This is a genomic window from Stakelama flava (assembly GCF_019351405.1).
Lineage (GTDB): Bacteria > Pseudomonadota > Alphaproteobacteria > Sphingomonadales > Sphingomonadaceae > Sphingomonas > Sphingomonas flava_A.
In genome coordinates, this window is the sequence record NZ_JAHWZX010000006.1 from 1 (window position 1) to 57,671 (window position 57,671).

Below are 57,671 nucleotides of genomic sequence, written 5' to 3' on the forward strand. Positions count from 1 at the left end.
TCGCCCACAAGCTCGCTCAGCGCCAGATCGAACCCGCCTACATCATCGCCTGGTCGTGTTGGCGACGATCGCATCAAGCCGCAGCCAGACGGGCCCATCTAAAATCTAAAGTGCAACTGTAATGCTAAGAAAGAGATGCTATGCACCTCCTCCCCCTGCCGCTTTGAACCTATCCCGCATGGCAAGTAATTCCTCCACGATCTGCGTGGTTGAGTAGTTCGAGGTAGGAAGGGCGAGGCGACCTGCCAGAGCAGGAGCATGACGTTCGACGTCGTCACGGGAAAGCCTATGCCAGATCGGCAACAAGCGTCCATGTCCCGAAAGATCCCGCTGAACGATCGCGTCCAGCTCGTATTCCGTCCATGGCCTGTCAAAGAAACTGGGTGAGAGAACGACGACCCCGAAGTAAGAGCGCCTAAGACCTTCGTCGATCTTTTGGCGTATCGAGTCTCCCCACGCCAAGGCATTGTTGTCGTACCACACATCGAGGCCTGCCGCCTCAGCCTGCTCGACTAGCCCATCAACGAAATCTTTCTTGTCGGCCGAAGCGTGCGATATGAAGAAATCGTAGGGTCTGTCCCGCCCTTCGCCGCTCTCGACGGTGAATGGCTGTGTCTGCGCCGCCTGTGCCTCGATGGCAGCGGTTAGCTGCTTCTTCAGGCCGCCGAGATCGTTTGCCAGTTTCCGATTATCGTCCTGCAATTGCTTGCGCGCTTTGTCATCGGCCTTTCGCTGCTTCTCAAGAGCTTTTGCCTGATCGTTCCGTTCCTTTGCTTCCCCATCGCGTATCCGCTTCTGGACCCGTGCCAGTTCGTCTCTCTTGCGTCCCATTTCCTCGCCGTAGCGCGCCGCCTGATCCTGCGCCCGCTCGATGGTTTTGCCATCCCTCTCGGCCTGCGCCAATTTAGAGGATGCCGTGCTTGAGGAAGACGCTCGGGACGCGGCGGTCATCGCAGCGTTCTGACTCTTAGTTGCCTGTGCCACCTTCTTCAGTTCGGTGGTCTGCTTGTTCTGCAGGACGTTCAGGTCTTTCTGGAGGCGCGCTTCGGTCGAGCGGTCCATGCTCAGCGACATAACGGATCAATCCTTTTCCCGATGGCAACTTTACGTCAAACCTGTTGCGCTTGGAACACCGACTTTGCGAGATCCAGAACGATCCTAACGACTTATTGCATCTCGACACTCCATTCCAGTTCAAGCCTGTGATCATGCGCAGGTGGGTGGAGAGGCCTTTACAGCACAGAAGCGAAAAGGCAGCGTTTTGCTAAACCTCGCCAAGAACGGATAGTCCGGAACCGGCCCGTTGCCGTCGTCGGGAAGCTGCTGAACGAATGGCAGCTACCAATGAACGAATCCGAGGCTCGGAATGGCGGCTACGTTGGCGGCGGCGCCATTCGGTCCATGCTGCAGCACGTCCGCTTTTTGCGTATCGCCGGTGTGGGGTGAATGATCGGATTTTGTGGCGCGAATCAGACGTTCGCCAATCCCTCCGCCGCAGAAGGGCGGGAGGCGATCGTCCGGAACAATCCGTGAAAATCTGCCGATTTCCGACTACGGTTTTGCAGTAAATTTGCAGTAAGTTGCAAATTCGTGCAGATTATCCGGCGCTAAGTCGTTGAAATTGCTGGTGACCCCTACGGGACTCGAACCCGTGTTTTCGCCGTGAGAGGGCGACGTCCTGGACCGCTAGACGAAGGGGCCATGCCGAAGCGTGGATGCGGGGACTTAGGACCCGTTTTGGGGCGCGTCAAGCTGAGCGGGGTGGATCGCTTGGATGTTCTGCAACGTCGCGTCATCCCAACCGCCGCCCAGCGCCTTGTACAGCGACGCCAGCGCATCCTGCAGGTCGCCGGTGCTTTGCGTCAGCGTTTCGCGCTGTTGGAGGAGCGAGCGGCGCGCATCTAGCACGGCGGAAATGTCGGCAAGGCCGACATCATAGCGCGCCTGCGCGGCGCTCAGCGCGCGCCGGGCGGATTCGACGCTGGCTTCAAGATTCTTGCGGCGTTTTTGTTGCCCGTCAACGCGGGCCAGCGCGTCTTCCACGTCGCGCAACGCGGTAAGCACGGTTTTCTGGTAACTTATATACGCCTGCTGGCGGGTTTCCTGGCTTTCGTCGACGCGCGCCCGACGCCGCCCGAAGTCCAGGATGGGAAAGGTCGCCTGCGCCGCGCCCTGCAACTGAATGCTGTCGGTCGATATCAGGTCGCTGAGCGCAGTGGAAATAAGCTGCGCCGCACCTGTCAGGCTGAATTTCGGATAGAGATCGGCAACCGACACGCCGACATCGGCGGTCGCGGCGGCGAGGCGGCGTTCGGCCGAGCGCACATCAGGCCGCCGGCGCAGCAGATCGGAAGGAAGGCCGGCGGGAACGGCAGGCGGGATGGCGGCGGCCGATGTCGGCTGCGACAATTCGGCGATCATTGAGCCGGGTGCTTTGCCAGCGAGTACGGCGAGCGCATGCATATGGATGCGTTCCTCGATCCGGATGGGCAGCAATTGCGCCTGCGTCGCCTGCAAATCGGCGTTTTCGCGAACCGTATCTGTTTCGGGATTGAGGCCGACCCGCGCCCGGTTCGCCTGCAGCGAAACCATGCGCTTTTGACGTTCTATCTCTTCCTTCATCACGGTTTCGCGCCGCTGCAGCGTGCGCAGTTCAAGATAGCTTCGCGCGACCTCCGCCGCGAGCGACACCGCCGCGTCTCGCGCGTCCCATTGCGCGAGTTCGAGACGCGCCGCCGCACCTTCGACCGAACGCTGGTTACCGCCGAACAGGTCAAGCTCCCAGCTTGCATCGAAACCGGCCGAATAGGTCGTTATGCCGCTTCCCGGAAGCGCAATGCCGCTGGGCGCACCGTCGGAATCGTCCGATCCGCCCGAGCCGAACGCTTTTGCGAGTTCGGACAGACCGGAATTTTTCGACAGTTCGATATGGTTCACGCCCGCACTCGCGTTCACCTGAGGCAGATAGTTCGCACGGGCCAGCGTTTCGGCGACACGCGCATTGCGCAGGCGCGACGCGGCCGTCTTCACGTCCGGGCTGTCGGCGAGCGCGGTACGGATCAGCGCATCGAGCTGCGGATCACCGAACGCGGTCCACCAATGCGCAAGGTCGACCGTATCGGCGGAGCGGGTGGGCGCCGGTTCGGCGAACTGGGCGGGCGTTTCGACTTCGGGCGGAGTATAGTCGGGACCCACGGTGCACCCTGCAAGGGCGGTTGCGGCCATCAGGCCGGGAACAAACTTGCGAAGCATCAATGCGCTCCCGCCGGTGCCTTCGCACCTTTTTGCGTTTTGAGGAACAGGGCGACGGGGCTGACCAGCAGCACCACGATCATCATTGTATGAAAGGTGTCGATAAAAGCGTTCATCGCCGCCTGCCGTTGCACGATCTGGTACAGCGTGCCCAGCCGACCTTCCATGCTTTGACCCACGCCGCCAAGCGCGCTCGTCGCCTTATCCATCCAGTCCATATAGTTCTGGTTTAGCGGATTGAGGTGATAGACCAGCCCCGACTGTTCTATCTGCCCATAGGTGGCGTAGAGTGTCTGCGAATAGGCGATGCCCACGGTGCCGCCCAGATTGCGCGAAACGTTGAGGACGCTGGAAGCCTGCGCGGTCTGGGAGGGCGGGAGGCCGATATAGGCGGCGGCGTTGATCGGCACGAAGAGGAAGGGCAGACCGACCGACTGGAACATCCGCGCCATCGACGCATCGATAAAGGAAATGTCCGCATTCAGTCCGGTCATGTACCAAAGCGCGCCTGCCTCCACCACCATGGCGGGGAACATCAGCATGCGAAGGTCCACCTTGTCGGTAAGCCGGCCTGCGATCGGCACCATGAGCAAGGTTGCAAATCCGCCAAGTGTCAGCGCCATGCCTGCGTCGGTGGCGCTGTAGCCCAGAACCTGTTGCAGCATTTGCGGGATTAGCTGCGTCGTGCTGAACACCAGCGCGCCGACGGTGAACATCAATATGTTGGAAATCGCGAAATTGCGCACGCCCAGAAGGCGCACATTCACCACCGGATCATGGTGCCGCAATTCCCATATCACGAACGCGACCAGCGCGATGGCGGAGATCGTTGCAGTGGTGGCGATGGTGCTGCTGGAAAGCCAGTCGAGCCGTTCGCCTCGGTCCAGCGTGTATTCGAGCAGGCCGAGGCCGATTGCGACCAGTGCGAAGCCGACATAATCGATGCGTATGCCCTTCGACAGGCGGCGCTGGCGCTCTTCCTTAATCGCATCGGGTTCGTCGACGAACAACTGAACCAGGATCAGCGACAGGATGCCGACCGGCACGTTGATCAGGAAGATCCAGTGCCAGCTTGCCTTGTCGGTAATCACGCCGCCCAGCGTTGGGCCGAAAACCGGGCCGACGACCACGACGATCGCAAAGGTCGCGAACGCCATGCCGCGTTTTTCGGGCGGGAAGGTATCCGCGAGCATCGACTGTTCGACAGGCGCAAGGCCGCCGCCGCCAACGCCCTGTAATATTCGCGCGATGATCAGCACCTGAAGGTTCGGCGCGATGCCGCACAGGAACGATGCGAAGGTGAACAACGCGATCGAAATCATGAAATAGCGTTTGCGACCGATCACTTCCGTCAGCCATCCCGAAATCGGGATGATGATTGCGTTGGCCACCAGGTAGCTGGTCAGAACCCAGGTCGCCTGATCGTAGGAGATCGAAAGGCCGCCCGCGATGTGGTTCAACGAAACATTGGCGATGGACGTGTCGAGGACTTCCATGAAGGTCGGCAGGCTGATCATGCCGACGATCAGCCAGGGATTGGCCTTTCCGGCGACCGAACGTGCCGGTGTCCATTCATGGCCGCCAGCGGCTGCCGAAGCCATGGCTCAGCGAACCTTGACGGTGGGGACAACCGACATGCCGGGGCCGATCGGATATTTCGTCCAGTCGGCACCATTTTCCTGCCGGTCGAATTCGATGCGCACGGGAACGCGCTGAACCACCTTCACATAATTGCCCGTCGCGTTTTGCGGGGGGAGCAGGGCAAAGGCCTGACCGGCACCGCGCTGGAAACTGTCGACATGGCCGTGGAAATGGATGCCGGGAAAGGCGTCGACTTCTATGTCCACCGGATCGCCGCGCTTCATGTTCGTGATCTGGGTTTCCTTGAAATTGGCGGTGACCCAGATGTGGTCGGGAACGATCGCCATCATCTGGCTGGCGGGCGAGACGGTGGAGCCGACATTGACCGAGCGGTTGACGACCTGACCCGCGATGGGGGCATAGACGTCGAGATCGCCGACCGTGACCTTTGCCTGATCGACCTGCGCCTGGGCAGAGCTGCGCTGCGCCTTTGCGGCATCCACGGCGCGGCGGGAGACATCGACCTGCGCCTGCGCATTGTTGACGGCGCGCCGCGCGGCAGCGAGCTGCGCAGCGGTATTTTGCGCCTGCGCGCGGGCGGCGTCGAGCTGCTGCCCGGAAACCGCGGCGTCGTCGATGCTGTTGAGTCGTTGGTAGCGGGCGAGATCGGCGGCCGCCTTTGCCGCGTCGGCGCGGCGGGCGGCGACTTCCGCCTGTTGCTGCGAAACCTGCGCGCGCGCGGCTTCTACCCGGCCGATCGCCTGAGACACTTCCGCATCGGCCTGAGTCACGCCGGCCCGCGCCTGATCGAGCTGCGCCTGCGGACCGGTCGGTTCGATCCGCGCGAGAAGCTGCCCCGCCTTCACATGCTTGTTGTCGGCATCGGCGATGAAGGTGAGCTGACCCGAAATCTGTGGCTGAATTCGCACGATATGGGCATCGACAAAGGCATCGTCGGTGGACGTGAACTGCCGCGCGTGCAGATAGTAAAGCGTGCCGAAAACGCCGATCAAGCCGATCACCAACAGGGCGACGACGATAACCACCGGCCGCTTGTAGATCGGACGCTTGGCAGGGCCTTCGTCCCGCGGCGTGGCTCCATTGTCGCCGTTGTCGCCTTCCCGCCCTTCGTTCGGCTGCCCGCCATTTTCCTGTTCACTCATCGACGACCCTCTGGACACGGCCCGCCAGTCCCGGAAAAATTAGTGGACGCGAGCGTTCTGGAACGAGCGGGCAGGTAGAGTGCTTCGTCGATTTGTGCAAGTGCAGCATCGCAATTCTTTTTGCGTATCGGATCGGGACGCGGGCAGCAAAGGGGGCGGGGCATCGCCGCCTTAGCTTCCCACTTTTCGCGCTGCGAAGTCGCTCACCGCCGGGCGCTCACGCACAGTACAGGCGACCGCACCGGCTTTCCCGCGCAACGGCAGGGCTGAATTGGAGGGCAGGGGGCGCTTGATCTGAGCCAACATGCCGAAAATATCGGCATCGCGTGGCGAGGTAGGACTTCCAACATCCTTCTATAAAGTCTTGTAATACCCTTAGGGGGTATCTACCGGGTAGATTTCGAGCACTGTCAAACGAGCAGGATATGGATTTTAACAGGCGTAACATGCTGGGTGCGATCGCAGGGGCCGTACCAGCGCTCGCACTTCCCGGCTGGGCGCGCGGCGCCGATCTTCGAACCGCGTCGGTTCGCGCAGGATTTGATGAGGTTGGCGGGGATACGATCAACCTTACGGTCGGGCGCGGACGGCGCGTGGTTCAGGGACGAGCGGGCGATGCCGTTGCGGTCAATGGCAGCGTGCCGGGACCGCTTATCCGCCTGAAAGAGGGGCGCACGGTCCGGCTTAACATCCATAACACGCTCGATACCGATACCTCGATACATTGGCATGGTCTTTTGGTGCCCTTTCAAATGGATGGCGTACCGGGCATCAGCTTTCCGGGCATTCCGGCAGGTGGAACCTTCACTGCCACCTTCCCGGTGCGCCAGTCGGGCACCTATTGGTGGCACAGTCACGCCGGTTTGCAGGAACAAGCGGGCCATTACGGCCCGATCGTGGTCGATCCCGCCGGAGCCGACACGGTGCTGGCCGATCGCGACTATGTGCTGCTGCTGAGCGAATTTTCGCCGCTTTCGCCGCACACGATTTTTGAAAAACTCAAAAAGGGCGAAGGCTATTTCAACTATCAGCAAACCAGCTGGGCCGACGACTACCCGCTAACCGGCCAGCAGCGTCGCGAATGGGCGAACATGCGGATGATGCCAACCGACATCTCTGACGTGACAGGGGCGACCTACACCTATCTGGCCAATGGCCATGGGCCGAAGGAGGGCATGGAGTTCGCCTTCAAACCAGGCGAGCGGGTGCGGCTGAGGATTATCAACGGGTCTGCAATGACTTTTTTCAACATTCGCATTCCCGGCCTGCCGATGACGGTAGTCGCGGCCGACGGGCAGAACGTTCGTCCCGTCGAAACCGACGAGTTCCAGATCGGCGTCGCTGAGACCTATGACGTTCTGATCGAACCGGGCGCCGCCGATGCCTATTCGATAGTTGCTGAGGCGATTGACCGTTCTGGCATGGCCCTGGCGACGCTCGCCGCGCATCCGGGCGCTCGCGCTGCCGTACCGCCGCTGCGCGATCCACCGCTGCTGACCATGGCAGATATGGGCATGGTGATGGGCGACGGATCCGTCAGAAACCGGAAGATCGCCGTGCCAATGGATCGTGAAGGCATGGATATGAGTGCAAGCGGCCATCGCGATATGGCAAGGAGCGGCGATACCGGCGGGATGAAGATGGATGGCGGTATGGACATGGGTAACATGTCGATGCGTGATACCTCCAGGCTACCGCAAACAGTAAAGGCTGGTCCCGGCGTCGGCATGGTTGCCATGCATCCGGCCGACCGCATGGGTGATCCGGGAATCGGGCTTTCCGATGTCGGCAACCGTGTGCTCAATTACAGACAGCTTGCGGCACTTGAGCCGAACAAGGACCAGCGCGTGCCGTCGCGCCTGCTCGAAATCCATCTCACTGGTAGTATGGAGCGATATATGTGGTCGTTCGACGGGCAGAAATTCTCTGCCGTAAGCGACGATCCGATCCGCTTCGCCAACAATGAGCGCGTGCGGGTCAAGCTGGTCAACGACACTATGATGGCGCACCCCATCCACCTGCACGGTCATTTCTTCGAACTGGTCAACGGCGCTGAACCGGACCACCAGCCACGCAAGCACACTGTGATTGTTCAGCCGGCCGGAATCGCCGAATTCGACCTCACCGCCAACGAGTTCGGCGACTGGGCCTTTCACTGCCATCTTCTTTATCACATGCATGCCGGCATGTTCCAAATCGTCACGGTTGCCGCACCGGAGGATGTGGCATGATGGCGCGGATCCTTCTCTTCACGATGCTTTTGGCGGCTCCGGCTGAGGCCCAAAGTGACCATGCGATGTCGATGGACATGCCGATGTCGATGCCGACGAAATCGGAGGCGAAACCGGCGCCATCCGGCAAGACCAGACCTGCCCGGAAAAGCGCCGAAAAAGATTTACCCGCCGCGCCTACCATGGCCAAGATGCAAGTACATGGTGATGTACAGCATGACGCCGTTGCCCAACCAGATGAGAATTCGGATGAGGAAGGCATGGCGGGCAGGACCATGACTTCGCGACCGGCGGACATTGTGACACCGACCAAATCAAGGCCGCCGCCGCCCGAGGCCGGGACGGGACCGGCCCGCGCCGCCGACGCGGTTTGGGGTGCAGACGCGATGCGCACCTCACGCGAAGCGCTGACACATGGGCTTGGTGGTCAGACCTTTGCCAAATTGATGATCGATCGGATTGAATACCGCGCACGGAGCGGTCGTGACGGTTATGCCTGGGAAGGTCAGGCGTGGTACGGCGATGATATCGACAAGCTCTGGATCAGAAGCGAAGGCGAAGGCAGCTTCGGCGGCCAAGCCGAACAGGCCGAAGTCGACGCGCTGTGGAGCCATGCGATCAGCCCCTGGTTCGATCTGCAAACCGGTCTTCGCCACGATTTCGTGGGTCCTGGTCGTACCCATGCGGTAGTTGGCGTGCATGGATTGGCACCATATCAGTTCGAAATAGATGCCGCCGCCTATCTTTCCGACAAGGGGGATTTAACTGCGCGTGCAGAGGCTGAACTGGATCAGCGCATCACGCAGCGATTGATCGTCCAGCCCCGTGCGGAAGTGAACCTTTCCGCGCAGCGCATACCGGCCCTTGGCATAGGGTCAGGGTTGGACCGCGCCGAAGTCGGCATTCGGTTGCGCTATGAATTCGCGCGAGAATTCGCGCCCTATGTCGGCGTGTCGCACGAATGGCTTGCGGGCGGAAGCGCCGATTATGCGCGTTCTCGCGGCGCTGACACCGTCGGAACGGATTTCGTATTTGGGCTGCGCGCCTGGTTTTGATCGGCGGATCGCCTCTTAAGCCGCTGCCTTCCTTCTTTCCGCCATTTCCGCGTTGAGCATTTCGGCCAGCAGGAACGCCAGTTCGATGCTCTGGCTGGCGTTCAGGCGGGGGTCGCAATGGGTGTGGTAGCGGTCGGCCAGCCCGGCTTCGGTGACGGCCACGGCGCCGCCGGTGCACTCCGTCACATTCTGGCCGGTCATTTCGGCGTGGATGCCGCCGGCATAGGTGCCTTCGGCGCGGTGGACGGCGAAGAAGCTGCGCACTTCGGACAGGATGCGGTCGAAGGGGCGTGTTTTGAAGCCGTTGGCGGCCTTTATGACGTTGCCGTGCATCGGATCGCAGCTCCATACGACGGGATGGCCCTCGCGCTTTACCGCCCGGACCAAAGCGGGCAGGCCGTCCTCGATCTTCTCATGACCGTAGCGGGTGATGAGCGTCATCCGACCGGGCACGCGCGCCGGGTTCAGCGTATCGAGCAGGCGGATGAGCGCGTCGGGTTCAAGCGAAGGCCCGCATTTCATGCCGATCGGGTTTTCGATGCCGCGCAGGAATTCGACATGCGCCGACCCTTCGAACCGCGTGCGGTCGCCGATCCACAACATGTGCGCCGATGTGTCGTACCAGTCGCCGGTCAGGCTGTCCTGCCGGGTGAGCGCCTGTTCATAGGGGAGCAGCAGCGCTTCATGGCTGGTGTAGAATTGCGTCGCCTTTAGCTGTGGCACGCTGTCGGCGTCGATGCCGCAAGCGGCCATGAAGTCGAGCGCTTCGCCGATGCGATCGGCCATTTCACCATATTTCTTGGCCCAGGGGCTGCGGCCCATGAATTCGTGCGTCCATTGGTGGACCTGATGCAGATTGGCATAGCCGCCCTGCGCAAAGGCGCGCAGCAGGTTCAGCGTCGCTGCCGACTGGCTATAGGCGCGAAGCATCCGCTGCGGATCGGGGATGCGGCCTTCGGGGGTGAAGGCGCTGTCGTTGATGATGTCGCCGCGATAGCTGGGCAGTTCGACGCCGTCCTGGGTTTCGGTGTTGGCGGAACGCGGCTTTGCGAACTGGCCCGCCATGCGCCCGACCTTCACCGTGGGCAGTTTGGAGGCATAGGTGAGGACGACCGCCATTTGCAGGATCACGCGGAAGGTGTCGCGGATATTGTTCGGGTGGAACTCGGCAAAACTTTCGGCGCAATCGCCACCCTGAAGCAGAAACGCTTTTCCGGCCGCGACCTGCGCGAGGTCGTCGGTGAGGTTTCGCGCTTCGCCGGCAAAGACGAGCGGCGGGTGGCGGGTGAGCTGATCGGTGGCGTCGGTCAGCGCCTCGACGTCGGGATAGTCGGGAAGCTGGCGCGCCTCGGCCGATTGCCAGCTTGTCGGCGACCATTGCGCGCGCTCCGGCGCGGCGTCGGCGAGCTGGACATACCAGTCGGCATGATGCGCGATGCCGTTCGCCGCGATCTGGTTCACGACCTTCGCACTGGCGCGCTTGCCATGTTCTTCCCAGCCCTGAACCGTGCTGCCGGGCGTATCGAACCACGCGCCGAACGCCGCGCGAGTGATGGCGCGCTCTTCACGGAACCGGCGGATTTTTGAGCCTGCTAATGTCGTCATACGGTTCCGTTACCCGATCAGGGTAAAGTTGTGCAAGACCATATTTCGACAATGCGGGTATTTACCCCGACGGGCGGGTTGGTGCTTGGCGCGTCTTCGCGATAGCGTCGGGCATGATCCAGCCAACTGCCTTTCCCGCGCTGCTGATGATAGCGCCGCTATCCGCCGCCGCGCACCCGGCACCGACTCCGTCCGAGGCCGGCTTCGACGTCGATGCGTATCGCGTGGCGATGACGCCCGATCTGTCGAATGGCGCGGTCATGGGGGAAGAGGCAATCCGCCTGACGCCGCTGCGCGACGGGCTGGGCGCGCTCCGCTTTTCTCCCAACGCGCTGACGATTTCGGAGGCGACCATCGACGGGCGAGCGGTGCGCGTAACATCGGATGACGATGGAATCGTGTTCACGCCAGCCCGCGCGCCGGCGAAGGGGAAGGCGCTGGTGCTTCGCTTGCGCTTTTCGGGAACGCCAAAGCGCGGGGTGGAGGTGGTGCCGGGGGGCCTGTATTCGAGTTATTTCGCGTGCGACTGGATGGTGTGCCAGCAGGATATGCCGGGAGACAAGGCGAAGCTGAAGCTGGCGCTGACCGTGCCTGACGACGCCAATGTCAGCGCGCCGGGGCAGCGTATCGCGACGCGAAAGGCGGGGGCAGGGCGCAAGGTGGAGACGTGGCGGACGACGCGTGCCTGGTCGCCCTACACCTATGCCTTCGCGATCGGCGATTTCCCGCACGTTGCGGATGGCGCACTGGCATATGTCAACGCCAGTGGAGCAGCCGCGGACCTTTCCGCGATGTTCGTCGAAACCCCCGCCATGGTTGCCTTTCTTTCGGACAAGGCGGGGGTGGCGTTGCCGGTTGATCGATTCACCCAAATTCTGGTGCCTGGATATGAAGCGCAGGAAGCGGCGGGAATGTCGCTTATCGGGCGCAAGGCGCTGGAGCGCGATCTGGCGAAACCCGACGAGGAGTGGATCGTCATCCACGAATTGTCGCACCAATGGTGGGGCAATCTGGTGACGTGTGACAGCTGGCGCGATTTCTGGCTGAACGAGGGGTTCGCGATATTCATGACCGCGGCGTGGAAGGAGCATCGCTATGGCCGCGCCGCCTATAACGCCGAACTGGACGTGGCGCGGGCCCGACTGGCCAAGGCGCGCGAGGCGGGATTCGACAAACCGCTGGCATGGGACGGGAAATATCCCTCGATCGGGCTGCGTCGTGCCGTCCAATACGGCAAGGGGGCGCTGTTCCTCGATCATTTGCGCCGCCTGTTGGGTGAACAGGCGTTTTGGGCCGGAGTGCGCCGCTATACCCGCGCGCATGCCGGGGGCACGGTGGTGAGCGCCGACCTGCAACGCGCGATGGAGGCGGCGAGCGGGCGCGATCTTTCTGACGAATTCACCCGCTGGGTAGGGCCGGCCGATCAACCGCGTGAGGCAGGCTGACCGGCCGGAAAAAGGTTAGTGCTGGTGGGCGTCGTCGCTTCGGTTCGAAACCGGCGAACGATCGTCGCGATCGCCCTGTTCGGTACGACGCTGATCAGTGCGATCGGTATCGGCCGGCTGCGTGGTGGGGCGAGAATCGCTATTCGCGCGCTGCGTGCTTGTCGTTTTCGACGGGGTTTCGGTACGGGTGTGCTGCTGCTGTTGGCTATTCTGTCCGCTCCGGCCGTCATGCTGGTCGGTCTGGTCGGAAGATTGCGTCTGGCGCTGATCGCTGTCGGTGCGTGCTGTATTCTGCCCGTCGCGCTGTTGCTGCACATGTTCGACCGCCTGTTTGACGGTCTTGTGGTCGCGTTGCGCCGTGTCCGACAGGCTCTTCGCCTCACGCTGACCATCGGAATCGGGCGTGTGCGAACGACCCTTGGAATCGAATTCGCGGGTTACCTTGCCGTTCGACATGGCGAAAGCGCGATCATCCTTCTGCACGAAATAAGGGTTGTCATCGCCCGGATGGAAATACGCAACCTGCTTGCCATCGCGCGAGGCGGTGCGCACGATTTCGCCGTCGCGCATCCATGCATAGCCGTCGCCATGGCTCACGCGTGTAATGCCAGTGCCCGCGGCGATCAGCGACGCGGTCTCCGCGGCTTCGGTGGCGGCGGCGGTATCGCTGCTGGACGTCGACGCGGTGCTGTCTTCGCTCACCGGCACTTCGACCACCGTAACGTCGTCAGTGTCGGCCTCGTTAGTGATTTCGACATCGCTGTCGGTATTGGTCAGCGCGGCGGTGTCATTCGCGGTGTCGCTGCCCGAAGGCGCGTTGCACGCGGCAAGCGCGAGCGCGGGGGCAAGCGCACACATGGTCCCCATGCGCAGGCGACGAAGGGCAAGCAAACGGTCGGGCATTGCGGTATTCCTTATGGTTCGGATCCTCGCGGGCATTAGGTGCACCGCGGGCAGTGGACAGGCCGTCCACCGCACGAAGATTTCCAGCATATTTCCCGCGAGCGTGAACGCACTTGCCGGCGATCAGTATCCGCGTTCCGGATCGACGATATTCTTCATCGTGCCGCCGGAGGAAAAGGCAGCGAGATTTTCGAGGAACAGTCCGGCGGCGCGCGCGAACATTCCGGCATCGCTGCGTCCCGCCAGATGGAGCGAGAGGATGGCATTGTGTTCGGACCAGAGCGGATCGCCCGCCGGAAGCGGTTCGGGCGTGACGGTGTCCAGAAACGCGCCGCCGATCCGGCGTTTGCGAAGCGCGGTAAGCAGTGCGGGCTGATCGACCATCTCCCCGCGCGCGATGTTGATGAGCCATGCGTTCTTCTTCATCGCGGTCAGTTCTTCATCGCCGATCAATGCGCTCGTTTCTTCGGTGGCCGGGGCAGCCAGAATGACCCAGTCGAATTCGCCCAGCCGTTCGCGCCATTGATCGGGCGACAGCGTACCGTCTCGCCCCGAACGGGTGACGCCCGTAACCGCCACCCCGAACGGCGCGAGCCGATCGGCGATCGCGCGGCCGATATCGCCATAGCCGATGATGAGCGCGTTTGACCCGTCGAGCAGCATATTGCCTGGCGGCTGTGTCGACCATTGATGATCGTCGGCGAGGTGCAGCACCTCGTCAAACCGCTTGGCCGCCAGAAGCATGCCCATGACTGTATATTCGGCGACCGCGACCCGATGCAGGCCGACGCCGTTGGTCAGCACCGTGCCGCGCTGGTGAAGCAGGTCAAGATCGAAATCATCGACGCCGGCGCGCATCGTGAACAGCCATTGCAGCTTTTCGCCCGACGCCGCGATTTCCGCACTGGCGGCAGCGCCCTGAACATCGATCCAGGCGATATCGGCGTCGGGAACCGCCGCTTCCGCCTGATCCCTGTTTTCAAACCAGGTGACGGCAAGATCGGCGGGAAGCTTCGGTTCGAGGAGCGGGCGGGCGAGCGCGGGCAGAACGGCTTTCATACCGCTTCTGCTATGCCTCCGCCGCGCCCCCGGCAAGGTTTATGCGCGGTGAGGGGTGGCTGACGATCGGCGAACCGCGCAAGATTCGACGGTGCTTCACCCAAGCCGGATCAGCCAGTCCCAGCCCATCGGATCGCCATCCATTACTTCCACGCCGGCATCGGCGAGCTCGTCGCGAAGCCGGTCGGATGTCGCGAAATCCTTTGCCTTGCGCGCCTCGGCCCGTTCGGCGACGCGCCCGCTTACCTCTATTTCGGTCAACGCAGCACCGCGCGGGCGGATGCGGAGTTCTTCCCTGCGAAGCTCGGTAAGCGTCAGGCCGAGCAGCGCGTCGAACGGCTGAAGCGTTCCGAGCCGCTGCGCCGGCGAACGTTTCTTGTCCGCCAGCATCGTTTCGAGAAGCGTGAGCACCCTGGGCGTGTTGAGATCGTCCGAGATAGCCGCATCGAGTTCGGCAACCACAGACTCTTCGGCCGCGGGCAGTTCGTCGCCGAGTTCGGCGCGCGAGCGAAGCCCCTCGACCGCCATCACCAGCCGTTTGAGCCGGGTGAGCGCGGCAACGATATGATCGGGGCCGAATTCCAGTTCGCTGCGATAATGCGCCTGAAGGCACATCAGGCGATAGGCGAGGGGATGAATTCCGGCGTCGATCAACGAGAACAGCGTCGAAAAGCCGCCCTTCGACTTCGACATCTTGCCCGTCCGGTCGACCAGGAAATTATTGTGCATCCAGAAATGCGCGCCGGTGAAGCCGGGTTGCGTGTTCATGCAATCGCAAAATGCCTGATTTTGCGCGATTTCATTGGGATGATGAATCTCGCGATGATCGATGCCACCAGTATGGATGTCGAAGGGAAAGCCGAGATATTTCTCGCTCATCACCGAGCATTCCAGGTGCCATCCCGGCGCGCCCTTTCCCCAGGGGCTGTCCCATTCCATCTGACGATTCTCGGCCGGCGCGGATTTGCGCCAGATCGCGAAATCCTGCGGATTGCGTTTGCCCGCCACCGGATCGATCCGGCCTTCCCCCGCATCATCGCGCGCACCGGCCAGCTTGCCGTAATCGGGAACAGTGGTCGCGTCGAAATACAGGCCGCTGTCGATTTCATAGCAATGACCGGGTGCGATCCGTTCGGCAAAGTCGATCATCTCCGCAATGTGATCGGTAGCGACCGACCAGCGGGTGGGATGACGGATGTTCAGCGCATCGATATTGCCCTTGAACGCGCGAGTGTAATGCGCCGCAATGTCCCAGATGCTTTGCGACTGCGCCTTGGCGGCTGCTTCCATCTTGTCATCGCCGGCATCGGCGTCCGATGTCAGGTGGCCGACATCGGTGATGTTGATGACATGGGTGAGGGGGTAGCCTTTCCAGGTAAGCGCGCGACCCAGCGTGTCGGTGAAGACATAGGCGCGCAGGTTTCCCAGATGGGCGTAGTTATAGACGGTCGGCCCGCACGAATAGACGCGTGCGCCCCGGTTCGGATCAAGCGGTTCGAACCGTTCAAGACGGCGGGTGAGGCTGTTGTACAGGGTTAGCGGCTGAGGTTCCATGGAACCGGGCTTTAACGACAAGCGCGGGCGGGGCGCAAAGAAAAAGCGGGCCGGCACGGAAGTGCCGACCCGCGAGTTTCAAGGAGTTGGAAAAATCCGGATCAGAACTTGACGCGGATTCCGGCGCGGCCACCCGCACCCTCCGAATTGCCGCCATTGGCGTAATTGCCTTCGATGAAGCCGCTCACCGAATCGGCCGATCCGATGTTCAGGCCGATAAAGCCTTCGCCGTAATCGTGGATGCCGTTCTGGGTATAGGCGACCGTTTCCCCGCCGCTGGTGAAGGCGACGCCGTCCTCACCCTGGAACTGGTGGACGTAGTTGCCGCCGATATACGCGGTAGTTTCCATGCCGAACAGCGGCAGGCTGCCGCCGGCGCGCGCACCCAGCTTACCCGTCAGGCCTTCATCCTCATCGAAATCGACATCGACGCCGTTCGAGGTGAAATCGTCCAGGTCCGAATGGACATAGGAGATCGTGCCCAGCGGTTCGATGAAGTAGGAATCCGAACCGAAGCGAAGACCCGCCTCGACACGGCCGCCATAGCTGTTGCCGTCCATATCCAGATCGTACAGGCCAAGGCGGCTGTCGGCATCGGCCCAGTAGCGATCATATTTGGCCAGCGCGTTCACGAACGCATTGCCGGTCGAATAGCTGCCGTACAGGCCGATATTGGCGTCATCGATGTTCATGCTGTCCGCAGAATGCGAGAATTCGATCTGCGAATTGGTGTAACCGGCGGTCACACCGGCACTGAAGCCGCCGCGCTCGCTGTTGCTTCCGGCGAAATCGAACCCGAACTGGCCGCCGAAATAATCCTGGTTGTAGCCAAGATCGACGGTGCGGCTTACGCCGAACGCGCTCATCGTGCGGTCATTGTCGCGGTTGCTCCACTGGCCGCGAATCTGACCCCAGAACCGGCCGTTATTGCCCTGACCGCCATAGGACCACAGCGCATCGCGGCGAGCGCGCATCTGCGCCGACCATGCATCCGCCGAGTTGTTCCACACATTGCGAAGCCCTTCGGCATAATCAAGCGTGCGATAGGCCGCGTCGCTGGGACCGGCAACTAGCGCATAGCTGTTGGAATCGCCGTCATAGGTCACGTCGTAGCGTACCAGGCCCTGATTCTGCGTCGCCGCATCGGCCACGAACGCATCCGAAGCCGAACCTTCGCCCGCCTGAACGAACGTGGTGCCGGCGTTGAACGCGGGGCTGGCATCGCCGACCTGATTCACGACCACGGCAGTCGAGCCGGTGGCCGCGCCGCCGACGACCAGCATGTCCGCCGTCGCATCGCCGGGGTTATAGTCAACCGAAAGCGTCGCGTCGCCGCTGCCGGTATAATCGCCCGGAACGGTGATCGTGTCGCCCGCCGCGCCGTTCGCCATGGTGACGAGGCCGCTGTTGTTGAACTGTTCCAGACCGGTCAGCGTAGCATTGCCCGAACGGCCGACGATCGTGCCGGTGTTGTTCAGCGTATCGGTGCCCGCACCGAAATCGGGATCGTCGGTGAGGTCGAGTTCGCCCGAGTTGTTCAGCGTGTCGTCGCCGTCGGTCATCGCGAAATCGCTGGCCAGCGTGCCGCTGTTGTTGATCGTCGCGGGGCCGCCGTTGAACACCAGGTTCGACCCGTTGTCCGACGCCATCAGCGTTCCGGCGTTGTCGAACGTGCTGCCCGTCGTTGAATTGAAGGTGATGTAATCGCCCGTGCCGCTGACCGATCCGCCATCGGCGATCGAAACGGTCGCGTTGTCGCCGGTGACGGTGACGGCGTTCGTCGCATCGCCGGTGGTGGTCACGGTGCCGTTGATCGTCGCCGTTGCGTCGCCGGTCGCGTCGACGACAACCGCCCGCTGCCCGTCGCCGCTGGTCGAGACATTGGTGACGGTGGCGCTGGCATCGCCGTCGGTGCCGATCGCGGTTACCGCATCGGCCGATCCGGTTCCTGCGGTTGTAACCGTACCCGTCGAAGTGACGTCGGCGCTGGTGCCGCTGGCATAGATCGCCTGACGCGTCGTGTCGGTGTCGTCGTCATCGGCCGCGACGACCGATACGTTGTTGGCGTCAACGCTGACAGCGCCGTTGGTCGAAGTGGCATAGATGCCGCGCGCCTGCGCGCCGCTGGCCGTGACGTCGCCGCTGCTGACCGAAACGTCGCCATCGGTGCTGGTGGCGTAAACGGCAGTGGCGCCGGTGCCGGTGGTGGTGACATTGCCGCTGGCTACGGTGACGTCCCCGCCGATATTGGTTGCGCGGATGCCGTCCGAAAGCGCGCCGGAGGTGGAAATGTCGCCGAGGTCGAGGTCGACCGCGCCGTCAGTGGTGGCGACGTCAACCGCGTTCGATCCAGCGCCGGTGGTGGTGACATCGGGCTGACCGGTGACGGAGATCGCATCGTCGTTGCGGATGTAGATGCCGGGCGAAACCGGATCGGTGGTGCTGATATTGCCGTCAACATCCTCGGTCACCGCGCTTCCGGCGTTGACGGTATAGACCGGGTCGGCACTCTGCGCCGCGGCCGTTCCCGCCCCCGATACCATTGCTGCTGCCAGCAACGCGCCAAAGGCTGCGCCGCCCATCAGGCGCGAGCGGTCCTGCTGCATGTCCGCTCGACCCTCCGGATTGAATCCGAAGAGGCTGGTTTTTGCCGATGTCATGAAATTCTCCCACGTATGTACAGGAAACGCTACGATGCGCTTCGACCGCCCTAACGCGCGGACCACCGGGGAGAGTTCCGGGAATTATTACAAGCAAACGGTAGAAAGTTGCCGAGTGTTGTAATAATACAATACCCGGCAAATCGGGATCAGTCTGCTTCGCCCAGCGCGGCGTTCACCATGGCGCTCCATGTTTCGGCTGCGCCCCCCGTGGCAGCTTCGCCCGCCTTCACCATCGCCTCGGTGGGTTCGCGCAGGGTGCGGAGCACTTCCGCGGCCCGGCTCATTTCCTCGCGCCAGCTGTGATCGCAATGCGAACTGACGGCGGCGGACATGGCCGCTCCGCGTCCCGAACCGACGCGCTCTCCCTTCTCGCTATATTCCTGCGCGCAAAGCACGCGAGCAATCCGTTCAATGCTGTTGGTGATGGCGATGTCGGTCATGTGCTGGCTCCTGTGAGGGGCGTGGATATGGTCGGCTCGTCAATCCTCTGTCGCGAATCGAACGCCCTGATAGCGAACGCGTTCCCGATCGCCATCCCGCGACGAAGCCGGTCCAGTCGCGAGCGAACACTGCCGGGGATTCGAAGAACGCCGCCCGGCAGCGCTCGCCAGTCGGGGACTGGCATTTTGCGGTTCGCCGGGGTATCGATCTGATAACCCTTTGATAGCCGGAGAAACCCCTGTTGACCAACAGTGCTGAAATGCCTGTGGTTGCCATCGGCGCATCGGCCGGTGGCATCGAAGCGCTTAAAACGTTTGTCGAGCATCTGCCGCCCGAACCGGGCTGCGCTTTCATCATCCTTCAGCATCTTGCGCCCGATCATGAAAGCCAGCTTTCGGCGATATTGGCGCGGGCGGCGCGGCTGCCGGTGGTCGATGCCGATCACGACCTGCCGATCAAGCCGGACACCATCTTCGTGCTTCCCCCGGACCGGTATCTGCGGATCGCGGGGGAGGGATTGTTCGTCGAACCGCCCGAAGCCCCGCGGGGGCAGCGCATGGCGATCGATTATTTCATGCGTTCGCTCGCCCGATCCTCCGGCCCGCGCGCGGTGGGCGTGGTGCTGTCGGGAACCGGCAGCGACGGATCGGCGGGGCTGCGCGAAATCAGGGCGGCTGGCGGGCTGGCCCTGGCGCAATCGCCCGAAACAGCCCTGTATGAAGGCATGCCCAGCGCGGCGATCGATCAGGGGGTGGTCGATTTTATCGGTCCGATCGACGAGCTGGTGAAGCAGATATTGTCGATCGTGGAAAATGCCGCCCCGGCAGATGACGACGATCAGGCGAGTGGCGAAGAAGAGGGAATTACCGATGACCAGCTGAAATCGGTCATTGCAGTGCTGAAGGCGCGTATCGGCCATGATTTCGGCGCGTATAAATCGGGCACCACGCGCCGCCGCGTCGCCCGGCGGATGAACCTGCTGCGCTTTTCGAGCGCGGAAGAGTATCTGACTCATCTTCGCGCGACGTCCAGCGAGTGCGACAAGCTGTTCCACGATCTGCTGATCAACGTCACGTCGTTCTTTCGCGATCCCGCGATCTGGAAACCGCTGGCCGACACGGTCGAGACGCTGCTGGCAGGCGACGCCGCTGATCCGCTGCGCGTATGGGTGCCCGCCTGCGCGAGTGGAGAGGAAGCCTATTCGCTCGCCATATTGTTCGAGGAAATCTGCGAACGGATCGAAAGCGAATGCCGCTGGCAGATTTTCGCCACCGACTTGGATGCGGAGGCGATCGCCCGCGCGCGGCAGGGACAATATCCGCTGACGATCGAAAACGATGTGTCGCCCGAACGGCTGAAGCGATGGTTCGAAAAGGCGGGCGATGGCTATCGCATCGAAAAGGCGCTGTGCGAACGCGTGGTTTTCGCCCAGCATAACCTGTTGACTGATCCGCCCTTTTCGCGGCTGGACATGATCAGTTGCCGCAATTTCCTGATCTATCTGACCGTGGCGACGCAAAACCGGCTGCTCGACATGTTCCACTTCGCGCTGCGCGACAACGGCTATATTCTGTTGAGCACATCTGAAACAGCCGGGCAGCGTCAGCGATACTTCAAGACGGTATCGGCGCAGGCGCATATCTATCAGCGTTTGCCGGGAAACACCGGACGCGCCATCACGCCGCCGGTGAAGGACGATCAGGGGGGCAGGGGGATCGCGACACGGATGACCGCGCGTGCATCACGACGTGCCGATCGCGAAACGCTTGCCGAAAATGTCCGGCGGTCGTTGCTTTCGCGCTTCGGCCCGGCATCGGCGGTAATCGACCCCGATGGCGAGGTCGCCTTTTACCACGGGTCGATACGCAGGTTCCTGCAAATTCCCGAAGGCGAGCCTTCGCACAACCTCTACGATCTGCTGAGCCCGTCGCTGCGCGTTCGCGTTCGCGAGGCGGTTCGCGAGACCGGCGAGGTTTCGGAGACCCGGCTGAACGTTCGGCGCGCGCGGCTGAGCGAGGGCGATGTCCGCGTGCGGATCGAGTGCGAGCGGCTGCCCGATGAAGATCGCGAACTGTACCTGGTAAGCTTTATCGAAGAGCGGGATGCCGCCGATGCGCTTCCCATGCGCGATGCGAACGAGAAGGAGGCGGATTATGTCCGCCAGCTTGAACATGAACTGTTGATCGTTCGCGAAGACCTGCAAACCACGATCGAGGAACTGGAGACTTCGAACGAGGAGCTGAAAGCTTCGAACGAGGAAGCGATGGCGGCGAACGAGGAGCTGCAATCGACCAACGAGGAACTGGAGACATCGCGCGAGGAGCTTCAGTCGCTCAACGAGGAACTGGTCACCGTTAACAGCCAGCTTGAGGAAAAGCTGACCGAACTGGAACGCGCGACCGGCGATCTGGGCAATCTGTTCGCCAGCACGCGCGTACCGGTACTATTTCTGGGCAACGATCTCACGATCCGTAGCTTCACCCCGAACATCAACGAGGTGGCCGAGATACGCGCGAGCGATGAGGGCAGACCCGTCACCGATTTCGCGTTCAAGGTGAATGATGCGAATCTAGTCGCCGAAGCGAAGCGCGTGCTTGCCGAACTGGGCAAGGCGGAGGATCAGGTGGCGACGGGGGACGGTCGAATCTATCTGCGCCGTATACAGCCCTATCGCACGACTGATGAACGGATCGGCGGAGTGGTCATCAGCTATGCCGAGGTCACCCAGCTGGTGCGGACCACCGAAAAGCTGGCGCAGCGCGAACGGCAGCAGCGCGCGATCGCCGAACTGGGCCAGTCGGCGCTTTCCGTGCGCGATGGCCAGCGATTGCTGGAAGATGCCTGTTCGGTGCTGCGACTGGCGCTGGAGTGCGATTATGTGAAGGTGCTGGAGCTTTCCGAGGATCGCAGCGAATTTACCCTGCGCGCGGGAACCGGCTGGAAACCGGGGCTGGTGGGTTCGGCCACCGTGCCCAACAGCACGCAGTCGCAGGCAGGGTACACCATGGCTGCGGGCGATATGGTGGTGGTGGACGATTTCGAAAAGGAAAGCCGCTTCGCCGCGCCCGAGCTGCTGACCGCACACAATGTCCGGTCGGGGATGAGCACCGTCCTTAGCCTGGGCGGCGTTCCGTGGGGCGTGCTTGGCGCGCACAGCCGCACCGTCAACCGGTTCGGCAAGGATGATCTTGCCGCGCTGCGCAACGTGGCGACGATCATCAGCCAGACGCTGACCGAACTTGCGCGCGAGGAATATCTGGTGAGCGAGCGGTTGACGCTGGACCTGGCGGTTAACGCGGCGGAACTGAGTGTATGGAACTGGGAACCCGAAAGCGATCGTTCATCCTGGGACGAAAAGCTTTTCCGCATGCTCGGCTATAGCGGGGACACTGCGGTCGCGAGCGGGGAAGCCTTTTTTGCCGCCGTCGACCCGGCCGACCGCGATCGCGTGCGAAAGGAAATCGCGCGCACCTATGAAAAGGGTATTCCGTTCGCAAGCGAATTCCGGATTCAGCTACCCGATGGATCGACGCGCTGGCTTGCAGGGCGGGGTGCGCGGATTCCGGGATCATCCCCGCCACGGCTGACCGGCGTGAATTTTGACATCACCGACCGCAAGCAGAGCGAGGACCGTCAGCAGCTGATTATGCGCGAGCTGGACCATCGCGTGAAGAACATGCTGGCGATCATCCTGTCGATCACCCGGCTGACGGCGCGATCCGACGTCGCGCTTCCCGTCTTTCTGGAAAGCTTCACCAACCGGCTTCAGGCGATGGCGCGCACCCATGCACTTCTGGCCGAGGGGCGTTGGCGCGGGTTGACGCTGCGCGCGGTGATCGAGGAGGAACTGGCGCAATATCGGGCGGCGGGCGCGCAAAATCTGATGCTGGACGGTCCCGATCTGCTGATCTCCCCCGAAGCGGGGCAGTCGCTTTCGATGGCGATACACGAACTTGCCACCAACGCCGCCAAATATGGCGCGCTGTCAACGCCGGCCGGACGGCTGACCGTCCGCTGGTCGCGCAGGCGGGAAGGGAAGGAAGGCATGTTGGCGATCGAGTGGATCGAGCGCGATGGCCCGAAGGTGAGCGAGCCCGATCATACCGGTTTTGGAACCACCGTGCTGAACCGCATCCTGACGAGCCAGTTGCGCGCGAAGGTGCAGCAGCGCTTTCCCGAAGCGGGGATGGAGTTGCGGATCGAAGTTCCGCAGGGGGAGATCGCGCAGGCGCCCGAAGCCCCGCCGGAAGCCCCGGCCGAGCCTGCACGTCATGTCGATCTTTCCATCATCGAGGGCAAGCGGGTGCTGGTGCTGGACGATGAATGGCTGATCGGCGAGGAGCATCGCGCCGCGCTGGAGAAGGTAGGGGCGAAGATCATCGGCCCGTTCACGCGGATGGCTTCGGCGCGCGAAACGGTTGAAGGCGACGATCCGGATTTGGCGATCCTCGATTTCAATATCGCGGGCGACCCCGTGACGCCACTTGCTGCGGACTTGCTGGATCGGCGCATACCGGTCATCATCGTGACCGGCTATGGGTCGAGCCTCACCGTGCCTGGAGAGTTGAGCGGCGCGGTGATGATGCACAAACCGGTATCGATCGGCGCACTGATCCGGCAGGCGGCGATCCGGCTGACGGAAAAGGCGGTAGCGGCGGATGAGCAGACATGACCTGATCGGCATCGGCGGTAGCGCGGGCGCTCTGCCCGCCTTGCTTTCCCTGTTGCAGGCATTCGACGGCGGAAACGATGTGACGCTCTTTGTTGTGATCCATCGCACTGACCGTTCGAACCGGCTTTGCGAGATTATTCAGCGTGCGACCGCGCTGGAAACCTGCCAGCCGGACGATGGCGATCCGATCCGGCCGGGGCATTTGTATCTGGCCCCCACCGACCGGCATTTGCTGGTTTCGGACGGGCATGTGCACCTGCGCCGCGGCCCGCGCGAGAATAATTTCAGGCCATCGATCGACCCCCTGTTTCGTTCGATCGCCGTTGCGGGATCGGGCCGTGCGATCGGAATCGTCCTGTCAGGCTATCTGGACGACGGCGCGGCGGGGCTTCGCGCCGTAATGCAGTGCGGTGGGCTGGGCGTCGTGCAGGACCCGCTCGACGCCATATCGCCGGACATGCCGCGCGCAGCGATCAGCGCCGTTGGAGAGCCGCGCCTGATCGCCAGTGCGCCGGAGATCGGCAAGGCGCTGCCATCGCTGATCGCCGAACCGGCCGGGCCGCGCGTGGAAGCGCCGTCGTCGATGCGGCTGGAGCTGATGATCGCGGGACTGGAGGAGGCCAATATGGAAAGCGAGGAAAGTCTGGGTGAGCTGTCGCCCTATAACTGTCCCGATTGCAACGGCGTCCTGTGGCAGATTGAGGATGGGCCAATGCTGCGTTTTCGCTGCCATACCGGCCATGCCTATTCGGGCAACGCCTTGCTGGAGGCGCAGGCCGGGACGATCGAGCAAAGCCTGTACGAAACGCTGCGCGGCCAGCGTGAGCGCGCCCGGCTGTTGCGTCAGATGGCCGAGCGCGATCCGATGGGGGGCGAGCGATGGACCGACCGCGCTGCCGACTATGATCGTGCTGCGAGCCTGATCGAAGGGCTGATCCTGCAGGGCGGACAGGCGCGCCCGCAAGGCTGAACAGACCGGTCAGGCGGTCGCGTCGCCGGCGGCATGCTATTTCATCTCGCGATGCAGCCTGTCGGCATCCGCCTTTCGAAACAGGCGGGTGGCGGGCGACATCAGCGCAGCGGCCCCGGCGGCAACGCCATAGCGCGCTGCGTCGATCAACGGCCAGTCATGCGCAAGTGCCCAGGTGACGGCGGCGACCATCGAATCGCCCGCGCCGATCCCGCTGACCACGGTTACGGTGGGCGAAGCGAAGCAATGATTTTCTTGTGAATCGATCAACAGCGCGCCCTGTTCGCCCAGCGACAGCAGGACATTTTCGGCATGGCCGTCGGCAATCATCTTCCGCGCAGCAGCAATGCGCGAATCGTCGTCCGGCAGCGCGCAGCCCGCCATCGCCTCCAGTTCGCTGAGGCTGGGTTTGACGAGCAGGGCTTTCAGGCCGCGCGACATAGCCAGTCCCTGGCCCGAACTGTCGAGAAGGACATGGATGTTGAGCGCGGTGCATACATCGTGCAGCCGGGCAAAGAAATGCTGCGTAATTCCCGGCGGGATGCTGCCGCTGATTACCAGATAGCGCAATTGCGGCCCGATCGCGAAGATGCGTTCGAAAATGTCGCGCTGCGCCTCTTCCGTCAGCACCGGGCCGGGAAGGACGAAGCGATATTGCGCGTCGCTTTCGCCTTCGGTGACGGCAAAGCTCTGTCGCGTCAGGCCCGCGATCGGAACCGGCGCGAAGGAAATATGCGCCGCGCCCAACAGACGGCAGATCATGTCGCCCGGTGGCCCGCCAGAGGGGAAAATCGCGATCGCCTCCTCGCCCAGCGCGTACAGGCCTCGGGCCACGTTGATCCCGCCGCCGCCGGCGTCATACAGCGGATCTGCGCATCGCAGCTTGTGCGTCGGGCGGATTTTGGGTGTGATCGTCGCGACGTCGAGCGCCGGGTTGAGCGTGAGCGTGGCTATCTTCACCATTGCGATTATTGTTTGCCCCGTTGAACATCCATCCTCCGGGCCGCGATGCGACGCCGGACGCCAATCCTACCCTATCGCGAGCATCGTTGCAGCCCATCCGCAATGCTACGCATCCGGCAAGCGCGAAGCGGCGGGCGACCGGCGCGGTGAATCTCCGGGATATTGCGGATGGAGCGCGGCCCGTCATCGCGCCATAGCCCCTTGCGCCTGATGTGATGGAGATGAAGCATGACGACGCAGAACAGCCTTACCACCAGCGGCGGCGTTCAATTGAACGTGCGTCCCGCCCGCGAAGGCGACGAAGCGCTGCTCGATGCGTTTTTCAGCCATGTCACGCCGGAAGATCTGCGCTTTCGCTTCCTGTCCAGCGTGCGCAAGGTGGGCGCCGATCAGATTGCGGCGATGACTCATGTCGACCATCGCCAGACCGAGAATCTGCTGGCGTTCGATGCCCGGGGCGACCGGCTGGTCGCAACCGCGATGCTTGCGTGCGACGACGCGCTGGAACGCGGCGAGGTCGCCGTGGTGCTAGACCGCGATTACAAGGGGCGCGGCATCGGGTGGGAGATGCTGCGGCTGATTACCGAGACGGCGAGGGAGCAGGGCGTGAAGGAGGTCGAATCGATCGAATCACGCGAAAATCATGCCGCGATCGACCTGGAACGCGAAATGGGCTTCACCGCGCAAAGCTGCCCCGGTGATTCGACGCTGGTGCTCGTGCGGCGCAGCCTTCGCCCCGATTAAGGGGGTCTGCGCCAATCGCGCGTCAGCAAGGTGGAGGCCCGAGCCGGAATCGAACCGGCGTGCAAGGATTTGCAGTCCTCTGCGTAACCACTCCGCCATCGGGCCGTGGGCGACGCAAATGCGCGGCGCGAGCGCTGCTGTCAATGGGCAAGGCGCGGATTCGGTTCGTATAGCCGAGCGATATACTTTCAAATCATCGCCACGCTCGCTTGGCGAAGTCGCCCTGTCGCGATAAAAGCCGGATGACCGGCAATGTGTATTGCAACTATAACACAGTTGTGCGACAGGGACATCATGATGAACAAAAGCGCCGACCCGTCCAGTTTCGAAACCATGCGTCGGGCGATGGTTTCCAGCCAGCTGCGCACCAGCGCGGTGGACGACACCCGTGTGATCGAGGCGATGGCCGTGGTGCCGCGCGAACGCTATGTCCCCGCCGGGGTGCGGGATGTGTGCTATCGCGACACGCAGCTGGCGCTGTGCGGCGGGCGGTTCCAGAATACCCCGCTTGCGACCGGGCGGCTGATCAACGAGGCATGGCTGAAAAAAAGCGACAAGGTGCTGCTGATCGGCGCGGCGAGCGGATATACTGCGGCGGTGCTCGCGCTGATCGTCGATAAGGTCGTCGCGCTGGAAGAGGACGAGGCGCTGGCCGGTGCGGCTGGTGCTGCGCTGACCGGCATCGGGAATGTCGAACTGGTGACCGGGCCGTTGAACGCGGGATGGAACGGCGGCGCGCCCTATAACGCGATTATCGTCGATGGCGCGGTGGAGAAGCTGCCGCCCGAAATCATCGCCCAGGCAGCGCCCGGTGCGCGTATTTCCACCGGGCTGGTCGATCGCGGCGTTACCCGGCTGGCGGCGGGCAGCAAAACGGAGGGCGGGTTCGGCCTGTTCGATTTTGCCGACAGCGATTGCTGCATCCTGCCCGGATTTGCAGCACCGCACGGGTTCAGGTTCTGACGATGCCGGGGGGGCATTTTCATCGCTGGGCTGCGGGGGTCAGCCTTGCCATGCTTGTGGCGTCGCCGGTGCGCGCCGACACCCTGCGCGAAGCGTTGATGCAGGCATATCAGACCAATCCGACGATCACGGGCGCGCGCGCGCAATTGCGCGCGACGGATGAAAACGTGCCCATCGCGCGGGCGAACGGCATCCCCTCGCTAGATGCGACGGGCGGTTACAGCGAGAGCCTGAAAAGCGCGACCAACAGTTATCTGACGGCGCCGCGCCAGGCGACCGCCGGGCTTCAACTTACCGTGCCGGTGTTTCAGGGCGGCGCCGTCAAAAACAATGTCCGCGCCGCCGAAACGCGCGTCGAGGCGGGCAGGGCCGGGCTGCGCAGCACCGAATCCGATCTGTTCACGCGGGTCGTCGCGGCCTATATGGACGTGATCCTGAATACGGCCGTGGTCCGGCTGAACGAACAGAATGTCCATGTTCTGCAGGTCAATCTGGATGCGACGAACGACCGGTTCCAGGTCGGCGACCTGACCCGCACCGATGTCGCCCAGTCGCAGGCGCGGCTTGCGCAGGCGCGCGGGCAGCTTCGCGATGCGCAGGCGCAGCTTATTTCGTCGCGCGAAACCTATATCAGCGTGGTGGGCACACCGCCGGACAATCTGCAATCGCCGCCCGATCTTCCCAACCTGCCGGGCAGCACCGAAAACGCGGTGGACATCGCGCTTCGCGAAAATCCGCAGCTTGAACAGGCGCGCCAGGCGCTGAAAGCGGCGGGATATGACGTCAATGTGGCCGAAGCAGGGAAATTGCCGAAGCTGAGCGTGATCCTTGGCGGGCAATATTACAATTATCTGGGGTCGTTGCCGCCGCTGGCGGTGGCTGAGGGCGTCGACAATGGCGGCAATTCGGCGACTGCGGGCGTGCAACTGACGCTGCCGATCTTTCAGGGCGGCCGCCCGGCGGCGCAGGTGCGCCAGGCAAAGGCACTGCGCGGACAGGCGATCGAGCAGGCCACGGCGGCCGAACGTCAGGTAGTGCAGGATGTGCGATCCGCCTATGCTTCGTGGCAATCGGCGCAATATCTGATCCGGTCCTCGCGATCGGCGGTGGATGCCAACCGGCTGTCGCTGGAAGGCGTACGCGCCGAAAATTCGGTCGGGACGCGGACGATACTTGACATATTGAACGCCGAACAGGAACTGCTCAATGCGCAGGTCCAGCTCGTCACTGCGCAGCGCAACGCCTATGTCGCCGGTTTCGCGCTGTTGTCGGCGATGGGCCGTGCCGAAGCGAACGATCTGGGACTGGATGGCGGCGGACTGTACGATCCGACGCTGCATTACAAGGATGTCCGCGGCAGCGTGTGGGACTGGCGCGAAGGCGACGACGCCGAGCCGGTGGCGACGAGCACGACCGATACGCCGGCGCAGACTTCCAATGTCGCGCCGCTGGGCGAAGACGAGACGCTGGACCTGGGCGTCGGCGACGCCGGCGAATAATTAACGCCGCGTTATTGACACCATGCCGCCTTTTCCCGCACTTGTCGGGAAACCGGCCGAAATCTCCGAGGACGTCGCCATGGGGGATATCAGTAACGAAACTTCGATGGAGGACATATTGTCGTCCATCAAGCGCATCATCGCCGAGGAAGGCGAGAGCGCGCTGACCCGTGCGTCGCGCAAGCCGCGCCGTACCTCCGTCGAGCAGGAGGATAAGGCGGAGGGTCGACAGGCACGCGATCCGGCTGAAGCTGTGCTCGAACTGCGCGAAGCGGTGGCCGGGGCGGAAAGCGACGCCCCCTATTCGCATTCGGCGGGCGGACGCGAATCAGGTGGGCGCGAATCGCCGGGTACGGATGGCGAAGCGTCGATGATGCGGCCCGATCGCGAACAGGATCGTACGCCGCCCGACCCGCATCCGGCAGCCGAGCCGCAACCGGTGAAGCAGACATCGAGCATCGACGTGACCACCAAGGACGATGACATTCTGTCCCACCAAACCGCGGCCGCGAGCCGGGGGCAGCTGGAAACCCTGTCCCGGTTGATCGTTAAGCCCGATATTGCAGGGTCCGATACACTGGAAGGGCTGGTGCGAGAAATGCTGCGTCCCATGCTTCGCGAATGGCTGGACGCGAACCTGCCTACCATGGTGGAGCGCATGGTGCAGCGCGAAATCGCGCGCATCACCGAACGGGGCGGCTGACCGCCCGCAACCTTCGCGCGCGTAGCAGGTTAATGCAGCATGAACGACGAGCGCGAAGAACCCCTGAAAGCGCAGCCGGATATGCCACCGGCGCCGCCGATCGATGATCGCACCCCGCCGGCAGAAGCGCGCGCAGACATTTTCTTCGCCGCGGTGAAGACGACGCGAATGCCCATGATCGTCACCGATCCGGCGCGCAAGGACAATCCGATCATTTTTTGCAACGCCGCGTTCGAGCGGATGACGGGATATTGCCAGTCCGAAATCGTCGGCCATAATTGCCGGTTCCTGCAAGGTCCCGAAACCGATAGCGCGGCAATCGATCAGGTGCGCGACGCGATCGCCCGGCGTGAGGAAATAGCCGTCGAGGTACTAAATTACCGCAAGAACGGATCGACTTTCTGGAACGCGCTGTTTGTGTCGCCGGTGTTCGGCGATGATGGCGACCTGCTATATTATTTCGGCAGTCAACTTGACATTTCGCGGCGCAAGGAGGCCGAAGAAGCGCTGCATCAGGCGCAGAAGATGGAGGCGGTGGGCAAGCTGACCGGCGGGATCGCGCATGATTTCAACAATCTGCTTCAGGTCATTCTCGGCTATGTCGATATGCTTGAAAACCGGACGGAAAAGGACAACCGATCCGCCCGGCGGGCAATCGAAGCGATCGGGACCGCGGCCGATCGCGGGGCGAAACTGACCCAGCAATTGCTTGCCTTTGCCCGCAAGCAGGAGCTTCGCGACCGTCTGCTCAACCTCAACACGCTGATCAGCGATTTCGCGCCTGTCGTCGAGCGTAATCTGGACGATGGCATAAAGGTAAAACACGACCTGACAGAGGATCTGTGGAATTGCCGCGTCGACCCCGTCCAGTGCGAAATGGCGCTGCTGAACATCCTTACCAACGCAGGTGAGGCGATGCACGAGGGCGGGACCGTGACCATCGCCACCGGAAATACGGTGTCGCGCGACGATGCCCCGCTAGCCAACGGTTTGGCGGCAGGGGAATATGTTTGCCTGACGATCACTGATGAGGGTGATGGGATCGACGCATCGGCGGTCGACCGGATTTTCGATCCGTTCTTTTCCACCAAGGAGATGGGAAAGGGGACGGGGCTGGGCCTGTCCATGGTCTATGGTTTCTTGCGGCAATCCGGCGGCTGCGTGCAGGCCGAGAATGTCGATGGCGGCGGCGCGCGTTTCTCGCTCTATTTCCCGCGTGCTCAGGGCATCGTGGAATCGGGGCATGTCGCGGTGCGGCGAAGCGGCGGCGATGGCGAGCATATCCTGATGGTAGAGGATCAGGCCGAAGTCGCCGAACTGGGCAGGGCCATATTGGAGGATATCGGCTTCAGCGTAACGCATGTTTCCAGCGCATCGGCCGCTTTCGACATGCTGAAGAAGTCGGATGACTTTGCGCTGCTGTTCACCGATATCGTTATGCCCGGCGGGATGAACGGGGTGGAACTGGCGCGCGAGGTGCGCAGGATGAGACCCGCACTGCCGATCCTGCTGACGACGGGCTATTCCGACCGTGCACTGGATGAGGAAAGCCGGGCGTTCGATCTGGTGCGAAAACCCTATCGCCGTGCCGATCTGCTCGCCAAGCTGAACATCCTGTTGGAAGGGCCGAACGGCATCACCTGAAGCGCGCGCAGGCAATAGGGGCGGTCGGCTCTTGCTTGCGCGCGCGTGCGCGTTAAGTGCTTGTGCCATGAGCGACCTGCCCAAGACATTTGATCCGTCCGCAATCGAAACCCGCTGGTATGCGCACTGGGAGGAGCAGGGTCTGTTCCGTCCCGATCGTCCGAACGCGCAGCCCTGGACGATCGTAAATCCGCCGCCGAATGTTACCGGCAGCCTGCATATCGGCCATGCGCTCGACAATACGTTGCAGGATATTCTGGTTCGCCATGCCCGGCTTCAGGGCAAGGATGCGCGCTGGGTCGTCGGCACCGACCATGCGGGCATCGCGACGCAGATGGTGGTTGAGCGGCAGTTGAACGCCAGCGGCGAGAAGCGCACCGATTACGACCGCGACGCCTTTGTCGACAAGGTCTGGGAATGGAAGGCCGAAAGCGGCGGACAGATCACCCGCCAGCTTCGCCGGCTCGGCTGTTCGATGGACTGGGCGAACGAACGCTTCACCATGGACGAGGGCTTTTCGAAGGCCGTGGTCAAGGTGTTCGTTGACCTGCACGAACAAGGGCTGATCTATCGCGACAAGCGGCTGGTGAACTGGGACCCCGGCCTTGGCACCGCGATCAGCGATCTTGAGGTCGAGACGCGCGAAGTGCAGGGCAAGTTCTGGCACTTCAAATATCCGCTGTCGGACGGATCGGATCATATTCATGTCGCGACGACGCGGCCCGAAACCATGCTGGCCGACATGGCGGTGGCGGTGCATCCGGACGATGAACGCTATGCCGCACTGGTGGATAAGACGGTGACGCTGCCGATTACAGGCCGCGAAATCCCGATTATTCCGGATGCGCATGCTGATCCCGAACTTGGCTCGGGCGCGGTGAAGATCACGCCGGGGCATGACTTCAACGATTTCGAGGTCGGGCGTCGCTACGGAATTAAACCTGCCGACATGTACAACATGCTCGATTCAAGAGCACACGTGGTGCAGACAAAGGACGAGCTTGTTCCAGACGCGTTTATCGGTTTGTCGCGCGAAGACGCACGCACCGCCGTTGTCGAGGCGCTTAAAGCAGCGGGTGCGCTGATCCCGCATGTCGACAAGGACGGCAACGAACATGATGCCGAACCGCGCACGATCCAAACGCCCTATGGCGACCGGTCGGGCGTCGTGATCGAACCGTGGCTGACCGACCAATGGTATGTTGATGCGCAAACGCTTGCCGGTCCCGCGATCGACGCGGTGCGGCAGGGCAAGGTCGAGATCGTGCCCAAATCGTGGGAAAAGACGTATTTCAACTGGATGGAGAATATCCAGCCCTGGTGTGTGTCGCGCCAGCTTTGGTGGGGGCATCGAATTCCGGCTTGGTATGGTTTTGGCGTACAGCATGACGGACGCTTGGCAATCCACATCCCAGAGGATGGGGAATTACGTGACGCTGGAACTGCGCTTGATGAAGTACGGGTCGCGGAGGATGAGGAAACCGCGCGTTCGCTATTTCAGGAGGCGTATAACGATCGGGAAATAGTAGTCTGTTCAGATAGGGCAGCAGCGGTCGCCTATTTCTTCGACAATCCCAACAGCATCTATACTCACGCCCCGATCTGGCGTGACCCGGACGTTCTCGACACCTGGTTCTCCTCGGCGCTGTGGCCATTCGCTACGCTCGGCTGGCCGGACGAGGACGTAAAGGCGGCGGGGCGCTACCCCAACGACATCCTGATTTCGGGATTCGACATCCTGTTCTTCTGGGATGCGCGAATGATGATGCAGGGGCTGCACTTCATGGGCGAGGTGCCGTTCCGGAAGCTGTATCTGCACGGGCTGGTGCGCGCGGCCGACGGGTCGAAAATGTCGAAATCGAAGGGCAACACGGTCGATCCGCTCGGCCTGATCGATCAATATGGCGCCGATGCACTGCGCTTCTTTATGGCGGCGATGGAAAGCCAAGGCCGCGACATCAAGATGGATCAGGGCCGGGTCGAAGGGTATCGCAACTTCGCGACGAAGCTGTGGAATGCCGCGCGCTTCTGCCAGTCGAACGGCATTGGCGCGAGCAAGACGGTCGAGGCCCCCGAAGCGAAACTCTCGGTCAACCGCTGGATCATCGCGGAGACGATCCGCACGGTGCAGCAGATCGATCTTGCCTTTGCCGATCTGCGCTTCGACGGGGCGGCGAACGCGATCTATCATTTCGTGTGGGATCGGTTCTGCGACTGGTATCTGGAACTGATCAAACCGGTGCTGCAGGGCGAGCGCGGGCTCGATTCGGACGAAACGCGCGAAACCGCGGGCTGGGTGCTCGATCAGATACTGGTGATGCTGCACCCGTTCATGCCGTTCATCACCGAGGAATTGTGGCACGCGCTGGGAACGCGCGAGAACGACCTGATTGTCGCGCAATGGCCGATCGCCGATGCGCGCGCGATGTACCCCGAAGCGCTGAAGGAAATGGACTGGCTGATCCGTTTCATTTCCGAACTGCGCCGCACGCGCAGCGAGTTGAACGTGCCGCCGGGCGCGCGCACGAACCTGTGGATCGACGCGCATGTCGAACGCGATGCGACAGGCGGCGAAGTGCCGGTGATGAGCGAACTGGAAGGCCGGGTTTTGGCCAATGCGGTCTATATCAACCGATTGGCGCGGGTGAATTGGGTCGAATTCCTGCATTCGGGGCTGGTGTTCGACACAGCGACCGGCGAGCGGCTGGAGCGTAGCGGCATGACGCACGAAGCGCAGGGATGCGCGACGTTCGTGGTCGATGACCAGACGTATATGCTGCCGCTAGCCGATGTCATCGATTTCGACGCCGAGCGGGCGCGGCTGAAGAAGTCGGTCGAAGCGATTGAAAAGGAACGCGATTCGCTCGCCAAGCGACTCGATAATCCGGCGTTCGTTGAGAAGGCAAAGCCAGAGGCGGTGGAAAAGGCGCGTGTCGACCATGCCGACAAGGCGGCGGAGGCCAGCCGCCTGCGCAGCGCGATGGAACGGCTGGGCTGATCCGCGGGGGAGCGCCGCCCGATCGGCGCTCCACGCATACGTCTCAGTCGCGAATGGCGTAGACCACGTTCAGCGTCACGTGGGTTTCGATGGGTGCCGGGCTGGTATCGATGCGAACCGGCGGCGGCGGTGGCGGTGGCGGTGGCGGGGGAGCCGATACGGCCCGTGCACCGGTTACGACAATGTCTTCGACCGGAGAGGCCATCGGCGAGCTGACCGTGATGATATCGCCCAGCGTGACACCCGACCCTTGTGCAATGGCCTCCGCCTGATTGCGCGCATCGGCAAGCGCTGCGCGTGTCGCCTGTTTTCGCGCACCGTCGTCATTTTGCAGGTCATAGCCGCGCACGGAAGCGTTGATCGCACCCAGCCGTCCGGCAAGGCCTGTGGCGGTCGCCGCATCGTCGGTTTTCGCCGTGCGGACGGTGGTATCGAGCGAGGCGACATAGCCGGTGATCAAACACTCGCCGGCCGCAAGTTTCGCGGGCGAATACCGGTTGATGTCGCAATTTCCCGCCCGCGTCGCCTGCACCTGGACGTTGCCGGTTTCGACCGCCATCGTGCCGCCAAAAAGTTGTTCGATGCCGCCAAGAACCGCTTTCTGCTTCGCGGCAAGATCGCCGGCCGCGGCGTCGGCGGTCTTGCCTTCACCATTGATCGAAAAGGCGATGGTTGCGACATCGGGCTTCGTCTTCACGCTGCCATGTCCCTGCACCACGATGGTGCGATGCTGTGGTGCCTCTTGCGCGAGCGCCGGCGGCGCGGCTGCAACCATGATGATGGCTGCGGTGGTGACGGTTCGCATTGCAATCTCCCCTGTTGTCACAGGCGAGCCTGACATGCTTTTCAGCGCGGCACCATCACGCAGATTGCGCCCGCCGCGATGCTGGCGGTGACCGGCGTTCTCGCCAGCACTTCGCCGTCGATCGAGATGGGGAGCGGGGGATCGGTTTCGATCTCGAAACGCTGCCCGCGAAAATCGGCGACGTCGTCGTGCCGTGCTTCCAGCCGCAGGACGATTTCTAGCCAGTTGGCCACTAGACGCCGACGGACATTGCCCTTCACCGCCTCCACTACCAGTTCGCCGCTGTCGACCGACGCGCATTCGACGATCTCCTCACCGCCATGATAGGGGCCGTTCGATATACGCACCTCGACCGCCTTGGCGCGTTCCTCGGTCCCATCCTCGCGCCGGACGATCAGCGTGAAGGGCTGGAACTTGGTATATTGGAACGCCGCCCAGCCGAGATAGCCGAGCCGGCCGAACCAGCGTTTCAGCTTGTGCGGCACGGTCAGCGCGATTTTGGGCGAAATGCCGATCGCGGCGCAACTGGCGTAATAATCGTCGTCGATCATGCCGAGGTCGATGCGGCGCGGCGCGCCATTGGCGATGACATCGACCGCGCCTTCGACATCGAGCGGCAGCCCGAGCGATCGCGCGAAGCTGTTCGCGGTGCCGAATGGAAGGACGCCGAGGATCACGTCGGTGCCGACCAGATGATCGACCAGACCGCTGATCGTGCCGTCGCCGCCGCCGAGAATCACCAGATCGGGCTGCTTCGCCAGAATGTCGCGCATGGTCGAATCGAGCTTTTCGGGATCGCGCACGGCATGCGCATCGACCGGGAAGGGCAGTCCTTTCATCGCTGCGCAAGCCTGCCGGAACAGGTCGCGCCCTTTCCGTGACTGGGCGTTGACGATCATCGCAGCGGAACGGATTTCATTCATCGCATCTGTAACGCACGAAAAGGGCAAGAGAGCCAGAGCATCGCGACGGTTGCGCACGGCGACCGGCTGGCGCACAATTCGCCACCATGAGCCGATATCCCGCGCTTCGCATGCGCCGCACGCGCGCCGCCCCCTGGAGCCGTTCGCTCCATGCCGAAACCGTGCTGACCCCCGCCGACCTGATCTGGCCGATGTTCGTCACCGAGGGCGATGATGAAGAACCGATTGCGAGCCTGCCCGGTGTATCGCGCTGGCCGATTGCGGGGATCGTCGATCGGGCAAGGGAGGCGCGCAATCTTGGTATTCCGTGTATCGCGCTGTTTCCCAACACGCCGAATGCGTTGCGCAGCGCGGACGGGGCGGAAGCGGCTAACCCCGACAATCTGATGTGCCGCACGATCCGTGCACTGAAAGACGCGGTGCCCGAAGTCGGCGTGCTGACCGATGTGGCGCTCGATCCCTATACCAGTCACGGCCATGACGGGCTGATCGATGAAGCTGGCTATGTGTTGAACGACGCCACTAGCGAGATACTGGTACGCCAGGCCATGGTGCAGGCGAATGCGGGCGCCGACATCATCGCGCCAAGCGACATGATGGACGGGCGGGTCGGCGCGATCCGCGACGCGCTGGAGCAGGGCGGCCATGCCAATGTCCAGATCATGGCCTATGCCGCCAAATATGCCAGCGCCTTTTACGGCCCGTTTCGCGACGCGGTGGGCAGCCGCGGGCTGCTGGCCGGCGACAAAAAGACCTATCAGATGGACCCGGCGAACCGGGAGGAAGCGCTGCGCGAGGTCGAACTCGATCTGGCCGAGGGCGCGGACAGCGTGATGGTGAAGCCGGGGCTGCCCTATCTTGATATCATACGCAGTGTGAAAGACGCGTTCCAAGTGCCTGTATTTGCCTATCAGGTCTCGGGCGAATATGCGATGATCGAGGCGGCGGCAGCGGCGGGCGCGGGGGATCGCGACGCGCTTGTTCTGGAGACGCTGATGGCGTTCCGGCGCGCGGGATGTTCAGGCGTGCTGACCTATCACGCAGCGCATGCGGCAAGGCTGCTTTCCCGCTGATGGCTCAGGGGGCGGGCACCAACGCGTCAATATTATCGAGCGTATCGGCCCGGTTGGCATCGGCTGCTTCCGTCGTTTCGAGCGCTTCTTCCAGCGCGGGATAGGGTTGTTTTCCCGCCTGTGCGCGATCGATGGCGAGTCCTTCGAGGTCAGCTAGCGGGATGAGAAGCGCCGAGCGGGCGGTGTCGAGATCGGCAAGCGCCGTCTGCGCCGCGATCCACGCATCGCTGCCGATGGCGGCATTGTGCGCTCGCGTGGCGAGCGGTCGCGCCCTTTTTGCCGCTGCGTCGAACACCGCGACCGCTTGGTCGAATGCCTCCTGCTTCGCCGCGATCTGCGCATCGAGCGCCGCGTCGGGGGCGACGGGGGTTAGGCTGGGCGTCGGAACGGGCGTATCGGGCCGTTCGATATCGCGCGGCAATAGCGAGGGAAAATCGTCCTGACGGGTCGCGCAGGCGCTGGTGAGGGCAAGGGCGGCCAGCACGAGAAGGGGCTTTTTCATGTTTTTTCTCTATGCGGCGAAGAAAGGTGGCGCAACGGGGTTGCAAGGTGCCAAATCCCCTTCTATCAGGCCCCTCTCTTGAGCGCCCGTAGCTCAGCTGGATAGAGCACCAGACTACGAATCTGGGGGTCAGAGGTTCGAATCCTTTCGGGCGCGCCATAGTTTAAGCGATTAGGTTCGCGGGATACGCCGGGTCATAGCGACCCGGCGTTTTTCATATGGGGCACTTGCTTGGGCGCTGTCCAAGACCGCACCAATGCCAATCGTGGTTGACCTCAACCCATGGCGATATCGTCCTTGCGAGCCCCGGGGGGGCGCGGCAATCCAGCTACGCACGCACAAAACCTATGGTTGCTGGATCGCCGCGTCGCTGCGCTCCTCGCGATGACGACGTGGTCAGGTGATTCACTGCATCTTGGTAAGCTCAGTCGATGCGATCGTTTACCGAATCGATCAGCCTGCCGCCCGCCATGAACACCGCGATCGGGCAAACGGCGAACATCATCCATCCCGGATAGCCCGGCATCTGCTGATGATAATGAAGCCCACGCTCAACCGCGCCGGTGGCGAGGCCGTAGATCACCAGGAACGCTTCGAACTTGGTCTTTATGATGAACAGTCTTTTTACGCGATTCCACATGACCGGAGTGTAAGCAAATATCGGGCCAGGCGCGGAAATGCGTGCCTTTGGCTTAACGCAAATGGTTAGCTGTCAATTAACTCGACAAGGTCAAGCGCCTCGACCAGTGCGCGATGTGCTGTTTCTATACGCGCGATCAGTTCCGGATCGGCGATTGCATCATGCGCGATCGCTTCGGGCCAATGCGCCTCTACAACCTCGCCAATCCGGTCAAGCTTTGCCGCATCGACCAGAAAGCGAGGATCGATCGTGACCGGATCGGCGACGACGCGCAGGCGAAGACAGGCGGGGCCGCCGCCATTCGCCATTGACTGGCGGACATCCACCACTTCCAGCCTGCGGATCGGGCCGTTGCCCACGACCATTTCCTGAAGCCATTGCCAGACATCGGGTATCTCGCGCGCCTCCGCCGGTAGCACCAGCGCCATGCCGCCTTCGGGGAGCGTGACGAGTTGCGCGTTGAAAAGGTAGGAGGCGACTGCCGCTTCGAGGCTGACCCGGCTTGCCGGCACTTCGACCACCTGAACATCGGGCATGATGACGCGAAGGTCGCGATAGAAGCGATCGCGATCCTCGAACGCATTTTCATGCGCGAACAGCACATTTTCGTTGGCGACCGCGACCACATCGTTGTGAAACGCACCGGCCGCGATCGCCGCTTCCGATTGCTGAACGAACAGCGTGTTTGCGGGGTCGAGCCGGTGCGCGCGCGCGATCGCTTCGCTCGCTTCGCGGTGCTGGCGCGCGGGGTAGGGGCCGCCCGAAATGCCGTAGACGAAAATCTCCAACCCCGGCCGACCGTGCTGTGGACAAAGCCGCAAGTGGTTAGCCGCGCCCTCGTCGCCGAACGGGGCGGGGACTGGCTCATGCACTGAAAAGGCGGGGTTGGCGAATGCGAGGCGGAGTTGTGCCAGCGTGAAGGGCCATTCATGGCTGCGATGCGGCATGGTGACCAGATTGGCGGGGGTCAGATGGCAGCGCCCGTCGAACGTATCAGGTGCGGGCGACACGGTTGCAGCATTCGCCGCCCACATCGCGGAGGCCGAAAGCGACTGCGCCTGAAGATGCGCGGGTGCTTCGGCATAGCGGGTCGCGAGCGAGGCAAGCCAGCGATGATCGGGGCGCGGCTGCGGCAGGAAAATACCCTGGGTAAGGCCAAGCGCAAGGTTCGCGCGCATCTTATCCAGCCCTTCAAGCGCGGCAGCACGCGGCGATGAAGGATTGCCGCGATTGGTCGTCGCTGCGATATTGCCCGGGCTAAGCCCCGCATAGTTATGGCTGGGGCCGATAATGCCGTCGAAATTGATTTCCATCAGCGCCATTGCGGTCACCGCGCGACGTAGGAAAGCGTGTCGCCGACCGTCACGCCCAGCGACTCGGCCCCTGCCGCATCAAGGCTGATCCCGCCGTCATCGTTGCGGGTGACCTTGCCATAGGCGGCGCGAAAATTCTTTAGCTGGCCGGTGGCGATCAACATATCCTCACCGCCTTCGCCACGCCGCGTAAATTCGGCATCGGCGGCGGATTCGATGGTGCGCACGCGGTCGGTCGGGGCGATCATCGTCGGACCTCCGTCGAAAATATCGACATATTTTTCATATTGAAAACCTTCGCGTTCCAACATGCGCATCGCGGCACGGCCCGAAGGGTGGGGCAGGCCGATCACCTGACGCGCGGTATCGGGCAGCATCGCTATATATACCGGGTGTTTGGGCATCAGGTCAGCGATGAACTGGTTGCCGTGGATGGCATTGAACTGATCCGCCTCCTGAAAACTCATGCCGAAGAAGCGACCCGCCACACCGTCCCAGAAAGGGGATCCGCCGCCTTCGTCGATAATCCCGCGAAGTTCGGCGAGCACACGCTCGGCAAAGCGGGCGCGATGCGCACGGATGAACAGATAGCGGCTTCGCGCCAGCAACAGGCCAAGCCCGCCTGCGCGTTCGTTGGGATGGAGAAACAGCCCGCCGACCTCGGAACACCCTTCCAGATCGTTGGTGAGATTGAGCAATTCGGCGCGGAAGGTGCGGCCAAGCTCTTCGCTATGTTTGGTCAGCGTGCCGATGCGATAGCTGTAAAAGGGCCAGCGCTGGCCGACCTGGGTGAAAATCTGGCAGGTGCCGCGCACTTCCCCGGTACGGATATTTTCAAGGACGAGCACGAACAGGTCATCCTCCACCCCTTGCGTGGTCCGCGAGAACGCTTCCTCGCTGCGCGCGAGCTTTACGCGCAGCGCATCGCGATCGGGCGGAAGGTTGGTGAACCCGCCGCCGGTGAGTTTCGCCATTTCATAAAGATGCTGAAGATCGTCCGCCCTTGCGGCGCGAATACGGAAACTCATACCCGCCCCCGTTCCGCGATGCGTAGCACGGTGATGGCAGAAAGCGCCGCGCGCTCCGGCAAGGCTTCAGGGATCATGAATTCCTCGTCAGAATGAATCGCGCCGCCGCGCACCCCCATGGTATCGACCACCGGCACGCCGCACGCCGCGATATTGTTGCCGTCGCACACTCCGCCCGTCGCCTTCCACGCGACGGGGATCGAGAGATCGGCGCCGACTTCTTTCACCAGCGCGAACAGGCGTTCGGCACCCGGATCGAGCGGTTTTGGCGGTCGGTTGAAGCCGCCATGGATGTGGATGCGCACATCGTGACGTTCCTCCGCCTCTGCAACGATGCGGTCCATCACGCTTTTGGCGCGCTCAATCTCTTCCTGCGCGCGCGGACGGAAATTGACGCGCAGCACGGCGAGATCGGGAACAACGTTGTTCGGCCCGCCACCGTCGATCCGCGCGGGGTTCACGGAGAGTTGCGGCCCCTTCGCCTGCATCAGGCGAACCGCGATATCGGCCGCCGCGACGATGGCGTTGCGACCGTCATCGGGATTGCGCCCGGCATGCGCGCTTTTGCCGTGAACCACGATCGAGAAATTTCCGGTGCCGCTGCGCGCACCGGCAAGCGTGCCGTCGGGCAGCGCGGGTTCATAGGTAAGCGCCGCGACCTTTCCCTTCGCCGCCCGCGCCAGCAGGCCGGCCGAGGAGAAAGAGCCGGTTTCCTCATCCGAATTGATCACCACTTCATAGCCGATACGATCTGCAAGCGAGGTTGCTTCCACGGATTTCAGCGCGGCGAGCAGCAGCGCAAGCCCGCCCTTCATATCGGCCGCGCCGGGGGCGTTCAGACTGCCGTCGTCAAGCCAGCGGCTTTGCTGAAACGGATGATCGACCTGAAACACCGTGTCCATATGGCCGGTAAACAGCATCTGAACCGGCCCGTCGGGGCGAACGGTCAGGTGGAAATGGCGGCCATGGTCGAGGGGAACCGTTTCGCCTGCCTTGTCCACCTGCTCATGCGGGTCGGGGTCGACGAGCTCTATCCGGCCCGGCAGCGCGGAAAAGGCGTCGCACAGCAGATCGGCCATGGTCGTCAGCCCGTCGAGATTGCGGGTGCCGCTGTTCACCGCGACCCATTTTTCGACATTCGCCAGCATGGGCTCGTCCGCGATTTCACCGATCGCGATATTTTCATCCTTCGATAGCGTCATGCCAGCGGTGTAGACGCAAGCCGGTGCGGGGTGAAGGGGCGCGGCGGTTCAGAATTCGTAGACGAGCGAGGCGCGGCTGATCGTGTCCATCGATTCGACCTTGTCGCGCGGCTGGCTTTCATACTGGATCTGATAGGAAAGCTGACCCGACACCGGCCCGAACAGCTTTGCGTTGAAGCCGGTATTGGTCGCAACCGTGCTGTTGCCGTGCTGAAGATAGCCCGACGCGTCCTGGGAGAAGGAGACCGCGGGCGACAGCTTCCATTTGAAGCTGGCCGAACCGCGAATGGCGGCGCTGGCGTCGGTGCCGTCATCGACATAATCGGTGCTGCGATAGGCGGGGCCGAGTTCGAGGTCCAGGCTCATCCCCGGTCGCTTGATCGCCGAATAGCCGGCCCCGGTTGAGGCCGAATAGCGATTGTCATAGCCGAGGAAATGGTCGCTTTCATATTGAAATGCACCATAGACATACAGATCGTCGTGCAGCTTGTAGTTCGGTTCATACGCGGCGAGATAGTGGCGGCGCGTGGTTACACCCGCACTGCGCTGATAATCGGCGACAAGTTTCAGTTTGTGCCGCCAGTCCAGCCCTTCGCGGGTCAGGTTGGCCTGTCCGCTCAGCCCGGTATTGTTGGTGTTGCCGGTGGTGTAATATCCGCCGATCTGGACTGATCCTTTAACAAGCTCCATGAAGTCGGCTTCGCGCAAATGCCGTTGTTGCTGCTTTGTGCGCGCGCTTTTCCAGTCGGCCACCTGTTTCGCGATCGCATCGGCGCCGTCGGGATCGGCCGATCGCGCATATTTGGCGATCGTATCGACCTCCTTGTCATTGCCCGACTTCATCGCTGCGTCGAGCATCGCCTGCACCGCAGGTTGAATCGCCGGGTCTTGGGCGGGCGCTTCCCCGCTATTGTCCGTATCCGGCGGAGCGGGGGGAAGCGCCGACTGGGCGTTGGCGATTGAAGGCAGCCACAAAAGGGCTGAGCAACAGGCAAGAAGGCTACGCACGGAAATCCTGTTAAAAGCCGATTTGGGCAATTTGAAGGTAATTTGGCTTATTTGGAAAGCGTCAGCGGTCGCCCGCGCGGAGCGGTTCGTCGAATATTTCGAACAGGCGGCGGTACAGGTCGCGCTTGAACGTCACGATCGCTTCGGGAACCTCTTGCGGTGGGGCCCAGCGCCATGCGCGAAATTCCGGGTGGGCGGTGCGGATATTGACGTCGTCGTCCGTCCCCGTGAAGCGGAACAGGAACCAGCGCTGGCGCTGACCGCGATATTTACCGCCCCAGATTTTGCCGACCAGATCGTCGGGCAGGTCGTAATAAAGCTCCTCGTCCGCCTCGGCGAGAAATTCGACCTTATCTGGCGCGATCCCGGTCTCCTCCTGAAGTTCGCGAAGGGCGGTGGCGCGCGGTTCTTCGCCCGAATCGATTCCGCCCTGCGGCATCTGCCACGCTTCAAGAGTCGAATCGAGCCGCTGGCCGACAAAGATATTGCCCTCGGCATTGACGAGCATGACGCCCGCACAGGGGCGATAGGGCAGATTTTCGCGATCGGTCATGATGCTGCTTGTGCCATTACGCGTTCCGCCTCCGCTTCGGCCACGATATCCTTCAACACGGCAAGCGCGCTATTATAGTCGCCCTGGCTTGATGGAATGGCTTTTCGAATGGTGATGAAGCCGTGGATGTTACCCTTTGCTTCGCGATAGGATACGGCAATGCCTGCCTGTATCAACGCGGCGGCATAGGCGCGTCCCTGATCGCGAAGCGGATCAAGCCCGGCGGTCAGCACCAGCGCGGGGGGCAGGCCGGCAACGTTGCCCTGCATCGGTGAGGCACGCCAGTTGGAGGAATCCGCGCGATAGGCGGCGTCGAACCATTTCATCGCCGCACGGTCGAGCAGATAGCCCTCTGCGAACTGCTTGAACGAAGGATATTCGTTTTTGGTATCGGCTGCGGGATAGATCGGGAATTGCGCGATCACCGGGACGTTGGCAGGCGTGTCACGCAGCGCCATCGCGGTAACAATGGTGAGCGCGCCGCCGGCGCTGTCGCCGCTAAGCACCAGCGAGGTTACCGCGCGACCCAGTTCCGCCGGACTGCCCGCGACCCAGCGCGCTGCCGCTTCGCAATCGTCGGGCGCGGCAGGCCAGGGATGTTCGGGGGCGAGCCGGTAATCGACCGCGATCACCGGAAAGTCGAGTATCCGAGCCATCTCGGCGCAGGCTGGCGCATGCGTATCGAGATCGCCGATCACGAACCCGCCGCCATGGAAGAATACGACCGCAGGGCCGGGCAGACGGTCGGCGCGCGCATCGAACAACCGCGCGGCGATATTTCCGGCCGGACCTGAAATGGAGAGGTCTTTGATCACCGCCAGGTCGCCGACGGGAAGATCGGCAATATCGCGCATCGCGCGATATTGTTCGCGTGCAGCAGGCGGTTCCAGTTCGTGCATCCTTGGCGCGGGTACGTTCGCGACGAAACCCAGAAAAGAACGCACATCGGGGCGGACGAACGGTTCGTTCATGGCATCTCCTTGTGACCGCGGCATGGCGAAGCGCCGGGCAGGTCCCTAGGTAGGGGGCGTGATCGCCGTCGTCCATCACCCTGATTACGTCGCGCCCGCGCCGGCGCGCAGCACCTATCAATGGAACAAGAACGGGTTGATCCGTGATCTGCTGCGCGATGGCGGGGACGATATCGACTGGGTCGAGCCTGCGCCGTGTCCGACGCGATGGATCGAGGCGGTGCACGATCCCGACTATGTCGCCGAGGTACTTGAATGCCGGTTGCCACCGGAAAAGACGCGGCGCATCGGCTTTCCAGTGACGGCGGCGGTTGCGAAGCGTTCGCAAGCCGTGGCGGGCGGCACGCATCGCGCGGCGCTGATCGCACTGAAGCAAGGCTTTGCTGCGAACAGCGCCGGGGGCAGCCATCATGCGCTGCATGCGACCGGGGCGGGCTATTGTATTTTCAACGACCTCGCCATCGCGGCGGACCGCCTGATCGAAGAGAGTGCGGCGAAACGCATACTGATCGTGGACTGCGACGTGCATCAGGGGGACGGGACTGCATCGCTGCTCGCCGGACGGACGGAAATCGCCACCTATTCGATCCATGCCGAAAAGAATTTTCCCGCGCGAAAGGCGCGATCGACGCTGGACGTGGCGTTGCCAGACGCGACAGGGAATGATGCGTATCTGGCCGCGCTGAAGGCGAGCCTGCCGCCGCTGATCGACGGGTTCGGCCCAGAGTTAATCCTGTATCAGGCGGGTGTCGATCCGTTTGGGGGCGACCGGCTGGGGCGATTGAACCTGACCCTCGACGGGTTGATCCGGCGTGATCGCTGGATCGCCCGGACGGCGATTTCGCGCCGCATACCGCTGGCAAGCGTTGTCGGCGGCGGCTATGGTGTCGATGCGCTGGAGGTGGCAAGACGCCATGTCGCCGCGATCCGTACCCTTGGCCGTGCGTTCGAAAAGCATTGGTTGCAGGGGGAAGAGGCTTTTCTACCTTTAGGTCGCGGCGCGACGGGCGTAGACGGGCCGACAATTACACAATCGTGACTACAGGAAGATCCGCAATGGCAACCGCCGTGCACAAGGTTACATCCGAAGAAGCCGCCGCCAATCCGCCGCCCGAAGCGGTGGTGGTCCGCTTTGCCGGCGACTCCGGAGACGGCATGCAGTTGACCGGCGGGCAGTTCACACTGTCCACCGCGCTCACCGGAAACGACCTTGCCACCTTTCCCGATTTTCCCGCCGAAATCCGCGCGCCGCAAGGCACGCTGTTCGGGGTATCGGCATTTCAGATCAATTTCGGGTCGACGTCGATCGAAACCGCGGGCGATGCGCCGGATGTGTTGATCGCGATGAATCCGGCGGCGCTGAAGGTGAATGTCGAGACGCTGAAGCCAGGTGGCCTGATTATCGCCGATGAGGGCGAGTTTTCGGACCGCAACCTTGCCAAGGCGAAATACGACGCCAATCCGCTGGAAGACGACAGTCTTGCCAAATGGCAGTTGATGAAGCTGAACATCTCGCAACTTACTCTTGATGCCGTGAAGCCGTTCGGGCTGGGCAACAAGGAAGCGCTGCGCTGCAAGAATATGTGGACGCTGGGACTGGCGCTGTGGATGTTCGATCGCGATCGTCAGCCGATCATCGACTGGCTGAAGGCGAAATTCGCCAGGGCACCCGAACTGGCCGAAGCCAATATCGCGGCGCTCGATGCCGGACACGCTTATGGCGAAACGGCGGAGATTGGCGGGCAGGTCGGGCAGCTTTCGGTTCCGGCAGCCTCGGTCGAGGAAGGGCTGTACCGCACGGTTACCGGCGCTGAATCGATCTCGCTGGGACTGGTCGCGGGGGCGCAGCTTGCAGGTCTGCCGATGTTCTTCGGCGGCTATCCGATCACGCCTGCGTCCGCGATCCTCCACCATCTGTCGCGGCTGAAGGAATATGGCGTCACCACGTTCCAGGCGGAGGATGAAATCGCAGCCGTCGCGGCGGCGATCGGGGGCAGCTATGCCGGACAGCTTGGCGTCACGTCGTCATCGGGTCCGGGCATCGCGTTAAAGACCGAGGCGATCGGGCTTGCCATCATGACCGAATTGCCGCTGGTGGTCGTCAATTCACAGCGCGGTGGGCCCTCGACCGGTCTTCCCACAAAGACCGAGCAGTCCGACCTGTATCAGGCGGTCTATGGACGAAACGGCGATGCGCCGATGCCGGTGATCGCCGCGCGATCGGCCGCTGACTGTTTCGACGCCGCGATCGAAGCATGCCGGATCGCGACGCAATATATGACGCCGGTGATGCTGCTGACCGATGGGTATATCGCCAATGCCGCGGAACCGTGGAAGGTGCCGGACATGAGCGGTTATTCGCCGTTCCCGGTTCGCTTCCTGGAGGAAGCGCCCGAAGGCGGTTTCCAACCCTATGCGCGCGATGAAAAGCTGGCACGGCCTTGGGTCAAGCCGGGGACGCCCGGCCTGCTCCACCGCATCGGCGGGATCGAGAAGAAGGCGGGCAGCGGCAATATCGATTACAGCCCCGAAAACCATCAGGCGATGACCGACCTTCGCGCCGACAAGGTGGCGCGGATCGCCGTTCCCGATCAGGATATCGAGATCGGCGAGGTGGGCGGCAAGCTGGCCGTGGTCGGCTGGGGATCGACCTTTGGTCCGATCACGCAGGCGGTTCGGCGCGCGCGGAAAAAGGGGCTGGATGTCAGTCATATCCATATCCGCCATATCTGGCCGATGCCAAAGAATCTTGGCGAACTTCTAAAAGGTTATGACAAGGTTCTCGTACCCGAAATGAACACCGGGCAGTTAAAGACGCTGCTGCGCGACCAGTATCTGATCGACGCCAAGCCGCTCAACAAGGTATCAGGCCAGCCCTTCCGCATTGCGGAAATCGAAGACGCAATCGAAGCGGCGCTCGGCGCCGACGGGAAGTAGAACAATGAACGAGATGACGCCGGTACAGACGACGCTGAAGGATTGGGAAAGCGATCAGGAAGTTCGCTGGTGCCCCGGCTGCGGCGATTATGCGGTGCTGAAAGCGGTGCAGCGGACCATGCCCGATCTGGGCGTGGCGCGGGAGAATACCGTGTTCATCTCCGGCATCGGCTGTTCGAGCCGCTTTCCCTATTACATGGAAACGTACGGCTTCCACACCATCCACGGCCGCGCGCCCGCGGTTGCGACGGGGGTGAAGCTCGCCAATCCCGATCTGGACGTGTGGATCATTACCGGCGACGGCGATGCGCTGTCGATCGGCGGCAACCATATGATGCATCTGCTGCGGCGGAACCTGAATACGCAGGTGCTGCTGTTCAACAACGAGATTTATGGCCTGACCAAAGGGCAATATTCGCCGACCAGCCGAGTAGGCACGCGTAGCCCGTCGACGCCGTTCGGATCGGTCGACAGCCCTGCTTCGCCCTGTGCATTCGCATTGGGTTCGGGCGCGCGGTTCGTTGCGCGCGGGATCGACGTGCACAAGAACCTGCCCAATGTGCTGAAGGCGGCGCATGCGCATCAAGGCGCGGCGTTCGTCGAAATCTTCCAGAACTGCATCGTGTATAATGACGACGTGTTCGCGCCGTTCACGGCAAAGCCCAATGCGGCGGCGAACCAGCTTTGGCTGGCGCATGGCGAGCCGATGCTGTTCGACAAGGGCACGAAGGGCATTGCGCTCGATGTCAAGACGCTGTCGCTGAACGTGGTCGATGTGGTGGAAGGCGATTGGGAAGGCGCCGGCGTGCTGGTTCATGACCAGACCAACCGCACGATCGCGCATATGCTGGTCGAAATGACCGGCGGACCCGTCGCGCTGGGCGTGTTGTACGACGACCCGAAACCGACATTCGACAGCGCGGTGATCGAACAGAACCGAAGCGCGAGCGAAGGCAAAACGCCCGACCTGCAGAAACTGGTGTCGCAGGGGCAGACCTGGCAGGTGACCAAGCAGCCGCATCCGATGTGATGGAACCGGGCGCGCGCGCAAAGCGTAGCCCGGTCCATGACCGAACCTGTCCTGCTATGGCTGCGGCGCGACCTGCGGCTTTCCGACCAGCCCGCCCTGATCGCCGCCGCCCATGAAGGACCGGTGGTTCCCGTCTATGTCCTCGACGATGAAACCGCGCAGCATCGCAAGATGGGTGGGGCATCACGCTGGTGGCTTCATCACAGCCTGAAAAGCCTCGACGCGGCGCTTCGTGAAAAGGGATCGCGGCTGATCCTGCGGCGCGGCAAATGCGAGGACGAGTTGGCGAGCGTCGCGCGCTCGGTCGGTGCATCCCGGGTGCATTGTATCCGTCATTACGAACCATGGTGGCGCAACGCCGAACGGGCGGTAGCGAAGGAACTCGACCTCAACTGCCATGACGGCAATTATCTGACGCCGCCGGGATCGATCACCACCGGGTCGGGCGAACCGTACAAAATCTACACCCCGTTCTGGAAAGCGTTGAAAGACGTCATGCCGCCGCGCGACCCGTATAATCGGCCGCAAAAGATAGAGGCGCCCGAAAAATGGCCAGCGAGCGATAATCTGGTGGATTGGAAATTGCTGCCGACAAAACCGAACTGGGCCATGGGGTTCGACGATTGGGAGCCGGGCGAGGAGGGCGCACGCAAACGGATCGATTCGTTTCTGGGTGAGGCGGCCGAGTATGAGGGGCAGCGTGACCTGCCGGGGGTGGAAGGGACGTCGCGCCTTTCGCCGCACCTGCATTTCGGCGAAATCTCCCCGACCTATGTCTGGCATCGTACCGCCGATGCGGGCGGATCGGTCGATGTCTTTCTGGGTGAGCTTGCCTGGCGCGATTATGCGCAGAATGTCATCCTGCAATATCCCGAATATGCTTCCAAAAACGCGCGCGATCGATTCGACGATTTCGAATGGCGCGATTTCCGCTCGTCCGCTGCTCGCGATGAATTCGATGCATGGAAACAGGGCCGTACGGGCTATCCGATCGTCGATGCCGGGATGCGCCAGCTATGGGCGACGGGATGGATGCACAATCGCGTGCGCATGATCGCGGCGAGTTTTCTGATCAAGCATCTGTTGATCGACTGGCGCGAGGGTGAAAAATGGTTTTGGGACACGCTGGTCGATGCCGATTACGGATCGAATGCGTGCAACTGGCAATGGGTCGCGGGGACCGGCATCGATTCGAACATGTTCGGGCGGATCATGGCGCCGCTGAAACAGTCGGAAAAGTTCGACGCGGCCGACTATATTCGCGAATGGGTTCCGGAACTTGCCGAGCTTTTAGACGACGCGATCCATGATCCGGAAGCGGCGGGATGCAGGCCCGATAATTACCCAGAAAAGCTGATCGGGCATAAGGCAGCGCGCGAGCGGGCACTGGCAGCAAACCGCAAAATCCGGTGACGGCGGCGGCCGGGCCGGTCAGCCCTCGACGCGTTCGAAGTGACCAGGTTCGAAGCCGTCGGCAAGCAGTGCGGCGATCCGGTTTGCGACGATTTCCGGTGTTTTCAGTGTGTTCGGGTCCTCGCCCGGAAATGCGCGCGCGCGCATCTTCGTCCGCGTCGCGCCGGGATCGATCACCGCGACCTTTACGCCGGCGATATTTTCGACCTCCTTGCCATAGGAGAGCAGTAGATTTTCGAACGCCGCCTTTGACGCGCCGTACATGCCCCAATAGGCGCGGGGGTTTCGCCCGACGCTGGAGGTGAGGCCGATCACCCGGCCTGCTTTCGAATTGCGCAGCATCGCGTCGAACGATCCGATCAACGCGGCCTGCGCGCTGACATTCAGGGTAAGAACCTGCGCCAGTTCTTTCGGGTCGAACGCGCTCACCGCGCCCAGTGTACCCAGTGCGGCGGCGTTAAGCACCAGAATGTCGAGCCGGTTCCAGCGTTCTTCGATCGCGGCGGCAAGGCGAGCGACGCTGTCGCCCTCGGCCAGGTCCATTGGCGCGATGGTGGCGGTGCCGCCCGCCTCGTAAATCGCCTGTTCGACCGATTCCAGCCCGCCCACCGTGCGCGCGGTCAGGATCACATGCGCACCCGCACTTCCCAGTGCCAGTGCGGTCGCAGCGCCGATGCCGCGGCTCGCGCCGGTAACAAGGGCGATCTGATCGGCAAGCGGTCGGTCGGTCATGGCTGCTCCGTCAGGATATGGGGCCAGTCCCGCGGCGCTTCAGGCAATCGCGCCGCACGGGAGATCAGCCGACGCGCTCTTCGAGCATCGCGAACTGATCGACGGCGGCGACATCGTCCTGATCAGTGAGGTTCGTCGGATAGTCGCCGGTGAAGCAGGCGTCGCAATATTTGGGTCGAATGTCGGCGCGCGCCTTTTCGCCCAGCGCCTTGTACAGACCGTCGATCGAAATGAACGCCAGACTGTCGGCGTGGATATAGTCAGTCATTTCGGGCGTATTGAGCCTCGCGGCGAGCAGCTTTGCGCGTTCGGGCGTATCGACGCCGTAATAGCAGCTGTGCCGGGTCGGCGGGCTGGCGATGCGCATATGCACTTCGGCGGCGCCCGCATCGCGCATCATCTGAACGATTTTCAGGCTGGTCGTCCCGCGAACGATCGAATCGTCGATCAGCACGACGCGCTTGCCGCTGATCAGCGCGCGGTTGGCATTGTGCTTCAGCTTCACGCCCAGATGGCGGACCTCATCGCGCGGCTGAATGAAGGTTCGTCCGACATAATGCGACCGGATGATGCCGAGTTCGAACGGGATGCCCGATTCCTGCGCATAGCCGATCGCGGCGGGGACACCCGAATCGGGGACGGGGATAACCAGGTCCGCTTCGACCGGGCTTTCAATGGCAAGCTGCGCGCCGATTTCCTTGCGCACCGAATATACCGACCGGTCATCGGCAATCGAATCGGGGCGCGAGAAATAGACCCATTCGAAAATGCACGGGCGCGACGGTTGTTTGCCGAAGGGATGCAGCGAACGGATTTCGGTACCCTGAACGATGATGAGTTCGCCCGGCTCGACCTCACGCTCGAATGTCGCGCCGCACACGTCCAGCGCCACCGATTCGGAAGCGAAAATCACTGAATCGCCAAGCTTGCCCATCACCAGCGGACGGATGCCCAGTGGGTCGCGGCATGCGATCATGCCTTCGGGCGTCATGCAGATCAGCGAATAGGCGCCTTCGACGCGTTTCAGCGCATCGATGAATTTGTCGAGCAGCGTGCGATAGCTGCTGGTCGCGACCAGATGGATGATGACTTCGGTATCGCTGGTCGACTGAAAGATCGAACCCTGCCGCACCAGATCGCGGCGCAGGCGCATCGCGTTCGAAAGATTGCCGTTATGCGCGACCGCGAAGCCGCCGCTGGCAAGGTCCGCATAAAGCGGCTGGACATTGCGAAGCGCGGTTTCGCCGGTCGTGGAATAGCGGACATGCCCGACGGCCGCTTCCCCCGGCAGGGCGCGAATCACATCGTCGCGGTCGAAATTCCCGGCAACATGCCCCATCGCGCGATGAACATGGAATTCGCCGCCGTCAAAGCTGACGATCCCGGCGGCCTCCTGCCCGCGATGCTGAAGCGCGTGAAGGCCGAGCGCAGCGAGCGCCGAAGCGTCCTCCGCACCGGATATGCCGAATACGCCGCACTCTTCGCGCAGCTTGTCGTCGTCGAATGGATTGGTGGTAAACATGCGATCCCATCGCGTTACTGCCTGCGCGCCATATAGGGATACGCGATCGATTTGTCGCCCTTTTGTAACATGCTGCGTGAACCGGCATTCGAATTACGCGTTTTTGCCCCATATCAAGGGAGATGCGCGATGACGAAGGACCATGGCAATCAGGTAAAGGACGACAAGCTTTACGAAGATTTGCGCGACCAGGGCGCGTCGAAGGAGAAGGCGGCGCGAATCGCCAATGCCAAGGCAAAGGGCGATGTCGATCACAAGGGCACGAAGCTGGAAGATCGGACCAAGGACGAACTGTACGACGAGGCGCAAAGGATCGGCATTGAAGGGCGGTCGGACATGACCAAGGATGAATTGATCAAAGCAATCCGATCCCACTGAGAAGAAGTTGGTGCAGCTTCGCTTTGATGGGTTTCCGCGCCGTATCAGCATCGCCTATGGCCAGACGCCATGAACGATAACAGCGAATCCGAGATGACCCTCGATCCCAAATTTGATTCCGCGGGCCTTATCACCGCAGTGGCGACCGATGCCGCGTCCGGCGAAGTCCTGATGCTCGCCCATATGAACGCAGAGGCGCTGAAGCTGACGCGAGATACCCGCATTGCCCACTTCTTTTCGCGCAGCAGGGGGCGGCTTTGGAAAAAGGGCGAAACAAGCGGCAATATCCTGCGTGTCGTGGAAATGCGGATCGACTGCGATCAGGACGCGGTCTGGATGCGGGTGGAGGCGGACGGGCCTGCCTGCCACACCGGGCGCAGGAGCTGTTTTTATCGCCGCATCGGCGTACAGGGACTGGAGCCGGTCGATTGATCCGCGTGCTCCTGTGCGCGCTGTTGATAGCCGGATGTTCGGGTAGCGACGGTGGCGGGAGCGACAGGGCGCCGAGGTCCGCGCCTGACCTGGAAACGGCCGCGATCCGGCGCGGGGTGATCCGCGATCCGGAATCGGGCGTGCTGACCGGTTTGTACGCGCGGGATACCGATCGTGTCTGTATCGTGCCGCAGGGCATGGGATATCGCATCGGCGTCTCGGTCGATTATGGCGATTCTATCATGTGCAGCGGCACCGGACATGCCAATCGGGCGGGCGAAACGCTGCATATCGAACTGGGTGGGGGCAGCGCATGCAGCTTCGATGCGCGGTTCGACGATGGGCATATCATTTTCCCCGGAAAAGTCCCGCCCGGTTGCGAGGCGCTGTGCACTCGCCGCGCCTCGCTCGCCGGTCTGGAAGTCGATCCGATCAGCGTTTCGCGATCTGAAGCGGCGGCGATGCGCGATTCAAGAAACCGAGCGCTCTGCGAAACCGGCGGTTAACCACTGTTTGAACCTTGACGTTCACGTAAGGGGAAGGTAGTAAGCGCGTCATGGCTTCGGATCATGCAACGCTCGCCGCGCTCGCTCCCATCGACCAGCGAACCGACCGCGATTTCTTCTCCATCTCCGATCTTTCGAGCGAATTCGGCGTTACCGCGCGCGCGCTTCGTTTTTATGAGGATGAAGGGCTGATTTCGCCCGAAAGGCGGGGGCTTTCACGCATCTATTCGCATCGTGACCGCGCTCGCCTCGCATGGATTTTGCGCGGCAAGCGGGTCGGTTTCAGCCTCGCCGAAATCCGCGAGATGATCGACCTGTACGATGTCGGCGACGGGCGGCGGGTTCAGCGCGAGGTAACCATCCAACGCTGCCGCGAGCGGATCGACACGCTGGAATCGCAGCGCCGCGATATCGATGCCGCGATCGAGGAGTTGCAGGACTTTCTTACGCTGCTCGACCGCAAGATCGCTGAAGACGAATAAAACGAACATACAGGCAAGGATCAAAAGGCAATGCCGCAATATACCCCTCCCATCCGCGATACCCGCTTCATTCTGGATGAGGTCATCGCGCTCGACAGCTATTCGAACGTCGCCGGCTTTGCCGGTGCGACCCCGGATATCGTCAGCGCCGTTCTGGAAGAAGGCGGCAAATTCGTTGCAGAGGTGATATTTCCGTTGAACCAGAGCGGCGATGCCGAAGGGTGTACGCGTCATGACGATGGCAGCGTGACCACGCCAAAGGGGTTCAAGGAAGCGTATCAACAGTTCGTCGAAAGCGGTTGGGGTACGCTGTCCGCGCCGGAGGATTTCGGCGGGCAGGGGATGCCGCACATCGTTTCCACCGCGTTCCAGGAATATATGATTTCCGCCAACATGGCGTTCGCCATGTATCCCGGCCTGACGCATGGCGCGATCGCCGCGATCCTTGCCACCGGGTCGCAGGAGCAGAAGGAAAAATACGTCCCCAAGATGGTTTCGGGCGAATGGGGCGGCACCATGAACCTGACCGAGCCGCAATGTGGCACCGATCTGGGCCTGATTCGCACCAAGGCCGAGCCGCAGGGAGACGGCAGCTACAAGATCAGCGGCACGAAGATATTCATCTCTTCGGGCGAGCATGACCTGACCGACAACATCATCCATCTGGTGCTTGCCAAAACGCCGGGCGCTCCCGACACGTCGAAGGGCATTTCGCTGTTCATCGTGCCGAAGTTCATGGTGAACGACGATGGGTCGCTTGGCGAACGCAACGGGGTGACGTGCGGTTCGATCGAGCACAAGATGGGCATTCACGGCAATTCCACCTGCGTCATGAATTATGATGAGGCGACCGGCTATCTGGTCGGTGAGGAGATGAAAGGCCTTGCCGCGATGTTCATCATGATGAACGCCGCGCGGCTGGGCGTCGGTCTTCAGGGACTTGGCGTTGCCGAAACCGCCTATCAGAACGCGGTGGTATATGCCGGCGATCGCCGTCAGGGCCGCGCGCTGACCGGGCCTGCCGAGCCGGACGAAAAGGCCGATACGCTGTTCGTCCACCCCGATGTGCGCCGCATGCTGATGGAAGGAAAGGCGCTGACCGAGGGGCTTCGCGCGCTGTGCCTTTGGGGCGCGCTTCAGGTCGATCTGGCGCACGAAGCGCAGGATGAGGAAGCGCGCCAGCTTGCCGATGATCTGGTCGGGCTGCTTACCCCGGTGATCAAGGGCTATGGCACCGACAAGGGATATGAGATCGCGACCAATGCGCAGCAGGTCTATGGCGGCCATGGCTACATCGCCGAATGGGGCATGGAGCAATATGTCCGCGATGCCCGGATCGCCATGATCTATGAAGGCACCAACGGCGTGCAGGCGATGGACCTTGTCGGCCGGAAACTGCCACGCAACGGCGGCCGCGCGGTGCAGGCATTTTTCAAGCTCGTCACCGACGAAGCGGCCGAAGCGAAAGGCAAGGAAGAACTGAAGCCGATCGTCGAAGCGCTTGAAAAGGCGCTGGGCCAGCTTCAGGCCGCAAGCATGTGGTTCATGCAGAACGGCATGCAGAACCCCGATCAGGTCGGCGCGGGCGCGCACAGCTATATGCACCTGATGGGCATTGTGGCGACCGGCCTGATGTGGCTTCGCATGGCGAATGCGGCGCAAAAGGCGATTGAAGCTGGTGAAGGCGACACCGCTTTTTACGAAGCGAAAATGGTAACGGCGCGATTTTTTGCCGAACGGATCATGCCGGACGCGGGCGCGCTTCGTCGCAAGATCGAAGGCGGCTCTGACAGCGTCATGGCGCTTGAACCCGAAATGTTCGCGCGCGCCTGATCGGCCTTATCTTTTCCCGACGCCCGTCACGCCGCGCGTGGCGGGCGCCGGGGAGGCTTCCGGCGTTGCTGCATCGTCCGGCTTGCGCCGGACGCCGGAAAGTCCTGACGGAACTGCTCCCGCCTGATGGCTGGTGGTGCTGCCGGGCAATTTCTCCAGCCCGAAATCGCGACTCTTCGACGGAAGGCTTCGCGCGACCCGGTTCATGCACTGATCACCGTTCGCTTGCGGAAAGGTGCGGCAATTCCACAATGCCTTTTCGAAACCGCGCTTGCGGTCGCGCAGATAGCTGAACGCCATCGCCGAGAGCGCGGCCGGGCTTAACGGAAGCGCATCGGGGGTCGCGTCATCTTCGCGCCATGCCATGAACTTGCAATAGTCGCGCGATGCGCAGGCGCGTTCGGCAAGCGCGCGAAGCGTCGCGGGGTCAAGCCGCTGATCGAGGCTCACCAGAAACAGGTCGGCATCGCCCGGCGTCGGTTGCGGCAGCGCGGCCTGTGCTATCGTCGCGGCATCGACGGTGCCGTGCGATGCATCCGCAAGGGCTTCGGCGCTCTTGTGCGAATCGAACCGATCCGCAAGTTGCGCAATGCGCGGTTCGCCGCCGCGATAGCGCATTCGGAATGCCGGCGTCGTCCCCCACCATCCGGTCCAGCGGAAGAACAGATGACTTCCCACCGCAGCGATCTTGTCGAGGCTCGCGCTCCAATAGGGTACGACCCAGTCGGTATGATAATGGGTCGCGTTCCCCACCGTCTGGTCGACGCTGCCTGCAAGCGCCTGTGCGGCAACATCCTGCGCCCGCTTCCACGCCGCTTGCGACCAGGAATGCGCCATTGCGCCGTCGCAGGTAAAGGTGAACTGGCACCCGCTCGTGCGCTCCGCCCCCTGAAATATTACCCCGCAAACGGTATCGGGAAAGGCGGGGTGCCGAACGCGGTTGAGGACAACCTGCGCCACCGCTTTTTCGCCTGCGGTATCGTCGCCTGCTTCATAGAGCGCTGCGGTGGCCAGACAGTCGGTCGCGCGTTCGCGGTCTTCTTCGCTACCGGCAAAACGGAACGGACGGGCAGGGGCTATTGCCCCTCCGGCAAAGGGAACCGACGCATTATAGGCGCGCGCTTCGTCCGGTGTCAGCTCCTTGATCGCGACGGGTTCGACCGGCGGCAGGACGGTGGGCGGTACGATCGGGGCGGAAACCGGCGTGACGGCCTGATGCGATCGCGCAGGCTGCGTGGAAGGCGTGGGGGTATAGGCTACCAGTAGAGCGGGCGCGGCAATGCCGATGCCGCCGGTCAGACATAATGTAACGAGGAGTGACGATGAAAGACGGCGACCTTCGCCGGGGGGCGATATCATCTGTCAGGAACCATCGAACGACGAAAATCCGCGCCATGCCATAGCTTTGGTATAACGCTGTTTTCTTTATGCGCCAGTTCGCAAAAATCGGCGTCGCCGCTGCCCGGTTTGCGGTAAGCGGCGACGCCGATGCCGATCAGCTTTCGGGCAGGAAATCGGGAACCGACAGATAGCGTTCGCCGGTATCATAGTTGAAGCCGAGCACGCGCGCATCATCGGGAAGGTCGGGCAGCTTGTGCAGGATCGCGGCGAGCGTCGCGCCCGAACTGATGCCCACCAGTATCCCTTCCTCGCGCGCGGCGCGACGGGCCATATCCTTGGCGACTTCGGGTTCGACCTTTATCGCGCCGTCGATCGCCTGGGTGTGAAGATTGCTGGGGATAAAGCCCGCGCCGATGCCCTGAATGGGATGCGGTCCCGGCTGACCGCCGGAAATGACGGGCGATCCTTCGGGTTCGACGGCATATACTTTCAGGTCCGGCCATTCCTTTTTCAACCGCTCGGCAACGCCAGTGATATGGCCACCCGTGCCGACACCGGTGATGATGACGTCGATCGGCGTATCCCTGAAATCGTTCAGGATTTCCTGCGCAGTGGTTTCGGTATGGATGTTGACGTTCGCCGGATTTTCGAACTGTTGCGGCATCCATGCGCCGGGGGTTTCGCGAACCAGCTCCTGCGCGCGCTCGATTGCGCCCTTCATCCCGCCCTCGCGCGGGGTAAGGTCGAACTTCGCGCCATAGGCAAGCATCAGCCGGCGGCGTTCGACCGACATGCTTTCCGGCATGACCAGGATAAGGGGATAGCCCTTCACCGCGGCGACCATGGCAAGGCCGACGCCGGTATTCCCGCTGGTCGGTTCGATGATCGTGCCGCCGGGTTTCAAACTGCCATCCTTTTCGGCGGCTTCGACCATGGCGA

The 57,671-nt window shown here is 62.4% G+C and carries 46 protein-coding genes and 3 tRNA genes (1 of these 49 running past the window's edge); 22 read left to right on the forward strand and 27 right to left on the reverse strand.

Annotated elements, in window-relative coordinates:
• Nucleotides 1–138: 138 nt before the first annotated feature.
• The 5 genes from KY084_RS07900 to KY084_RS07920 form a co-directional block, all read right to left on the reverse strand.
• Nucleotides 139–1,074, reverse strand: a complete 936-nt coding sequence (locus KY084_RS07900; RefSeq protein ID WP_219237927.1) for a toll/interleukin-1 receptor domain-containing protein — start codon at nucleotides 1,072–1,074, stop codon at nucleotides 139–141.
• Nucleotides 1,075–1,625: 551 nt separating this feature from the next.
• Nucleotides 1,626–1,701, reverse strand: a tRNA-Glu gene (locus tag KY084_RS07905).
• Between the two features lie 24 nt (nucleotides 1,702–1,725).
• Nucleotides 1,726–3,252, reverse strand: a complete 1,527-nt coding sequence (locus KY084_RS07910; protein WP_219237928.1) for an efflux transporter outer membrane subunit — start codon at nucleotides 3,250–3,252, stop codon at nucleotides 1,726–1,728.
• Nucleotides 3,252–4,853, reverse strand: coding sequence for a DHA2 family efflux MFS transporter permease subunit (locus KY084_RS07915; RefSeq protein WP_219237929.1), 1,602 nt, complete (start codon nucleotides 4,851–4,853; stop codon nucleotides 3,252–3,254). The genes KY084_RS07910 and KY084_RS07915 overlap by 1 nt, the downstream gene beginning before the upstream one ends.
• A gap of 3 nt (nucleotides 4,854–4,856) precedes the next feature.
• Nucleotides 4,857–5,996 carry an HlyD family secretion protein gene (locus KY084_RS07920; protein WP_219237930.1) on the reverse strand — a complete coding sequence of 380 codons (1,140 nt, stop codon included), beginning with the start codon at nucleotides 5,994–5,996 and terminating at the stop codon, nucleotides 4,857–4,859.
• A 425-nt stretch (nucleotides 5,997–6,421) separates the two neighbouring features.
• Here KY084_RS07920 and KY084_RS07925 point away from each other — a divergent pair, with 425 nt between their 5' ends.
• On the forward strand, nucleotides 6,422–8,227 hold the full coding sequence (locus KY084_RS07925; protein ID WP_219237931.1) for a copper resistance system multicopper oxidase: 1,806 nt from the start codon (nucleotides 6,422–6,424) through the stop codon (nucleotides 8,225–8,227).
• Complete coding sequence (locus KY084_RS07930) at nucleotides 8,224–9,282, forward strand: copper resistance protein B (RefSeq protein WP_343227979.1); 1,059 nt, start codon at nucleotides 8,224–8,226, stop codon at nucleotides 9,280–9,282. Before KY084_RS07925 ends, KY084_RS07930 begins: the two co-directional genes overlap by 4 nt.
• Nucleotides 9,283–9,297: 15 nt before the next feature.
• Here KY084_RS07930 and KY084_RS07935 read toward each other — a convergent pair whose 3' ends face one another.
• The gene (locus KY084_RS07935; protein WP_219237932.1) at nucleotides 9,298–10,887 is read right to left on the reverse strand and encodes a class II 3-deoxy-7-phosphoheptulonate synthase; all 1,590 of its coding nucleotides are present in this window, start codon (nucleotides 10,885–10,887) and stop codon (nucleotides 9,298–9,300) included.
• A 113-nt stretch (nucleotides 10,888–11,000) separates the two neighbouring features.
• On the opposite strand from KY084_RS07935, the gene KY084_RS07940 reads away from it, so the two are divergent.
• A complete protein-coding gene (locus KY084_RS07940; RefSeq protein WP_219237933.1) occupies nucleotides 11,001–12,332 on the forward strand; it encodes a M1 family metallopeptidase in 1,332 nt (443 codons plus the stop codon).
• A gap of 15 nt (nucleotides 12,333–12,347) precedes the next feature.
• Here the strand turns inward: KY084_RS07940 and KY084_RS07945 are convergent, their stop codons facing one another.
• From KY084_RS07945 to KY084_RS07965, 5 genes are all read right to left on the reverse strand, one after another.
• Nucleotides 12,348–13,235 (reverse strand): hypothetical protein, encoded by an 888-nt coding sequence (locus KY084_RS07945; protein WP_219237934.1) that lies wholly within the window; start codon nucleotides 13,233–13,235, stop codon nucleotides 12,348–12,350.
• A gap of 123 nt (nucleotides 13,236–13,358) precedes the next feature.
• The gene (locus KY084_RS07950; protein ID WP_219237935.1) at nucleotides 13,359–14,294 is read right to left on the reverse strand and encodes a D-2-hydroxyacid dehydrogenase; all 936 of its coding nucleotides are present in this window, start codon (nucleotides 14,292–14,294) and stop codon (nucleotides 13,359–13,361) included.
• 96 nt (nucleotides 14,295–14,390) lie between these two features.
• Nucleotides 14,391–15,848: a cysteine--tRNA ligase gene (cysS, locus tag KY084_RS07955; RefSeq protein ID WP_219237936.1), complete on the reverse strand. Its 1,458-nt coding sequence runs from the start codon at nucleotides 15,846–15,848 to the stop codon at nucleotides 14,391–14,393.
• Nucleotides 15,849–15,949: 101 nt separating this feature from the next.
• Complete coding sequence (locus KY084_RS07960) at nucleotides 15,950–18,508, reverse strand: autotransporter outer membrane beta-barrel domain-containing protein (protein ID WP_219237937.1); 2,559 nt, start codon at nucleotides 18,506–18,508, stop codon at nucleotides 15,950–15,952.
• Between the two features lie 149 nt (nucleotides 18,509–18,657).
• On the reverse strand, nucleotides 18,658–18,951 hold the full coding sequence (locus KY084_RS07965) for a hypothetical protein (RefSeq protein ID WP_219237938.1): 294 nt from the start codon (nucleotides 18,949–18,951) through the stop codon (nucleotides 18,658–18,660).
• Nucleotides 18,952–19,193: 242 nt separating this feature from the next.
• Here KY084_RS07965 and KY084_RS07970 point away from each other — a divergent pair, with 242 nt between their 5' ends.
• Nucleotides 19,194–23,624, forward strand: coding sequence for a chemotaxis protein CheB (locus KY084_RS07970; RefSeq protein WP_246586991.1), 4,431 nt, complete (start codon nucleotides 19,194–19,196; stop codon nucleotides 23,622–23,624).
• Nucleotides 23,611–24,594, forward strand: a complete 984-nt coding sequence (locus KY084_RS07975) for a chemotaxis protein CheB (protein ID WP_219237939.1) — start codon at nucleotides 23,611–23,613, stop codon at nucleotides 24,592–24,594. Before KY084_RS07970 ends, KY084_RS07975 begins: the two co-directional genes overlap by 14 nt.
• A gap of 36 nt (nucleotides 24,595–24,630) precedes the next feature.
• Here KY084_RS07975 and KY084_RS07980 read toward each other — a convergent pair whose 3' ends face one another.
• Entirely contained in the window at nucleotides 24,631–25,557 is a 927-nt protein-coding gene (locus KY084_RS07980) for a 1-phosphofructokinase family hexose kinase (protein WP_219237940.1), read from the reverse strand.
• Nucleotides 25,558–25,785: 228 nt separating this feature from the next.
• On the opposite strand from KY084_RS07980, the gene KY084_RS07985 reads away from it, so the two are divergent.
• Nucleotides 25,786–26,301: a GNAT family N-acetyltransferase gene (locus tag KY084_RS07985; RefSeq protein ID WP_219237941.1), complete on the forward strand. Its 516-nt coding sequence runs from the start codon at nucleotides 25,786–25,788 to the stop codon at nucleotides 26,299–26,301.
• A gap of 31 nt (nucleotides 26,302–26,332) precedes the next feature.
• On the opposite strand, the gene KY084_RS07990 is transcribed toward KY084_RS07985, so the two are convergent.
• Nucleotides 26,333–26,406 (reverse strand) — tRNA-Cys (locus KY084_RS07990).
• Nucleotides 26,407–26,595: 189 nt separating this feature from the next.
• Between KY084_RS07990 and KY084_RS07995 the strand changes: the two genes are divergently transcribed.
• The 5 genes from KY084_RS07995 to KY084_RS08015 all read left to right on the forward strand — a co-directional run bounded on the left by KY084_RS07995 (nucleotide 26,596) and on the right by KY084_RS08015 (nucleotide 34,108).
• The gene (locus KY084_RS07995; protein WP_219237942.1) at nucleotides 26,596–27,264 is read left to right on the forward strand and encodes a protein-L-isoaspartate O-methyltransferase family protein; all 669 of its coding nucleotides are present in this window, start codon (nucleotides 26,596–26,598) and stop codon (nucleotides 27,262–27,264) included.
• 68 nt (nucleotides 27,265–27,332) lie between these two features.
• Entirely contained in the window at nucleotides 27,333–28,763 is a 1,431-nt protein-coding gene (locus tag KY084_RS08000; RefSeq protein WP_425516724.1) for a TolC family outer membrane protein, read from the forward strand.
• Between the two features lie 79 nt (nucleotides 28,764–28,842).
• Nucleotides 28,843–29,466, forward strand: coding sequence for a DUF2497 domain-containing protein (locus KY084_RS08005; RefSeq protein WP_219237944.1), 624 nt, complete (start codon nucleotides 28,843–28,845; stop codon nucleotides 29,464–29,466).
• A gap of 39 nt (nucleotides 29,467–29,505) precedes the next feature.
• Nucleotides 29,506–31,110: a histidine kinase famiy protein gene (locus KY084_RS08010; RefSeq protein ID WP_219237945.1), complete on the forward strand. Its 1,605-nt coding sequence runs from the start codon at nucleotides 29,506–29,508 to the stop codon at nucleotides 31,108–31,110.
• Nucleotides 31,111–31,177: 67 nt separating this feature from the next.
• Nucleotides 31,178–34,108 carry a valine--tRNA ligase gene (locus tag KY084_RS08015; protein ID WP_219237946.1) on the forward strand — a complete coding sequence of 977 codons (2,931 nt, stop codon included), beginning with the start codon at nucleotides 31,178–31,180 and terminating at the stop codon, nucleotides 34,106–34,108.
• Between the two features lie 43 nt (nucleotides 34,109–34,151).
• On the opposite strand, the gene KY084_RS08020 is transcribed toward KY084_RS08015, so the two are convergent.
• Nucleotides 34,152–34,913, reverse strand: a complete 762-nt coding sequence (locus KY084_RS08020; RefSeq protein WP_219237947.1) for an SIMPL domain-containing protein — start codon at nucleotides 34,911–34,913, stop codon at nucleotides 34,152–34,154.
• Nucleotides 34,914–34,954: 41 nt separating this feature from the next.
• Nucleotides 34,955–35,836 (reverse strand): diacylglycerol/lipid kinase family protein, encoded by an 882-nt coding sequence (locus KY084_RS08025; RefSeq protein ID WP_219237948.1) that lies wholly within the window; start codon nucleotides 35,834–35,836, stop codon nucleotides 34,955–34,957.
• A gap of 86 nt (nucleotides 35,837–35,922) precedes the next feature.
• Between KY084_RS08025 and hemB the strand changes: the two genes are divergently transcribed.
• Complete coding sequence (gene hemB, locus KY084_RS08030; RefSeq protein WP_219237949.1) at nucleotides 35,923–36,909, forward strand: porphobilinogen synthase; 987 nt, start codon at nucleotides 35,923–35,925, stop codon at nucleotides 36,907–36,909.
• A 4-nt stretch (nucleotides 36,910–36,913) separates the two neighbouring features.
• Here hemB and KY084_RS08035 read toward each other — a convergent pair whose 3' ends face one another.
• Nucleotides 36,914–37,411 (reverse strand): hypothetical protein, encoded by a 498-nt coding sequence (locus KY084_RS08035; RefSeq protein WP_219237950.1) that lies wholly within the window; start codon nucleotides 37,409–37,411, stop codon nucleotides 36,914–36,916.
• Nucleotides 37,412–37,493: 82 nt separating this feature from the next.
• Between KY084_RS08035 and KY084_RS08040 the strand changes: the two genes are divergently transcribed.
• Nucleotides 37,494–37,570: transfer RNA gene (locus KY084_RS08040), tRNA-Arg, on the forward strand.
• 265 nt (nucleotides 37,571–37,835) lie between these two features.
• Here KY084_RS08040 and KY084_RS08045 read toward each other — a convergent pair.
• From KY084_RS08045 to KY084_RS08075, 7 genes are all read right to left on the reverse strand, one after another.
• Nucleotides 37,836–38,051 (reverse strand): hypothetical protein, encoded by a 216-nt coding sequence (locus KY084_RS08045; RefSeq protein WP_219237951.1) that lies wholly within the window; start codon nucleotides 38,049–38,051, stop codon nucleotides 37,836–37,838.
• Between the two features lie 65 nt (nucleotides 38,052–38,116).
• The gene (locus KY084_RS08050) at nucleotides 38,117–39,373 is read right to left on the reverse strand and encodes an N-succinylarginine dihydrolase (RefSeq protein ID WP_219237952.1); all 1,257 of its coding nucleotides are present in this window, start codon (nucleotides 39,371–39,373) and stop codon (nucleotides 38,117–38,119) included.
• Nucleotides 39,374–39,378: 5 nt separating this feature from the next.
• Entirely contained in the window at nucleotides 39,379–40,392 is a 1,014-nt protein-coding gene (locus tag KY084_RS08055; protein ID WP_219237953.1) for an arginine N-succinyltransferase, read from the reverse strand.
• Complete coding sequence (locus tag KY084_RS08060) at nucleotides 40,389–41,594, reverse strand: hydrolase (protein ID WP_219237954.1); 1,206 nt, start codon at nucleotides 41,592–41,594, stop codon at nucleotides 40,389–40,391. Before KY084_RS08060 ends, KY084_RS08055 begins: the two co-directional genes overlap by 4 nt.
• Nucleotides 41,595–41,642: 48 nt before the next feature.
• Nucleotides 41,643–42,569 carry a DUF481 domain-containing protein gene (locus KY084_RS08065; RefSeq protein WP_246586992.1) on the reverse strand — a complete coding sequence of 309 codons (927 nt, stop codon included), beginning with the start codon at nucleotides 42,567–42,569 and terminating at the stop codon, nucleotides 41,643–41,645.
• 94 nt (nucleotides 42,570–42,663) lie between these two features.
• Entirely contained in the window at nucleotides 42,664–43,155 is a 492-nt protein-coding gene (locus KY084_RS08070; RefSeq protein ID WP_219237955.1) for an RNA pyrophosphohydrolase, read from the reverse strand.
• Nucleotides 43,152–44,126 (reverse strand): alpha/beta hydrolase, encoded by a 975-nt coding sequence (locus KY084_RS08075; RefSeq protein WP_219237956.1) that lies wholly within the window; start codon nucleotides 44,124–44,126, stop codon nucleotides 43,152–43,154. The genes KY084_RS08070 and KY084_RS08075 overlap by 4 nt, the downstream gene beginning before the upstream one ends.
• Nucleotides 44,127–44,184: 58 nt before the next feature.
• Here KY084_RS08075 and KY084_RS08080 point away from each other — a divergent pair, with 58 nt between their 5' ends.
• The 4 genes from KY084_RS08080 to KY084_RS08095 are packed head-to-tail and all read left to right on the forward strand — an operon-like array spanning nucleotide 44,185 to nucleotide 49,506.
• Complete coding sequence (locus KY084_RS08080) at nucleotides 44,185–45,165, forward strand: histone deacetylase family protein (RefSeq protein WP_219237957.1); 981 nt, start codon at nucleotides 44,185–44,187, stop codon at nucleotides 45,163–45,165.
• A gap of 17 nt (nucleotides 45,166–45,182) precedes the next feature.
• Nucleotides 45,183–47,063, forward strand: a complete 1,881-nt coding sequence (locus KY084_RS08085; protein ID WP_219237958.1) for a 2-oxoacid:acceptor oxidoreductase subunit alpha — start codon at nucleotides 45,183–45,185, stop codon at nucleotides 47,061–47,063.
• Nucleotides 47,064–47,067: 4 nt separating this feature from the next.
• Complete coding sequence (locus KY084_RS08090; RefSeq protein WP_219237959.1) at nucleotides 47,068–48,093, forward strand: 2-oxoacid:ferredoxin oxidoreductase subunit beta; 1,026 nt, start codon at nucleotides 47,068–47,070, stop codon at nucleotides 48,091–48,093.
• A gap of 36 nt (nucleotides 48,094–48,129) precedes the next feature.
• Nucleotides 48,130–49,506, forward strand: coding sequence for a cryptochrome/photolyase family protein (locus KY084_RS08095; protein ID WP_219237960.1), 1,377 nt, complete (start codon nucleotides 48,130–48,132; stop codon nucleotides 49,504–49,506).
• An 18-nt stretch (nucleotides 49,507–49,524) separates the two neighbouring features.
• On the opposite strand, the gene KY084_RS08100 is transcribed toward KY084_RS08095, so the two are convergent.
• Together KY084_RS08100 and purF are read right to left on the reverse strand one after the other, a co-directional pair.
• Entirely contained in the window at nucleotides 49,525–50,238 is a 714-nt protein-coding gene (locus KY084_RS08100; protein WP_219237961.1) for an SDR family NAD(P)-dependent oxidoreductase, read from the reverse strand.
• Nucleotides 50,239–50,302: 64 nt separating this feature from the next.
• Nucleotides 50,303–51,760, reverse strand: coding sequence for an amidophosphoribosyltransferase (gene purF, locus KY084_RS08105; protein ID WP_219237962.1), 1,458 nt, complete (start codon nucleotides 51,758–51,760; stop codon nucleotides 50,303–50,305).
• Between the two features lie 129 nt (nucleotides 51,761–51,889).
• Between purF and KY084_RS08110 the strand changes: the two genes are divergently transcribed.
• The 5 genes from KY084_RS08110 to KY084_RS08130 all read left to right on the forward strand — a co-directional run bounded on the left by KY084_RS08110 (nucleotide 51,890) and on the right by KY084_RS08130 (nucleotide 55,391).
• A complete protein-coding gene (locus tag KY084_RS08110; RefSeq protein WP_219237963.1) occupies nucleotides 51,890–52,138 on the forward strand; it encodes a DUF7218 family protein in 249 nt (82 codons plus the stop codon).
• A gap of 69 nt (nucleotides 52,139–52,207) precedes the next feature.
• Nucleotides 52,208–52,570, forward strand: a complete 363-nt coding sequence (hisI, locus tag KY084_RS08115) for a phosphoribosyl-AMP cyclohydrolase (protein WP_219237964.1) — start codon at nucleotides 52,208–52,210, stop codon at nucleotides 52,568–52,570.
• Between the two features lie 5 nt (nucleotides 52,571–52,575).
• Nucleotides 52,576–53,076 (forward strand): hypothetical protein, encoded by a 501-nt coding sequence (locus KY084_RS08120; RefSeq protein ID WP_343227986.1) that lies wholly within the window; start codon nucleotides 52,576–52,578, stop codon nucleotides 53,074–53,076.
• A gap of 50 nt (nucleotides 53,077–53,126) precedes the next feature.
• On the forward strand, nucleotides 53,127–53,558 hold the full coding sequence (locus KY084_RS08125) for a MerR family transcriptional regulator (RefSeq protein ID WP_219237966.1): 432 nt from the start codon (nucleotides 53,127–53,129) through the stop codon (nucleotides 53,556–53,558).
• Nucleotides 53,559–53,588: 30 nt separating this feature from the next.
• On the forward strand, nucleotides 53,589–55,391 hold the full coding sequence (locus tag KY084_RS08130) for an acyl-CoA dehydrogenase C-terminal domain-containing protein (RefSeq protein WP_219237967.1): 1,803 nt from the start codon (nucleotides 53,589–53,591) through the stop codon (nucleotides 55,389–55,391).
• A gap of 6 nt (nucleotides 55,392–55,397) precedes the next feature.
• Here KY084_RS08130 and KY084_RS08135 read toward each other — a convergent pair whose 3' ends face one another.
• Both KY084_RS08135 and cysK read right to left on the reverse strand, forming a co-directional pair.
• Nucleotides 55,398–56,750 (reverse strand): cell wall hydrolase, encoded by a 1,353-nt coding sequence (locus tag KY084_RS08135; protein WP_219237968.1) that lies wholly within the window; start codon nucleotides 56,748–56,750, stop codon nucleotides 55,398–55,400.
• Nucleotides 56,751–56,886: 136 nt separating this feature from the next.
• Nucleotides 56,887–57,671: the 3' portion of a cysteine synthase A gene (cysK, locus tag KY084_RS08140; RefSeq protein WP_219237969.1), read on the reverse strand. 136 nt of this gene lie beyond the right edge of the window; only the last 785 of its 921 coding nucleotides appear in the window; the start codon falls outside the window, past its right edge; the stop codon is at nucleotides 56,887–56,889.

What these genes read in the sequence shown, in the direction of transcription:
- KY084_RS07935 (WP_219237932.1), bottom strand. Translation starts at nt 10,887, where the DNA reads ATGACGACATTAGCAGGCTCAAAAATCCGCCGGTTCCGTGAAGAGCGC.
- KY084_RS08050 (WP_219237952.1), bottom strand. Translation starts at nt 39,373, where the DNA reads ATGGCGCTGATGGAAATCAATTTCGACGGCATTATCGGCCCCAGCCAT.
- hemB (WP_219237949.1), top strand. Translation starts at nt 35,923, where the DNA reads ATGAGCCGATATCCCGCGCTTCGCATGCGCCGCACGCGCGCCGCCCCC.
- KY084_RS08090 (WP_219237959.1), top strand. Translation starts at nt 47,068, where the DNA reads ATGAACGAGATGACGCCGGTACAGACGACGCTGAAGGATTGGGAAAGC.
- KY084_RS07900 (WP_219237927.1), bottom strand. Translation starts at nt 1,074, where the DNA reads ATGTCGCTGAGCATGGACCGCTCGACCGAAGCGCGCCTCCAGAAAGAC.
- KY084_RS08005 (WP_219237944.1), top strand. Translation starts at nt 28,843, where the DNA reads ATGGGGGATATCAGTAACGAAACTTCGATGGAGGACATATTGTCGTCC.
- KY084_RS08110 (WP_219237963.1), top strand. Translation starts at nt 51,890, where the DNA reads ATGACGAAGGACCATGGCAATCAGGTAAAGGACGACAAGCTTTACGAA.
- KY084_RS07940 (WP_219237933.1), top strand. Translation starts at nt 11,001, where the DNA reads ATGATCCAGCCAACTGCCTTTCCCGCGCTGCTGATGATAGCGCCGCTA.
- KY084_RS08055 (WP_219237953.1), bottom strand. Translation starts at nt 40,392, where the DNA reads ATGAGTTTCCGTATTCGCGCCGCAAGGGCGGACGATCTTCAGCATCTT.
- KY084_RS07980 (WP_219237940.1), bottom strand. Translation starts at nt 25,557, where the DNA reads ATGGTGAAGATAGCCACGCTCACGCTCAACCCGGCGCTCGACGTCGCG.
- KY084_RS08070 (WP_219237955.1), bottom strand. Translation starts at nt 43,155, where the DNA reads ATGACCGATCGCGAAAATCTGCCCTATCGCCCCTGTGCGGGCGTCATG.
- purF (WP_219237962.1), bottom strand. Translation starts at nt 51,760, where the DNA reads ATGTTTACCACCAATCCATTCGACGACGACAAGCTGCGCGAAGAGTGC.
- hisI (WP_219237964.1), top strand. Translation starts at nt 52,208, where the DNA reads ATGAACGATAACAGCGAATCCGAGATGACCCTCGATCCCAAATTTGAT.
- KY084_RS07920 (WP_219237930.1), bottom strand. Translation starts at nt 5,996, where the DNA reads ATGAGTGAACAGGAAAATGGCGGGCAGCCGAACGAAGGGCGGGAAGGC.
- KY084_RS08010 (WP_219237945.1), top strand. Translation starts at nt 29,506, where the DNA reads ATGAACGACGAGCGCGAAGAACCCCTGAAAGCGCAGCCGGATATGCCA.
- KY084_RS07930 (WP_343227979.1), top strand. Translation starts at nt 8,224, where the DNA reads ATGATGGCGCGGATCCTTCTCTTCACGATGCTTTTGGCGGCTCCGGCT.
- KY084_RS08135 (WP_219237968.1), bottom strand. Translation starts at nt 56,750, where the DNA reads ATGATATCGCCCCCCGGCGAAGGTCGCCGTCTTTCATCGTCACTCCTC.
- cysS (WP_219237936.1), bottom strand. Translation starts at nt 15,848, where the DNA reads ATGGAACCTCAGCCGCTAACCCTGTACAACAGCCTCACCCGCCGTCTT.
- KY084_RS08130 (WP_219237967.1), top strand. Translation starts at nt 53,589, where the DNA reads ATGCCGCAATATACCCCTCCCATCCGCGATACCCGCTTCATTCTGGAT.
- KY084_RS08075 (WP_219237956.1), bottom strand. Translation starts at nt 44,126, where the DNA reads ATGAACGAACCGTTCGTCCGCCCCGATGTGCGTTCTTTTCTGGGTTTC.
- KY084_RS08100 (WP_219237961.1), bottom strand. Translation starts at nt 50,238, where the DNA reads ATGACCGACCGACCGCTTGCCGATCAGATCGCCCTTGTTACCGGCGCG.
- KY084_RS07915 (WP_219237929.1), bottom strand. Translation starts at nt 4,853, where the DNA reads ATGGCTTCGGCAGCCGCTGGCGGCCATGAATGGACACCGGCACGTTCG.
- KY084_RS08060 (WP_219237954.1), bottom strand. Translation starts at nt 41,594, where the DNA reads ATGACGCTATCGAAGGATGAAAATATCGCGATCGGTGAAATCGCGGAC.
- KY084_RS08095 (WP_219237960.1), top strand. Translation starts at nt 48,130, where the DNA reads ATGACCGAACCTGTCCTGCTATGGCTGCGGCGCGACCTGCGGCTTTCC.
- KY084_RS08125 (WP_219237966.1), top strand. Translation starts at nt 53,127, where the DNA reads ATGGCTTCGGATCATGCAACGCTCGCCGCGCTCGCTCCCATCGACCAG.
- KY084_RS07950 (WP_219237935.1), bottom strand. Translation starts at nt 14,294, where the DNA reads ATGAAAGCCGTTCTGCCCGCGCTCGCCCGCCCGCTCCTCGAACCGAAG.
- KY084_RS07965 (WP_219237938.1), bottom strand. Translation starts at nt 18,951, where the DNA reads ATGACCGACATCGCCATCACCAACAGCATTGAACGGATTGCTCGCGTG.
- KY084_RS08035 (WP_219237950.1), bottom strand. Translation starts at nt 37,411, where the DNA reads ATGAAAAAGCCCCTTCTCGTGCTGGCCGCCCTTGCCCTCACCAGCGCC.
- KY084_RS07975 (WP_219237939.1), top strand. Translation starts at nt 23,611, where the DNA reads ATGAGCAGACATGACCTGATCGGCATCGGCGGTAGCGCGGGCGCTCTG.
- KY084_RS08045 (WP_219237951.1), bottom strand. Translation starts at nt 38,051, where the DNA reads ATGTGGAATCGCGTAAAAAGACTGTTCATCATAAAGACCAAGTTCGAA.
- KY084_RS08085 (WP_219237958.1), top strand. Translation starts at nt 45,183, where the DNA reads ATGGCAACCGCCGTGCACAAGGTTACATCCGAAGAAGCCGCCGCCAAT.
- KY084_RS07985 (WP_219237941.1), top strand. Translation starts at nt 25,786, where the DNA reads ATGACGACGCAGAACAGCCTTACCACCAGCGGCGGCGTTCAATTGAAC.
- KY084_RS08025 (WP_219237948.1), bottom strand. Translation starts at nt 35,836, where the DNA reads ATGAATGAAATCCGTTCCGCTGCGATGATCGTCAACGCCCAGTCACGG.
- KY084_RS08020 (WP_219237947.1), bottom strand. Translation starts at nt 34,913, where the DNA reads ATGCGAACCGTCACCACCGCAGCCATCATCATGGTTGCAGCCGCGCCG.
- KY084_RS07945 (WP_219237934.1), bottom strand. Translation starts at nt 13,235, where the DNA reads ATGCCCGACCGTTTGCTTGCCCTTCGTCGCCTGCGCATGGGGACCATG.
- KY084_RS08015 (WP_219237946.1), top strand. Translation starts at nt 31,178, where the DNA reads ATGAGCGACCTGCCCAAGACATTTGATCCGTCCGCAATCGAAACCCGC.
- KY084_RS07925 (WP_219237931.1), top strand. Translation starts at nt 6,422, where the DNA reads ATGGATTTTAACAGGCGTAACATGCTGGGTGCGATCGCAGGGGCCGTA.
- KY084_RS07995 (WP_219237942.1), top strand. Translation starts at nt 26,596, where the DNA reads ATGATGAACAAAAGCGCCGACCCGTCCAGTTTCGAAACCATGCGTCGG.
- KY084_RS07960 (WP_219237937.1), bottom strand. Translation starts at nt 18,508, where the DNA reads ATGACATCGGCAAAAACCAGCCTCTTCGGATTCAATCCGGAGGGTCGA.
- KY084_RS07910 (WP_219237928.1), bottom strand. Translation starts at nt 3,252, where the DNA reads ATGCTTCGCAAGTTTGTTCCCGGCCTGATGGCCGCAACCGCCCTTGCA.